53 protein-coding genes and 3 tRNA genes (1 of these 56 only partly in view) are annotated in these 57671 nt (G+C 59.5%); 44 read left to right on the top strand and 12 right to left on the bottom strand.

Annotated elements, in window-relative coordinates:
- The 7 genes from HMPREF2682_RS05960 to HMPREF2682_RS05930 all read left to right on the top strand — a co-directional run.
- A protein-coding gene (locus tag HMPREF2682_RS05960; protein ID WP_070832273.1) for an S-layer homology domain-containing protein crosses the window boundary here: on the top strand, positions 1–800 show its 3' portion. Its footprint begins 31 nt before the window's first position; the window shows 800 of its 831 coding nt (coding positions 32–831); its start codon lies off the left edge, out of view; its stop codon occupies positions 798–800.
- A gap of 257 nt (positions 801–1057) precedes the next feature.
- Positions 1058–1282, top strand: a complete 225-nt coding sequence (locus tag HMPREF2682_RS05955; RefSeq protein ID WP_070691310.1) for a helix-turn-helix domain-containing protein — start codon at positions 1058–1060, stop codon at positions 1280–1282.
- Between the two features lie 32 nt (positions 1283–1314).
- Complete coding sequence (gene tilS / locus HMPREF2682_RS05950) at positions 1315–2448, top strand: tRNA lysidine(34) synthetase TilS (protein ID WP_070832270.1); 1134 nt, start codon at positions 1315–1317, stop codon at positions 2446–2448.
- Between the two features lie 196 nt (positions 2449–2644).
- Positions 2645–3196: a hypoxanthine phosphoribosyltransferase gene (gene hpt, locus HMPREF2682_RS05945; protein WP_005504342.1), complete on the top strand. Its 552-nt coding sequence runs from the start codon at positions 2645–2647 to the stop codon at positions 3194–3196.
- Between the two features lie 296 nt (positions 3197–3492).
- Positions 3493–5667 (top strand): ATP-dependent zinc metalloprotease FtsH, encoded by a 2175-nt coding sequence (gene ftsH, locus HMPREF2682_RS05940; protein WP_070688723.1) that lies wholly within the window; start codon positions 3493–3495, stop codon positions 5665–5667.
- Entirely contained in the window at positions 5654–6238 is a 585-nt protein-coding gene (folE, locus tag HMPREF2682_RS05935; protein ID WP_049347520.1) for a GTP cyclohydrolase I FolE, read from the top strand. Before ftsH ends, folE begins: the two co-directional genes overlap by 14 nt.
- A 439-nt stretch (positions 6239–6677) precedes the next feature.
- Positions 6678–7643, top strand: coding sequence for an Abi family protein (locus HMPREF2682_RS05930; RefSeq protein WP_005504348.1), 966 nt, complete (start codon positions 6678–6680; stop codon positions 7641–7643).
- 136 nt (positions 7644–7779) lie between these two features.
- Here the strand turns inward: HMPREF2682_RS05930 and HMPREF2682_RS05925 are convergent, their stop codons facing one another.
- Positions 7780–7971, bottom strand: a complete 192-nt coding sequence (locus HMPREF2682_RS05925; RefSeq protein ID WP_005504350.1) for a hypothetical protein — start codon at positions 7969–7971, stop codon at positions 7780–7782.
- A 157-nt stretch (positions 7972–8128) separates the two neighbouring features.
- Here HMPREF2682_RS05925 and folP point away from each other — a divergent pair, with 157 nt between their 5' ends.
- From folP to HMPREF2682_RS05870, 11 genes are all read left to right on the top strand, one after another.
- A complete protein-coding gene (gene folP, locus HMPREF2682_RS05920) occupies positions 8129–9079 on the top strand; it encodes a dihydropteroate synthase (RefSeq protein ID WP_070832267.1) in 951 nt (316 codons plus the stop codon).
- A 73-nt stretch (positions 9080–9152) separates the two neighbouring features.
- Positions 9153–9566 (top strand): dihydroneopterin aldolase, encoded by a 414-nt coding sequence (gene folB, locus HMPREF2682_RS05915; protein ID WP_049340452.1) that lies wholly within the window; start codon positions 9153–9155, stop codon positions 9564–9566.
- Positions 9566–10186 carry a 2-amino-4-hydroxy-6-hydroxymethyldihydropteridine diphosphokinase gene (gene folK, locus HMPREF2682_RS05910; RefSeq protein WP_070832264.1) on the top strand — a complete coding sequence of 207 codons (621 nt, stop codon included), beginning with the start codon at positions 9566–9568 and terminating at the stop codon, positions 10184–10186. Before folB ends, folK begins: the two co-directional genes overlap by 1 nt.
- 45 nt (positions 10187–10231) lie before the next feature.
- A complete protein-coding gene (locus HMPREF2682_RS05905) occupies positions 10232–10750 on the top strand; it encodes a DUF3180 domain-containing protein (protein ID WP_005507616.1) in 519 nt (172 codons plus the stop codon).
- The gene (locus tag HMPREF2682_RS05900; RefSeq protein ID WP_070832261.1) at positions 10737–11558 is read left to right on the top strand and encodes a PH domain-containing protein; all 822 of its coding nucleotides are present in this window, start codon (positions 10737–10739) and stop codon (positions 11556–11558) included. Before HMPREF2682_RS05905 ends, HMPREF2682_RS05900 begins: the two co-directional genes overlap by 14 nt.
- Entirely contained in the window at positions 11558–13396 is a 1839-nt protein-coding gene (locus tag HMPREF2682_RS05895) for a PH domain-containing protein (RefSeq protein WP_070832258.1), read from the top strand. The genes HMPREF2682_RS05900 and HMPREF2682_RS05895 overlap by 1 nt, the downstream gene beginning before the upstream one ends.
- 128 nt (positions 13397–13524) lie before the next feature.
- Entirely contained in the window at positions 13525–14487 is a 963-nt protein-coding gene (locus HMPREF2682_RS05890; RefSeq protein ID WP_070630058.1) for a Rossmann-like and DUF2520 domain-containing protein, read from the top strand.
- Complete coding sequence (gene panC / locus HMPREF2682_RS05885) at positions 14484–15431, top strand: pantoate--beta-alanine ligase (RefSeq protein ID WP_070832254.1); 948 nt, start codon at positions 14484–14486, stop codon at positions 15429–15431. Before HMPREF2682_RS05890 ends, panC begins: the two co-directional genes overlap by 4 nt.
- A 52-nt stretch (positions 15432–15483) precedes the next feature.
- The gene (gene lysS, locus HMPREF2682_RS05880) at positions 15484–17067 is read left to right on the top strand and encodes a lysine--tRNA ligase (RefSeq protein WP_005504365.1); all 1584 of its coding nucleotides are present in this window, start codon (positions 15484–15486) and stop codon (positions 17065–17067) included.
- A 683-nt stretch (positions 17068–17750) separates the two neighbouring features.
- Entirely contained in the window at positions 17751–18104 is a 354-nt protein-coding gene (locus HMPREF2682_RS05875) for a histone-like nucleoid-structuring protein Lsr2 (RefSeq protein ID WP_005504366.1), read from the top strand.
- Between the two features lie 949 nt (positions 18105–19053).
- Positions 19054–21621 (top strand): ATP-dependent Clp protease ATP-binding subunit, encoded by a 2568-nt coding sequence (locus HMPREF2682_RS05870; protein ID WP_070832251.1) that lies wholly within the window; start codon positions 19054–19056, stop codon positions 21619–21621.
- Between the two features lie 131 nt (positions 21622–21752).
- Here the strand turns inward: HMPREF2682_RS05870 and HMPREF2682_RS05865 are convergent, their stop codons facing one another.
- The gene (locus tag HMPREF2682_RS05865; RefSeq protein ID WP_070832249.1) at positions 21753–22793 is read right to left on the bottom strand and encodes an HhH-GPD family protein; all 1041 of its coding nucleotides are present in this window, start codon (positions 22791–22793) and stop codon (positions 21753–21755) included.
- Between the two features lie 92 nt (positions 22794–22885).
- Between HMPREF2682_RS05865 and HMPREF2682_RS05860 the strand changes: the two genes are divergently transcribed.
- Entirely contained in the window at positions 22886–23668 is a 783-nt protein-coding gene (locus HMPREF2682_RS05860) for a hypothetical protein (protein ID WP_070832246.1), read from the top strand.
- A gap of 117 nt (positions 23669–23785) precedes the next feature.
- On the opposite strand, the gene HMPREF2682_RS05855 is transcribed toward HMPREF2682_RS05860, so the two are convergent.
- Together HMPREF2682_RS05855 and disA are read right to left on the bottom strand one after the other, a co-directional pair.
- Positions 23786–24010: a hypothetical protein gene (locus tag HMPREF2682_RS05855; protein ID WP_060824234.1), complete on the bottom strand. Its 225-nt coding sequence runs from the start codon at positions 24008–24010 to the stop codon at positions 23786–23788.
- Positions 24011–24103: 93 nt separating this feature from the next.
- Positions 24104–25180, bottom strand: a complete 1077-nt coding sequence (gene disA, locus HMPREF2682_RS05850; protein WP_012902785.1) for a DNA integrity scanning diadenylate cyclase DisA — start codon at positions 25178–25180, stop codon at positions 24104–24106.
- A 208-nt stretch (positions 25181–25388) separates the two neighbouring features.
- On the opposite strand from disA, the gene radA reads away from it, so the two are divergent.
- On the top strand, positions 25389–26831 hold the full coding sequence (gene radA, locus HMPREF2682_RS05845; RefSeq protein WP_070832243.1) for a DNA repair protein RadA: 1443 nt from the start codon (positions 25389–25391) through the stop codon (positions 26829–26831).
- A 100-nt stretch (positions 26832–26931) separates the two neighbouring features.
- On the opposite strand, the gene HMPREF2682_RS05840 is transcribed toward radA, so the two are convergent.
- The 6 genes from HMPREF2682_RS05840 to HMPREF2682_RS05815 form a co-directional block, all read right to left on the bottom strand.
- Complete coding sequence (locus HMPREF2682_RS05840; RefSeq protein WP_070832240.1) at positions 26932–28260, bottom strand: FUSC family protein; 1329 nt, start codon at positions 28258–28260, stop codon at positions 26932–26934.
- Positions 28261–28422: 162 nt separating this feature from the next.
- The gene (locus HMPREF2682_RS05835) at positions 28423–30165 is read right to left on the bottom strand and encodes a polysaccharide pyruvyl transferase family protein (protein WP_070832237.1); all 1743 of its coding nucleotides are present in this window, start codon (positions 30163–30165) and stop codon (positions 28423–28425) included.
- Positions 30166–30167: 2 nt separating this feature from the next.
- Entirely contained in the window at positions 30168–31250 is a 1083-nt protein-coding gene (locus HMPREF2682_RS05830; protein WP_070832234.1) for a glycosyltransferase family 2 protein, read from the bottom strand.
- Positions 31251–31392: 142 nt separating this feature from the next.
- Positions 31393–32427: an inorganic phosphate transporter gene (locus tag HMPREF2682_RS05825; protein ID WP_070832231.1), complete on the bottom strand. Its 1035-nt coding sequence runs from the start codon at positions 32425–32427 to the stop codon at positions 31393–31395.
- Complete coding sequence (locus tag HMPREF2682_RS05820) at positions 32427–33044, bottom strand: hypothetical protein (RefSeq protein ID WP_005504391.1); 618 nt, start codon at positions 33042–33044, stop codon at positions 32427–32429. Before HMPREF2682_RS05820 ends, HMPREF2682_RS05825 begins: the two co-directional genes overlap by 1 nt.
- Positions 33045–33462: 418 nt before the next feature.
- A complete protein-coding gene (locus tag HMPREF2682_RS05815) occupies positions 33463–34236 on the bottom strand; it encodes a histone acetyltransferase (protein ID WP_083321763.1) in 774 nt (257 codons plus the stop codon).
- Between the two features lie 87 nt (positions 34237–34323).
- Here HMPREF2682_RS05815 and HMPREF2682_RS05810 point away from each other — a divergent pair.
- The 9 genes from HMPREF2682_RS05810 (at position 34324) to HMPREF2682_RS05770 (ending at position 42152) form a co-directional block, all read left to right on the top strand.
- Positions 34324–34396, top strand: a tRNA-Lys gene (locus HMPREF2682_RS05810).
- A 171-nt stretch (positions 34397–34567) separates the two neighbouring features.
- On the top strand, positions 34568–35077 hold the full coding sequence (locus tag HMPREF2682_RS05805; RefSeq protein WP_070832225.1) for an asparaginase domain-containing protein: 510 nt from the start codon (positions 34568–34570) through the stop codon (positions 35075–35077).
- A 1-nt stretch (position 35078) separates the two neighbouring features.
- Positions 35079–35771, top strand: a complete 693-nt coding sequence (locus HMPREF2682_RS05800; protein WP_070832222.1) for an amino acid transporter — start codon at positions 35079–35081, stop codon at positions 35769–35771.
- Between the two features lie 135 nt (positions 35772–35906).
- Entirely contained in the window at positions 35907–36710 is an 804-nt protein-coding gene (locus HMPREF2682_RS05795) for an organic solvent tolerance protein OstA (protein ID WP_070604992.1), read from the top strand.
- Positions 36711–36817: 107 nt separating this feature from the next.
- Positions 36818–37411 carry a flagellar type III secretion system protein FlhB gene (locus HMPREF2682_RS05790; protein WP_049349909.1) on the top strand — a complete coding sequence of 198 codons (594 nt, stop codon included), beginning with the start codon at positions 36818–36820 and terminating at the stop codon, positions 37409–37411.
- A 107-nt stretch (positions 37412–37518) separates the two neighbouring features.
- Positions 37519–39201, top strand: coding sequence for an ABC transporter permease (locus tag HMPREF2682_RS05785; RefSeq protein WP_070832219.1), 1683 nt, complete (start codon positions 37519–37521; stop codon positions 39199–39201).
- 88 nt (positions 39202–39289) lie between these two features.
- A complete protein-coding gene (locus tag HMPREF2682_RS05780) occupies positions 39290–40162 on the top strand; it encodes a multidrug ABC transporter permease (protein WP_246827259.1) in 873 nt (290 codons plus the stop codon).
- 201 nt (positions 40163–40363) lie between these two features.
- Complete coding sequence (locus HMPREF2682_RS05775; RefSeq protein ID WP_246827258.1) at positions 40364–41167, top strand: hypothetical protein; 804 nt, start codon at positions 40364–40366, stop codon at positions 41165–41167.
- Positions 41168–41492: 325 nt separating this feature from the next.
- Positions 41493–42152, top strand: a complete 660-nt coding sequence (locus HMPREF2682_RS05770) for a hypothetical protein (RefSeq protein ID WP_044150058.1) — start codon at positions 41493–41495, stop codon at positions 42150–42152.
- Positions 42153–42301: 149 nt separating this feature from the next.
- Here HMPREF2682_RS05770 and HMPREF2682_RS05765 read toward each other — a convergent pair whose 3' ends face one another.
- Entirely contained in the window at positions 42302–42958 is a 657-nt protein-coding gene (locus tag HMPREF2682_RS05765; RefSeq protein WP_070832213.1) for a DedA family protein, read from the bottom strand.
- A gap of 337 nt (positions 42959–43295) precedes the next feature.
- Between HMPREF2682_RS05765 and HMPREF2682_RS05760 the strand changes: the two genes are divergently transcribed.
- From HMPREF2682_RS05760 to HMPREF2682_RS05720, 9 genes are all read left to right on the top strand, one after another.
- The gene (locus HMPREF2682_RS05760) at positions 43296–45485 is read left to right on the top strand and encodes a RecQ family ATP-dependent DNA helicase (protein ID WP_083321762.1); all 2190 of its coding nucleotides are present in this window, start codon (positions 43296–43298) and stop codon (positions 45483–45485) included.
- Positions 45486–45526: 41 nt separating this feature from the next.
- Positions 45527–46054, top strand: coding sequence for a nucleoside deaminase (locus tag HMPREF2682_RS05755; protein ID WP_070832210.1), 528 nt, complete (start codon positions 45527–45529; stop codon positions 46052–46054).
- Between the two features lie 299 nt (positions 46055–46353).
- Positions 46354–47259, top strand: a complete 906-nt coding sequence (locus HMPREF2682_RS05750; protein ID WP_246827257.1) for an ABC transporter ATP-binding protein — start codon at positions 46354–46356, stop codon at positions 47257–47259.
- A 2-nt stretch (positions 47260–47261) separates the two neighbouring features.
- Complete coding sequence (locus tag HMPREF2682_RS05745) at positions 47262–49868, top strand: YhgE/Pip domain-containing protein (protein WP_070832207.1); 2607 nt, start codon at positions 47262–47264, stop codon at positions 49866–49868.
- A 79-nt stretch (positions 49869–49947) separates the two neighbouring features.
- Positions 49948–50568 carry a TetR/AcrR family transcriptional regulator gene (locus HMPREF2682_RS05740; protein ID WP_070665911.1) on the top strand — a complete coding sequence of 207 codons (621 nt, stop codon included), beginning with the start codon at positions 49948–49950 and terminating at the stop codon, positions 50566–50568.
- Positions 50569–50734: 166 nt separating this feature from the next.
- Positions 50735–50821: transfer RNA gene (locus HMPREF2682_RS05735), tRNA-Ser, on the top strand.
- 172 nt (positions 50822–50993) lie between these two features.
- Positions 50994–51632, top strand: a complete 639-nt coding sequence (upp, locus tag HMPREF2682_RS05730; RefSeq protein WP_070832204.1) for a uracil phosphoribosyltransferase — start codon at positions 50994–50996, stop codon at positions 51630–51632.
- A gap of 576 nt (positions 51633–52208) precedes the next feature.
- Positions 52209–52961, top strand: a complete 753-nt coding sequence (locus tag HMPREF2682_RS05725; RefSeq protein WP_070832201.1) for a winged helix-turn-helix domain-containing protein — start codon at positions 52209–52211, stop codon at positions 52959–52961.
- Between the two features lie 151 nt (positions 52962–53112).
- Entirely contained in the window at positions 53113–53658 is a 546-nt protein-coding gene (locus HMPREF2682_RS05720) for a SixA phosphatase family protein (protein ID WP_070832198.1), read from the top strand.
- 79 nt (positions 53659–53737) lie between these two features.
- Here HMPREF2682_RS05720 and HMPREF2682_RS05715 read toward each other — a convergent pair.
- Positions 53738–53829: transfer RNA gene (locus HMPREF2682_RS05715), tRNA-Ser, on the bottom strand.
- Positions 53830–54099: 270 nt separating this feature from the next.
- Between HMPREF2682_RS05715 and HMPREF2682_RS05710 the strand changes: the two genes are divergently transcribed.
- From HMPREF2682_RS05710 to HMPREF2682_RS09475, 6 genes are all read left to right on the top strand, one after another.
- Positions 54100–54522 (top strand): hypothetical protein, encoded by a 423-nt coding sequence (locus HMPREF2682_RS05710; RefSeq protein ID WP_070832195.1) that lies wholly within the window; start codon positions 54100–54102, stop codon positions 54520–54522.
- Positions 54523–54793: 271 nt separating this feature from the next.
- Positions 54794–55132, top strand: a complete 339-nt coding sequence (locus tag HMPREF2682_RS05705; protein ID WP_070832192.1) for a DUF4190 domain-containing protein — start codon at positions 54794–54796, stop codon at positions 55130–55132.
- A gap of 222 nt (positions 55133–55354) precedes the next feature.
- Entirely contained in the window at positions 55355–55990 is a 636-nt protein-coding gene (locus HMPREF2682_RS05700; RefSeq protein WP_070832189.1) for a polyprenyltransferase, read from the top strand.
- A gap of 168 nt (positions 55991–56158) precedes the next feature.
- The gene (locus HMPREF2682_RS05695) at positions 56159–56590 is read left to right on the top strand and encodes a DUF4190 domain-containing protein (protein WP_070832186.1); all 432 of its coding nucleotides are present in this window, start codon (positions 56159–56161) and stop codon (positions 56588–56590) included.
- Positions 56591–56621: 31 nt separating this feature from the next.
- On the top strand, positions 56622–57113 hold the full coding sequence (locus HMPREF2682_RS05690; RefSeq protein WP_070832183.1) for a hypothetical protein: 492 nt from the start codon (positions 56622–56624) through the stop codon (positions 57111–57113).
- A 180-nt stretch (positions 57114–57293) separates the two neighbouring features.
- Positions 57294–57671, top strand: a 378-nt coding sequence (locus tag HMPREF2682_RS09475; RefSeq protein WP_168167723.1) for a hypothetical protein, incomplete at its 3' end; no start/stop codon positions are given.

Here is a 57671-nt window from a genome sequence, read left to right as displayed (position 1 = left end):
CGGCACTGTTGGCGCTGGCTATGGGGTATATGGGTCAGGGCGTAGCCCAGGCGGCATACATTCAGCCGAAATCTGCACAGCCTGTAGAAGAGCTGGAATTTGATGTTAATTGTTTTGACATGCACTTCTATTACGGCAAGAACACTATGGGCAGTTTGGATTGGGCGGAGTGTACCGGCCTGATTACGAAGAAGCAGGTTGTTGGGCTGGCTACAACCCGTGAAGATAAGTTGCCGAACGGGGTCATGACCATTTCGCGTGGCCGCTTGCTGGAGTACCTGTACCATCTGGCGGGTTCACCCGAGGTGAAGAACCTGCCGGAGAAGTCCCCGTACACCGACCTGACTCCGGGCGATGCGCGTTATAAGGTTGCTATTTGGGCGACCCGGGTGGGCTTGACCACCGGTTGGTCTGATGGTTCCTTCCACTACGATACTCCGGCGAGCCGTGGCGCCTACTTTACTTTCCTTTATCGTGCTGCGGGTAGCCCCAAGGTGACTCTGGAATCCCTGGATGCGGCGAATGCTGTGCGTGCGGAAAAGGGTGCTGCTCCCATTAAGGAAGGGAGCGAGTTGCATCGAGCAATGAGTTGGGTTTATCAGCATGCTTTAAGGAGGCCCGATGATAACCTTGATAGTGTCTGGTTGAGTGTTAGCTACACCGAGTACAATACCTGGGAAATCAATAAAATACCGGATTTCTATTACGCTTCGTACCCTACTATTTTCACCCCTCTCGCGATTCTTGATTACCATGAAGAGCTGACGCCGATTGTGGCTCGTCTGCAGTCGCTGTCCTAGCGGCAGGTGAGCGGGAGGGCTTGCTGGGGGCGTGTTCCCTGCATCTGGTTCGTGCGAGTTTTCGTGCGTGCTGGAGGCGGTGGGCACGCCCCTTTTGTTGTGCTCCTTGGCTGTGATTAGGGGTACCGGAAGGGTGTGTTTAACCGAACTATTCTTCGGAAAACAGCCTCAGAGCACCCCTGGGAGTGCTATTATGGGCATATTACGAAGAATAGTTCGTATAACCTGAGGTTCTGCAGCGGTGAGGAGGAAACCCCATGGCATTCGACGCAACGAGGTTCGCACAGGAATTTGGCGCCCAGGTTCGCGCCGTCCGCAAGTACGAAAAAATCACCCAAATGGAGTTGGCGTGGATGGTCGGGCTCAGCGATAAAACAATCCGCGATATTGAGCGTGGGTTGCCCGGCCCGTCAATTGGTGCGGTCCTCAAAGTCGCCCAAGAGCTCGGCATCGAGCTGGCCATCACCAACCCCCTCACCTAACCCCTCCCGCACGCCTATATAAAGGAACCACCATGCAGAATGGACGCGCAGGACGCCTGCACCCCGCCGTCGGCACTGCCCGCCGCCACCTCGCCGCCGCCCTCGAAAAGCTCCTCGGCGCCGGAAGCATCAAAGCCACCGGACGCTCCCGCACCGCCTCCACCGCGGACGCCGCCGACCTGCCCCTGCTCCTGGTTGCCTGCAGCGGCGGCCCCGACTCCCTCGCGCTGGCAGCTATTGCCGCGCACTTCGCTCGCCGAGACGATGTGCGCGTAGGCGCCATCATCGTCGACCACGGCCTGCAAGAAGACTCCGCCGCAGTCGCCGCGCAGACCGCGCAGACCCTCACCGACCTGGGGCTTCACCCCGTCATCACCGAAAAAGTGCAGGTTCCCGTCGGCAACATGGGCCCCGAAATGGCGGCGCGTACCGCCCGCTACACCGCCTTCACCAAAGCCGTTGAAGCCACTGGCGCCCGCGCCGTACTACTCGGCCACACCCTCGACGACCAGGCAGAAACCGTGCTACTCGGCCTAAGCCGCGGCTCCGGCACACGCTCCCTTGCCGGTATGCCGCCCGTGCGCGTCGAAGGGGGCGTCACCTACCTGCGTCCCTTCCTCGGCCTGCGCCGCACCGACATGCTCGACATCTGCGACGCCGAAACCCTCACCCCCTGGATCGACCCGACCAACACCGACGAAACCCTCATGCGTGCCCGCATCCGCCACAGCGTGCTGCCCTACCTGGAGGAGCACCTCGGCGGGGACGTCGCCCGCTCCCTGGCGCGCACCGCCTCCGTAGCTGGCCCCGACGCCGAATACCTCGACGAGCAGGCACAGGTAGCCTACGAGCAGGCACTCCTACCCGCCGGAACCGCCGTGCGCGGCATCGAACGTGAGGATGCCGTGCTGCTGGACCGTGCGCAGGTGGCGGCGCTACACCCGGCGCTTCGATTGCGTGTGCTTGCGACCGCCTGCAAGACCGCCGGGGGAGAGAACCCCGGCTTCGAGCGACTGCAGGCGCTGGACTCTTTCACCGCCGAATACGCGGTGGCTGGGCCCGTTCAGATGCCCGGCCATGTGAGCGCGTACCGCCGCCGCAAAATTGTGCATCCGGCAACCGGTGAACGCCTGGACGTGCTCGTATTAGTGCCAACCCGACCCTAACTAGGTGCCCAGCTAGGTGCCTGTGGAGCCCCCTCAGCACACACTATCTGCGTGGTGAGGTGCGCCGCGGCGCCGTTTTAAGCCATACTTAAAGCGAACACCATCCACATTATCCGCCGTGGGAAGGCATGAAACCCCGCACCCGGGGCCCCCGGCGGAGGCGCAGAGCGTCTAAAAGAATACGAAGGAATACATCGTGCAGGCTATCGACGTGCAGGACGATATCAAGAACGTTCTCTTCAGCAAGGAAGAGATTAACGCGAAGGTCGCCGAACTGGCGGCGCGCATCGACGAAGACTACGCCGGTAAGGACGTGCTGTTGGTGGGTGTTCTCAAGGGCGCCATCATGATTATGGCTGACCTTTCCCGCGCTCTCAAGGGCCACTACACCATGGACTGGATGGCTGTTTCCTCGTACGGTTCCGGCACCAAGTCCTCCGGCGTTGTGCGTATCCTCAAGGACCTGGACACCGACCTGGTGGGCCGCAACGTCCTAATCGTTGAAGACATCATTGACTCCGGCCTGACCCTCGCATGGCTGCAGCAGAACCTGATTTCTCGCGGCGCAGCTTCCGTTGAGATTTGCACCCTGCTGCGCAAGCCCAAGGTCGTCAAGGCTGACGTTGAGGTCAAGTACGTCGGCTGGGACATCGAGCCCGAGTTCGTTGTTGGTTACGGCCTGGACTTCGCTGAGAAGTACCGCAACCTGGACTGCGTCGCAACCCTGCACCCGCACGTTTACTCCTAAGCCTTCACCTCAGCAACCCTGCTGTAGGTGGTTACGCCCCGCCTCCTCACGCTTGTGGGGGAGCGGGGCGTTGCTGTACCCGCCGGTGGATGTACGTGGAGGCGGATGTACCCGCCGCGGAAGATGCACTTTCACCCCCGCCGAGTGCTACAACCCTTTAGCCCGCAGGTGAAATAGAGAAGCCCGGTACCTAGCCGCCCGCCGGGGTAGGGTACATTTAAGGTTGCATCGTTGGGTGTTCCGGCTGGCATGCCGCAACCCCCGACGGGTTACAGCCGCAACGTAAGGACAAAGCATTGGCGCAAACCCCCAATACTCCGCAGAAAGGCTCGGAGGGCTTCCTGAAGAAGCTGATTAACGGCCCCTGGTTCTGGCCGGGTGCAGCTCTCGTAATCATGCTGGCTTTCCTCATGGCCTCCTTCTTCACTCAGCCCTCGCGTCAGGTGGACACCAACGTGGGTCTTCAGCTGCTCAACGACCACCAGGTCAAGAGCGCAAAGATCTACGACGGCGACCAGCGCGTCGAGCTGCAGCTTAAGGACGACTACAAGAAGGGCAACGACAACTACGGTAAGTCGGTGCGCTTCTACTACGTGCAGCCCCGCGGCGACGAAGTTGCTAAGGCAATGGAATCCGCCGAGCTGGAAAGCTACACGGACCAGCCGGTTGAGCACAGCTTCCTGGGCTCCCTGGTGTCCCTGCTCCTGCCGATTCTGATCTTTGGTGCGCTCTTCTGGTTCCTGATGGGACGAGTCGGAGGCGGCTCCTCCGTCATGAGCTTCTCCAAGTCCCGTGCGAAGAAATTCACCAAGGACAAGCCAGAAGTCCGCTTCAGCGACGTCGCCGGTGTGGACGAGGCGCTCGCCGAGCTGGAAGAAGTCCGCGAGTTCCTGGCTGAACCCGAAAAGTTCACCCGCCTGGGTGCCAAGATCCCCAAGGGCGTTCTGCTGTACGGTCCTCCCGGCACCGGTAAGACCCTGCTCGCCAAGGCTGTGGCGGGCGAGGCTGGCGTGCCGTTCTACTCGATTTCTGGCTCTGACTTCGTTGAAATGTTCGTGGGTGTGGGTGCGTCCCGCGTGCGCGACCTGTTCAAGGAAGCGAAGAGCGACCCCGCCGCCATCGTCTTCGTCGACGAGATTGACGCTGTTGGCCGCCGCCGCGGCGTCGGCATGGGCGGCGGTAATGACGAGCGTGAGCAGACCCTGAACCAGCTGCTGGTTGAGATGGACGGCTTCGACGGCAACTCGAACGTCATCGTCATTGCTGCAACGAACCGACCCGACGTTCTGGACCCGGCGCTGCTGCGTCCCGGCCGTTTTGACCGTCAGATTGGTGTGGACGCCCCCGACATGCAGGGCCGCGAACACATCCTGCGCGTGCACGCCGCAGGCAAGCCGATCGCTAACACTGTTGACCTGGCTCAGGTCGCTAAGCGCACCCCCGGCTTCACCGGTGCTGACCTGGCGAACGTCATGAACGAGGCGGCTCTGCTGACCGCCCGCGATAACGGCAACGTGATTGACGACCGCGCTATCGACGAGGCAATCGACCGCGTCATGGCTGGTCCGCAGCGTTCCTCGCGCATCATGAACGAGCACGAGCGTAAGGTCACCGCATACCACGAGGGCGGTCACGCCCTGGTCGCGGCGGCACTGCGTAACTCCGCGCCGGTCACCAAGATTACGATTCTTCCGCGTGGTCGCGCCCTGGGTTACACCATGGTCATGCCGCAGGACGATAAGTACTCCACGACCCGCCATGAACTGCTTGACCAGATGGCGTACGCGATGGGTGGCCGTGCGGCTGAGGAAATCGTCTTCCACGACCCGTCCACCGGTGCGTCTAACGACATTCAGAAGGCAACCGACACCGCCCGCAAGATGGTTACCGACTACGGCATGAGCGCTGTGATTGGTTCCGTGAAGCTCGGCGGCGAAGACACCGAACCGTTCCTCGGTGGCGGCGGCGCTTCGGCACGCAACTACTCCGACGCGACCGCGGCAAAGGTTGACGCTGAGATCCGCGCCCTGCTGGAGCAGGCACACGATGAGGCGTTCCAGATTCTGCTGGAAAACCGCGATATTCTGGACCGCCTGGCGTTCGCCCTGCTGGAGAAGGAAACCCTGCTCGAGAACGAGATTGCCGAAATCTTCAAGGATGTTCGCAAGCGCCCCGAGCGTGAGCACTGGTACTCCAAGCCGACCCGCGAGCGTACCGACATCCCGCCGGTGAAGGCACCGAGCGAGCTGGCTCAGGAGGCGCAGAAGGCTGAGGAAGCACCTGCCGAGGCGCCGACTGTTCCGGTAGCACCTACGCAGCCGTTGCCGCCTCAGGCGCCCCTCAGCGACCCGGACGCCGACCCGACCGTCGCAATGCCCACCCAGCAGTACCCGAACTACCCCGCCCCTCCGGCGCAGCGCCCGGAGAACGGCACCCCGAACCAGAATGGAGCAGAGAATGAGCGAGGCTAAGAACGCCGTCGACCAGCCGCGTATTGAGGCTGCCGTCCGTGAGATTCTGCTCGCGATCGGTGAGGACCCGGACCGTGACGGTCTGCAGCAGACCCCGGCTCGCGTGGCGCGCGCCTACGCGGAGTTCTTCTCAGGCCTGCACCAGGACGCCGGCGAGATTCTGGGTACGACCTTCGACATCGCCCACTCTGAGATGGTGCTCGTGAAGGACATCCCGTTCTACTCGACCTGTGAGCACCACCTGGTGCCGTTCCACGGCGTGGCGCATGTGGGTTACATCCCCGGCCCGGACGGTAAGGTGACCGGTCTGAGCAAGCTCGCCCGCGTGGTGGATATGTACGCTCGCCGCCCGCAGGTGCAGGAGCGTCTGACCACGCAGGTGGTGGAGGCTCTGGAGGAGCACCTGAACCCGCGCGGCGCGATTGTGGTGATTGAGGCTGAGCACATGTGCATGTCGATGCGCGGTGTGCGTAAGCCGGGCGCGAAGACCGTTACTAGCGCGGTGCGCGGTGCACTCATGAACACCGCAACCCGTGCGGAGGCGATGAGCCTGATCTTCTCGCAGCGCTAAGCACTCGGGATGAGCATATAGCTATACGACAGGGGGGGCAGGATTCTAAGAAATCCTGCCCCCTGCGCTATGCGGTCGCATTTGTTGGGCTGTATGACGAGAGCCCTTGCGTGAAGAGCATCATCAGCTGTAGAGTAGTACCACTAGTACCGGCACCACTCCTTCGGGAGTACAGGACCGGTCTTCTTTTTAACAACGCTACATATCGCGTTCTTTACGTACCGTTGTTAGCGCAAGCATGGCTGTTCCTCGCCTCATCTGAAACGAAACAACCGCGACCGGTTCCTCCCCTCATGGGTCCAGGACCGGTCATCGTTTTTAAATGATTGCCTTAGCAATACAGATGGCTTACATGTCGTGTAGGTACACCCTTAATATCCTTATATTGATATTATTAAAGAGTTCCAATGATGAAACGACATTAAGTAATGGATAGTGCATGCCTTCAATCGTAAAACCATTTAAAACATATGAACAGCAGGTTGGAATCTTGCGGCAGCGAGGTATGCTCGTAGGTTCGCAAGAACGTGCTGTTCATGTCCTCGAGCGTGTTAGTTACTACCGTCTGAGTGGTTACTACTATTCGTTTCGGCGGTCGTCGGGAAGCGGGCAGCGCTTGGATACTTTCGTGCCCGGAACGGTCTTTGAAGATATTGTGGCCCTGTATGAATATGACCGTAATCTTCGGTCTATTGCGTTTTCGTACTTCTCGCAGTTTGAGGTGTATTTGCGGTCTCGTCTAGGGAATTTACTGGGGGAAGTGGATCCACTCATATACGAGGATGAAGCCCGATGTGACCTTCAAGGTAGTAAAAGGCGCACTGCTTGGAATAGATTCACGAGAAAAAGCGAACAACTTATTCGTACTTCTGAGGAAGAATTCGTGAAGCATCACCGTGAGCAATACGGCGGGAAGTTGCCTGTGTGGGTAGTGGTGGAAGTTCTAGATTTAGGGGCTCTGCAGAATCTGTATTTGGTCTCCCCGCCAAATATTCGGCGAGATATCGCGAAAGCTCTGGGGTGTACTGACCCCCAACTGGAAACCTGGATTAACTCGCTGCGGGTAATGCGCAATATTTGTGCGCATCAAAGTAGGTTCTACAATAAGCTGCACCCAGAGCCTCGCTTGCCGCGTGTGTTGAGAGGTGGAAGAGTTGAGAGCCCTGAAATCCGTGAGGTTGTTGACCTATTTGGTGTGCCACAGGCTGAAGAGAACCATAAGATGTGTAAAACCTTCGGCATGCTCACCCTCCTCAAATATCTGATGGATCAGGGTGGAATCGGAGACACGGAATCTCTAACGCGGATCCTGAAGGAGCGTCCTAATATTTCCGTTCCTGGAGTTGATATCTCCCGGGCAATGGGTATACCGCAAGGGTGGGAAGAAACCCGTTTGTGGAGCTAAGGTTTTCACAGTTTATAAGCACACTAAAAGGGGCGGAGGTTTTCACCTCCGCCCCTTTTGCTGTGCGGTTGTGTCCCTCGGAGCCGCCGGCACCGGCAATGGTGCCGCACAGACCCCGAAGAAGACTCAAAGACCCTTAGTGGGCTTCATTCTTATCGTCCCAACCCAGCGCAAGAGTCACAATCAGGCCCACAGCAATAAAGCCGCAACCGGTTGCGGTGCCGAAAGCAATCCAGCGGACCGCGGGGGCGCCTTCAGCAAGCACAATGGTCACAAGCGCAGCAAGAGCCACCAGGGACAGGATCCAAGCGCCGGTCTTCATATTCACGATGAGTCACTTCCTAGAGTATGTATGTGTATGAGGTGCCCAACCCACACCGCTGTGACGCAGGCAGAGCATACCCTCCCAGGATACCCCTAAATCGGTATGCCATATGCAAATATGGCGCGCTGTGTCATCCGGCAGATTCGGTACGATTAAAACCATGACCGAATCCACCCGTGTAGCACCCCTGCCCTGCGATGCGCTCGCCGCCGAACGCACCCTCGTGATGGGCATCCTCAACGTCACCCCCGACTCCTTCAGCGACGGCGGCAAGCACTACGCCGCGACCGACGCTATCGCCCGCGCCGCCCGCATGATTGCCGAGGGCGCCTCCATTATCGATATCGGTGGCGAATCCACCCGCCCCGGTGCCGTGCGTATCAGCGTGGAGGAGGAGCAGCGCCGCATCCTGCCCGTCATCGAGGCAGTCGCGCAGATGGGCACCACCATCAGCGTTGACACCATGAACCCGCAGACCGCCCGCGCCGCCATTGCCGCCGGTGCGCACATCATCAACGATGTGTCGGGTCTGAACGTGAGCGATGAAATGATTGAGACCGCCGCGGAGCTGCAGGTGCCGTACATCCTCATGCACGCGCGCGGCACCTCCCAGACCATGGACAGCCTGGCGGAGTACCCGCGCGGCGTGGTCACCGAGGTTGTGGAGGAGCTGACCGGCCTGCGTGAGCGTTTCCTCGCCGCCGGTGTGCTGCCGCAGAACCTGATTCTTGACCCGGGTCTGGGCTTCGCGAAGGGCGGCATGCAGGATTGGGAGCTGCTCGCCGCCATTGACGAGCTACAGGGCCTGGGCCACCGCCTGCTCATTGCCGGTTCCCGCAAGCGTTTTATCGCAAACGCCTTGACCGCGGCGGATATGGCGCTGGCTGAGCGCCTGAACGCGAGTGGTTTCACCGCAACCGATGCGGGTGAGGCTGAACGCGAACTGTGGCAGCCGCTGTCGGAGCCGCGCCCGGCTCAGCACCGTGCGGCAGCCTCTGCGGCGGTGACCGCCCTGGTGGCGGCGCGCGGCGTGTGGGCGGTGCGCGTGCACGATGTGCCCGCCAGCGTGGATGCGGTGACGGTCGCCTCCGCGCTGCGCTCCGTAAGCTAAGGCTCTGTCAGCTAGAACCACCAACCCCGCCCACAACCTCCGACTACCCGAATACCATCTAGGAGACCCCTCAATGACCCAGGCAGATTACGCCCGCCACGACCGCATCACCCTCACCGGCATTACCGCCAAGGGCTACCACGGCGTGCTCGACTTTGAGAAGCGCGACGGCCAGCCCTTCGTCGTGGACGCGACCCTGTACAGCGATTTTTCCGCCGCAGCCGCTACGGATGACCTGACGAAGACCACGAACTACGCGCTCGTGGTTGACCTGATTCACCGCCACGTGACGAACGGTTCGCTGGATTTGATTGAGACCCTTGCGGTGAACATTGCCGAGGGTATCCTTGCGATGTTTGAGCTTGTGGAGGCGGCGGAGATTACCGTATCGAAGCCGCAGGCGCCGATTGAGTTGCCGTTCGGTAACGTTGCGGTGAGCGTGTTCCGTGAGCGTGCCGCGGAGCGTGTCGTGGAGGGCGGCCGCTAGTGGCTGGCACCCAGACAACCGATACGCAGAAGCCCAACACCCTGAAACACCGCGCGGTGCTGGCGTTGGGCTCGAATCTGGGCGAAAGCGAAGACACCCTGGAGCGTGCCGTCGCCGACCTGGTGGCGGGCGGCGTGCAGCTGGTGCGCGCCTCCGGGTTGTACCGTACCGCCCCGGTGGGTGGCCCGGCGGGTCAGCCAGATTTCGTGAACGCGGTCATTGAGGTGGTAACTGACCTGGGCGCCTACGAGTTGCTGAAGCTGTGTAATGCGGTGGAGGCGGCGCATCACCGTGAGCGCCTGGTGCGTTGGGGCCCGCGCACCCTCGATATTGACGTGATTGACTATGACGGCGTGATCTCTGAGGATCCGGTGCTGACTTTGCCGCATCCGCGGGCGCAGGAGCGTGCTTTCGTGCTGGTGCCGTGGGCGCAGATGGACCCGCAGGCGTACCTGACGGTGACCCGGCGTGCGGAGCCTTCGGGGGAGCGACCGGATGAGGTTCCTGCGCCGCTGAGCCGCGAGGTTGTGAACGTTGCGGAGCTGTCCCGCACGCTGCTTGAGGCGGATGAAGACGCTATTAGCTATATGCGTGAGATGCAGGTACCTGATCAGCCTTAAATGTGGCACTCTGGAAGGTAGAGGAACCTACCGAAAGGAAACACCATGAAGCCCCTGAGTTATCGGGCGATTATTGTGGCGGCTGTGTGCGGTGCCGCTGCCGCTCTTATGGTGAATTCCGTGATGATTGGCGCCGGTTTTGGTGAGCTGAATTTTTCGTGGATGCTCGGCGCGGTGTGCCTGCTGGTTGCGGCGGGCGCCGTGTGGCTGGGTGTGCAGGTGGCTCGTTATCGTCGTATTCAGACGCGTGAGAAGGTACCCCATATGGGCCCGATTCTTGCGGCGCGTGCGGTGGCGTATGCGCAGGGTTCCATCATGACCGGTGCCCTGTTGACGGGCTGGTGCGCTGCGATTCTTGGTTACCATGTGGCGATGGTGTCTGTGCGCGGTTTTTCGGTGGTCTTTTGGGAGGTTCTTGTTAATTGTGTGGGCAGTGTTGCCCTGCTGATTGCTGGCCTGTGGGCTCAGCATTGTTGTCGTATTCCGCCGGAGGATGATGAGGATGCGGCCTCCTCTTCCGGTGCTGTAAAGCCGCGAGAGGGAGGAACCTATGTCGGCTCCTAACCAGAATAGTTATTCGCCGAATGGCCAGTATGGGCAGGACGCCCAGCAGGGTCAGTATGGTCAGGGCCAGCCTGCTCAGCAGAACCAGTACGGGCAGTACCAGCAGGCGGCTTACGGTCAGCCTGGTGCCCCGTATGGACAGCAGACCCAGAATGACCAGCAGGTGCAGTACGGTCAGCAACCACAGTACGGCCAGCAGGTTCCGCCCGCTGCCGCGTACCCGAACGCGCCTCAGCCGGTTCCCCCTCAGTCGGTTCCCGGGCAGCCGGCACCTTCTCAGCCGGTAAGCTCCCCGGCTGTACCCCCGCAAGCCGTGCCGGAGCCGCAGTGGGTGCCCGCCGCCTCCCGCTACCTGACGGTTCGTTTTGTTCACACTATTTCTGCCTTGGCGTTCCCGATTCTTGCGGGTGTTGCCCTGTATTGTGCGGGTGCGTTCTTCGGCGGCCCGGAGGCACTACGCATCGTCGGTCTGGCGGTGGTCGCGGTGTTTGGTCTGTGGGGTCTGTGGTGGATTCTGACCACGCCGCGCCGTACTCGCGCGCTCGGCTACGCGCTGGAGTCGAATCACCTGATGGCTCGCCGCGGTATCGTGTTCCGTTCGATGAGCTCCATGCCGTACGGTCGCATCCAGTATGTTGATGTGGATTCGGGTCCACTGGAGCGCATGTGCGGTGTTGCCCGCCTGACGGTGCGCACCGCGGGTACGACCACCGGCACGATGGTGCTGTTCGGTATTCCGCTGAACGTGGCGGAGGAGCTGCGTGCGGATTTGGTGCGCCGCGCCGATGAGCGAATGGCGGCACTCTAATGAGTACCCCGGTTCCGAATAATAACGCCCCGAACTCTCAGGAGCAGAAGTGGTGGCGTGCCGATATCCGCACGTTCATCATGAACCTCTGGTTCATTATTCTGCTGGCGTTTGGCTTCTTCCAGAGCATTATCCTGAATATTTTGACCACCCCGCCGAACGAGTGGGGCGCGCGATTGACGCAGGCATTTGACGAGAACAGTAGCTACTTCAGCGCGACGTATTCGCAGCTTATCGGCTTCGCCGTGCTCGTGCTGATTCTGGTTGCTGGCTCGATTGACTGGTGGTTTACCCGCTACAGCCTGGACGATTTGGCGATTCACCGCCGTAGCGGTTTTCTGTTTAAGAAGAACCGCACGATCCGTCTGGAGAGCGTGCAGAGCGTGGACATTTCGCGTCCTCTGGTGGCGCGTCTGCTGGGTCTGTCGGAGCTGCGTTTTGAGGTGGCTGACGGCTCTTCGGAGGCGCTGCACATCAAGTACGTTTCTGCCCGCAAGGCGGAGGTTCTGCGCCGCACCGCGATGGCGAGTATTAACCTGCTACGTTCGGAGGTGGCTGGCCGCCCGGTCGACGTACTGCCCGATAGCATGCAGATTTCGGCGGAGCGCATGCCGGATGCGGATCAGCTGCATCAGCCGTTCGAGGCATCCTATGAGGCGTCCTATGGTGCGCCTCGGCAGGACGGTACCGTACAGGACGGCACTCAGCAGGTCGCGCCTCAGCAGGGCGCTCAGCAGCTCGCACCCGAGCAGTCTGCACCCCAGCAACCCGCTGTATCCCGCCGCGGCGCTCGCGGTCGTATGCCGATGCCGGTCGCGGCTGACCCCTCGCAGCCGCCGATTTTCCGCATCTCGAATGTGCGTCTGATTGCCTCCATCATGCTGGAGCACCTGGTGTGGCTGGTGCCCGCCGTGGCCCTCATGCTGGGTGCAGCCGTCTTGGCTGCGGTGGTGAGCGGTGAGAACCCGTTCTTCATTTTCATGGCGTTGCTACCCGGCACCTTCGTGCCGCTGCTCGGTTACTTGGGTACGTTGTGGGCACGTTTTGACGGTGCCGCGAACTTCAAAATCACCCCGAGCGGTCAGGGTGGTGTGACCCTGCGGTACGGTTTTACCGGCACTCACACTCAGAATGTGATGGTTGAGCGTATTCAGGCGCTGGTGGTGGAGCAGTCCATTCTGTGGCGTGTGTTCGGCTGGTACCGCATCAAGATGACCATTGCCGGTATTGGTGTTGAGCAGAACGATAACCAGAAGCTGGTGACCCGCAATGTTGCCCTGCCGGTTGGTAATAGGCAGGAGACGCTGATGGTGTTGCGTCTGCTTCTGCCCGCCCTGGATGAGGCACAGGCGCAGGTGCTGCTGGACACCGCCGACGGTTCGTTGAAGCGTCAGCAGCCGCAGGTTCCGGCAATGATTGTGACCCCTTCATCGGCGCGCTGGATGGACCTGCTCACCTGGAAGCGTAACGGCGTGACCACGGTCGGTTACACTGCCGGTTCGGTGCAGGCGACTACCCGCATTGATTCTGATGCGGCGCGTTCGAGTGTTGGTGAGCATACGCGGGGCGACCTGCTACTGATTCGTGGCGGCTACTTTATCCGCACGCTGTCGATTGTTCCGGTCAGCCGTGTGCTGAGCGTGAGCCGAGGTCAGGGCCCGCTGCAGCGTGTCTTCGGATGCGCGAGCGTGCATTTCGGTACGGTGCCCGGCCCGGTACGCACGCTCATGATGCACCTGCCGCCGCGCGTCTGCGAGGACCTGGTGTGGTTGATGACGGTTCGGCTGGAGGGTATTGAGCCTTACTACCGCGTACCGGTGATGAGTGGGCACCCCTAAGCCAGCCCGTCAGCTGAGCTTCCCCGCAGGGTTAGCGGGCAGCAAAACTACAGAACGGGCCCTGCCGTCGGTGTTCTTCGTGACACCGGCGGCAGGGCTGCCGTGAAAGGGAGAATATACTTAAAGCCGTGATACAGCATTCAAAACCTGCGCGTTTGGGCATTGGAATTATTTCCGCCGGGAGGGTCGGATCCGTCCTCGGTGCGGCTTTGCGCGCCTGCGAGCACACTATTGTGGGTGTTCACGCGGTATCTGAGGCTTCTCAGGAGCGCGCCGCGATGCTGCTTCCCGATGTGCCGCTGCTGCCGGTGGAGCAGATTGCTGAGCGTAGCGAATTGCTGATTCTCGCGGTTCCCGATGATGAGCTGCCGGGCCTCATCACCTACCTGGCGTCCTCGGGAAGTATTACCGCTGGTCAGATTCTGGTGCACACCTCCGGCCGTCACGGCACCGAGGTTCTCGCACCGGCGACCGCGCTGGGCGCTATCGGTTTGGCGATTCACCCCGCCATGACGTTTACCGGCATGTCCGTGGACCTGCAGCGCCTGAACGGCACCTGCTTCGCAGTGACCGGGCCTGCACCGTTCATCCCGATTGCTCAGGCACTCGTGGTGGAAATGGGCGGCGAACCCGTGCACGTTGCCGAGGCCGACCGAGCGCTCTACCACGCAGCCTTAGCGCACGCCGCGAACCACCTCGTGACCATCCTGGGTCAGTCCCAGCAGATGCTCGCCTCCATCGGTATTGAGGACCCGGCACGCTACATGGGGCCGCTCGTGCGAGCCGCCGTGGACAATGCGCTCGCCAGCGGTGAGGGTGCTCTCACCGGGCCCGTGGCACGCGGAGACGCAGGCACCGTGAAGGCTCACCTTCAGGCTCTGAATGAGTACTCAGAGCATGAGAAAACAGGTGATATTACAGACTCTTATGCCGCTCTGGCACACGCAACCGCAAAAAGAGCGCATAATAGAGGTTTGTTAAACGATGAACAACTGGGACGAATTGAGAATCTGCTGGGTGAGTCTTCGGACCGCAACCACCCCGGTGATATTGATGATTCAGCCCCCGAAAACAAGGAGTTCTCGTCATGACTGAGACTTCGATGCCCCGAGTCGTGACCACCATTGCGGAGTTCCGCACGGCAATCACCGAATCTCTTGCCGCAGCGCAGGAGGAACTGGACCGGGCAGCCCGCCAGGAGGCGGAGCAGAACGGCACCGCAGTTCAGTACACGAACGCATCCCTGGGCTACGTGCCCACCATGGGCGCCCTGCACGACGGCCACGCAACCCTGTTGCGTCGCGCCGCTGAACAGAATGATGTAGTGGTCGCCTCCATTTTTGTGAACCCGCTGCAGTTTGGCCCCGGCGAGGATTACGAAGCATACCCGCGCACCCTGGAGGCAGACGCTGCCCTGGCTGGTGCCGCCGGCGTGAGCATCATCTTCGCACCTTCTGTGGAGGAAATGTATCCCGATGGTGACCCGCTCATCCGCATTTCGAGCGGCGAGCTGGGCACCAAGTTTGAAGGTGCGACCCGTCCGGGCCACTTTGATGGCGTGCTGGCCGTGGTCAATAAGTTCTTCAACATTATTCGCCCCGCAGCCGGTAACCACCCGGTGAATGCGTACTTCGGTCAGAAGGACGCTCAGCAGTACATCCTGATTCAGCGTATGGTGCACGATTTCAACCACGACGTGACCATGCGCCCTGTGGCGATTGTTCGCGACGATAACGGTCTGGCGCTGTCTTCGCGTAATGGCTACCTGTCGGATGAGGAGCGCGAGTCTGCCCTGGTGCTGTCCCGCACCCTGGCGATGCTGCGTGAGAATTCGCTGAACCGTGGCTTCCACGAGATTGATTTGGACGGTGCGCGTGAGCGTATCAACTCCACTCCGGGTGTACGCCTTGACTACCTGGAACTGGTCGACCCGATGACTTTCGGTGAGCCGACTGAGGAGTCGGAGCGAGTGCTGGCACTGGTTGCTGCGTTCGTTGGCCCGACCCGCCTGATTGACAACATGGACCTGCGCTAAGCGTTCGTTCGTTTAGAAGAGTCCCCAACACACTACACAGATAGGTATCACTGTGAGCACTGAGCACACTGCCGCACCGGCGATTGCTGATATGTCCGAGCAGATGCAGATTCGCCTGGAAAAGCGTGCGAAGCTGATCGAGTCGGGTCGCGAGGCATACCCGGTGGGTCTGCTGGATTCTGAGGGTAACCGCGTGGAACCCAACCACATTGAGGATCTGCGCGCCGAGTACGATCCGAAGCTGGCTGCTGAGGAGCTGAAGGCTGGCGACGAGACTGACCGTGTGGTGCATGTTGGTGGCCGCGTGGTGTTCGTCCGTAACACCGGTAAGCTGTGCTTTGCGACCCTGCAGGGTGGCACCGAGGGTAAGCGCATCCAGGCGATGCTGTCGCTGGCTGAGGTTGGGGAGGAGTCCCTATCTGAGTGGAAGTCCCTGGTTGACCTGGGTGACCACGTGTTCGTGACCGGCCGCGTAATTGTTTCTCGCCGCGGTGAGCTGTCCATTATGGTGACCGACTGGAAGATGGCGTCTAAGGCGCTGCGCCCCATGCCGGTTCTGCATAAGGACCTGAACGAGGAAACCCGTGTTCGCCAGCGTTACCTGGATCTGATGGTTCGCGAGGAGGCTCGCGAGCTGGTGAAGAAGCGCGCCCTGATTACCCGCACCGTCCGCCGCGTGCTGGAGGATCACGGCTACATTGAGGTTGAGACCCCCGTTCTGCAGCTGGTGCACGGTGGCGCGACTGCCCGCCCGTTCCGCACTCACCTGAACGCTTTCGACCAGCCGATGACCATGCGTATTGCGACCGAGCTGCCGCTGAAGCGCGCTGTGGTTGGTGGTATTGAGCGCGTGTACGAGATTGGCCGCGTGTTCCGTAACGAGGGTGTGGACTCGACCCACAGCCCCGAGTTCACCACCCTGGAGTGCTACGAGACCTACGCAGACCAGTTCGTGATGGCTGAGCGCATGAAGGAGATTATCCAGTCCTGCGCGAAGGCTGTTGGTACCGAGCGTATTGAGACCGAGAACGGCACCATCGACCTGTTCGGTGAGTGGAAGTGGGTCGGGGTGTACCCGGGCCTGTCTGAGGCTGTGGGCGTTGAGATCACCCCTGAGACTGACGCTTCTGTGCTGCGTGAGATCGCTGAGAAGCACGAGGTGGACATCGACCCGAAGTGGGACGCTGAGAAGCTGGTGACCGAGCTCTTCGGTGAGATTGTTGAGCCGACCCTGGTGAACCCGACCTTCGTGTACGATTACCCGCCGAGCGCTCAGCCGCTGGCTCGTCCGCACCGTTCCGGTGAACCTCTGATTGAGGCGTGGGACCTGATTATTGGCGGTATGGAGCGCGGTACCGCGTTCTCCGAGCTGATTGACCCGGTCATTCAGCGTGAGCGCCTGACCGCTCAGTCGCTGCTGGCTGCTGCCGGTGACGATGAGGCGATGGAGCTGGATGAGGACTTCCTGCGCGCCCTGGAGCACGGTGCGCCCCCGATGGGTGGCCTGGGTCTGGGCATTGACCGTCTGATTATGCTGCTGGCGGGCGACCAGGATCCGGAGCGTCCGGGTACTGTGGTGCGTCAGCCCGGTATTCGTGAGACTATTCTCTTCCCCTTGATGAAGCCGGAAGCCTAAGCTTTAGCTTCACCTTGAGAGGCGATAATGCGGCGGGTGCCGCGGATACGGTTGTATCTGCGGCACCCGCCGTTTTGTGTGCACTGTTTTGCACGGTGTATAGCTCCCGAGGTGGGGTTTTCTGTTTGTTTGCACAGGTCAGGGGCTTTTTTCGGTGCTTTTTTGCTCTATTCTGGTGCTGATTTATGCTGCTCTATTCGTTCTGGTGGGGGTTTCTGTTCTTATACACGAATGTGTTGCGCAGAAAAGAATGAGCTGTTGGGATAGGATCAGAATTTCGCTTTTGAATAGCCTAGGAATGCCTGGAGTGAATGGCGTATTGTGGGTGCCCGTGCGGATGATGTAATTCCTGGGGATTGTTGGTGGTGCCGTGTTGTGCATTGTTCGATATTGTCCCCATAGTGTGTGCCGGAGGAATCCAAAGTATTTGCACTCTAAACTGCGCATTAATGTGTGCGGGGTGGGTGAGGATTTAACGGAGATGAACGGAATGGATATATCGCTCAGGGCGATCAGCGCATTGTTTCATTATTCAGGAAGTTTTCGGAATCTTTAATATATTTCTGTTATTATGTGAAAGAAAATTAGTACATAAATATATCCGGCACACTATTTTCTCAATCTCCGATAGAGGCTTTTGGGTTTATCCACAGGATATATGCAACAGATGAGGAGGTGCCTCAATGGCACAGAAGGTTCGCATCATCCTTGAAGACGATCTCGACGGTGGCCCCGCAGACGAAACCATCCGTTTCGGCCTGGATGGCGCTCACTACGAGATCGACCTGTCCTCCGCTAACGCAGCTCGTCTGCGTGACGCTATCCGCCCCTTCGTGGCAAAGTCCCGCCGCGTGCAGGGTACCGCTACCCAGCGCACCCGTGCACCCCGCGGCACCGCTGCTCCGGTCAAGCGCAACCCCGAGACCGCAGCAATCCGCGAGTGGGCTAAGGCTAACGGCCACAAGGTCTCTGATCGCGGCCGCATCCACCAGGATATTCAGGACGCATACTACGAAGCAATGAAGGCTCAGGACTAAGGGTTCTACGCATTGCGTGTAGCCGGAGGGGTTGGTTCTTTAAGGTTCTAAACCTCCGGGTGCTTAGGGCGGACGGTGTTATCACCGTCCGCCTTTTGTTTTGCCCTCTTGTATGTGTTGTATGTTCTGCATATCTGAATGGGGCGGATGTTTTATGGCTAATTCCAATTAACTATTTACATGTAAAATATATTGAGCTGGTTGATGGGGCAATCGGTGCAATACCGAGAAGGGTATTGGTTGAACGCAGGGGCATAGTGCACATTCGGATTCTGCGTTCATTTAGATTTCATGCATCGGCAGGAACACTAAAGGTGTTGGCGCATTAATCTCTTTGATGCTGTTGTTATTCGCCGGGATATTCCCTCTGTGTGCGGTGTGGGGTCTACCCTGAATAGATCCGAAAATAATAAGCATGCTACCGTGTGCTGTCGTGGAGATTTCCCCTGATACTTCCCCCGAAACCACGATGATTATCAGCGGAAATTCTGTTGCGGATTGCCTGGGATTTATGTGGAAATATTCTGCCAATAATCGAGCCGTATATATTTTTGCGAATTATTGAAATTTCTCACGCAAACATATAAATTTTTAAAAATTTCTGCAATATATTCACGCGCGTGCAGAAAACTAGGGGTTCCTGTGTGGGTCTGTGTGGCTTCTTGTGTGTTCTACTCTCCCCAGCACCTTCGTATCGGCGCTACCGCCCCTCAGAGCCCACTTGCAGAGCCTCCGCACCTGCTTTCCGGTCTCTCCCTCACCTGTGGAGCTACTCCTTGGAACCTCCCCAAAATCCCGCGGAACCCCCTCCTAAGCGCCCGAAAACACGCTCAAAACGCCCCGAACAGCTCATCTGTTCTCTTGATGGCGAACAGGCGCCCACACGCGGGGCATAAACCCGCAGCTCAACGTACTCTTGTATCAATAGGAAAATGCAAGGAGTGCGTAAATGTTTGAACGCTTTACCGATCGAGCTCGGCGCGTTGTGGTGCTTGCCCAGGAAGAGGCACGCATGCTCAACCACAACTACATCGGTACCGAACACCTGCTGCTCGGTCTGATTCACGAGGGCGAAGGCATCGGTGCTCGCGCCCTGGAATCATTGGGCGTTACCCTGAACGCAGTACGTGAACAGGTTCAGGACATCGTCGGCCCCGGCCCCCAGGCGCCTAACGGCCACATCCCCTTCACCCCCCGCGCGAAGAAGGTTCTCGAACTGTCCATGCGCGAGGCTATTCAGCTGAACCACGGCTACATTGGCACCGAACACATCCTGCTGGGCATGGTTCGTGCGAACGAGGGCGTGGCAAACCAGGTGCTGGTCAAGCTGGGCGCTGAGCCTGCCGCTGTGCGCCAGGCTGTTATGGACCTGATTTCCGGCTACCCCGGCAACAACTCCGGTGAGAAGGAAACCGCCGGCGTGGGTGCAGGTAACTCTCGCGAAGGCACTCCCGCGGGTTCGACCATCCTGGATCAGTTCGGCCGCAACCTCACCGCAGCAGCGCGTGAGGGCGAGCTGGACCCGGTCATCGGCCGCCACAAGGAGATGGAACGCGTTATGCAGGTCCTCTCCCGCCGTACCAAGAACAACCCCGTGCTGATTGGTGAGCCCGGCGTCGGTAAGACCGCCGTCGTGGAGGGCCTGGCACAGGCTATCGTGCACGGTGACGTCCCCGAGACCCTCAAGGACAAGCACCTGTACACCCTGGACCTCGGCTCCCTGGTCGCAGGTTCGCGCTACCGCGGTGACTTCGAAGAGCGCCTGAAGAAGGTCCTGAAGGAAATCCGCTCCCGCGGCGACATCATCCTGTTCATCGACGAGATTCACACCCTCGTCGGTGCGGGTGCCGCTGAGGGCGCGATTGACGCTGCCTCCATCCTCAAGCCCATGCTGGCTCGAGGCGAACTGCAGACCATCGGTGCCACCACCCTGGACGAGTACCGCAAGCACATTGAGAAGGACGCCGCCCTGGAGCGCCGCTTCCAGCCGATTCAGGTTGAGGAGCCCTCCCAGGAGCTCGCCGTGCAGATCCTCAAGGGTGTGCGCGATAAGTACGAGGCACACCACCGCGTCACCATTACCGACGAGGCCATCGAGACCGCCGTGAACCTTGCGGCACGCTACATCTCTGACCGCTTCCTGCCGGATAAGGCTGTCGACCTGATTGACGAGGCGGGCGCACGCCTGCGCATCAAGCGCATGACCGCACCCCCGGAAATCAAGCTTCTCGACGAGAAGGCAGCCAAGCTGCGCCAGCAGAAGGAAGACGCCATCAACTCCCAGGATTACGAGAAGGCCGCAGGCCTGCGTGATCAGGAGCAGAAGGTCCTGGCTGAGAAGGAAGAAGCTGAGAAGGCATGGCGCGAAGGCGGCGACGCATTCGGCACCGTGACCCCCGAGGTTATTTCTGAGGTTCTTGCTGCTTCCACCGGTGTTCCGGTCTACAAGATCACCGAGGAAGAGTCGACCCGCCTGCTGACCATGGAGCAGGAGCTCCACAAGCGCGTTATCGGCCAGGAGCACGCTATTGCGGCGCTGTCCCGCGCTATTCGCCGTACCCGTGCAGGTCTGAAGGACCCGCGCCGTCCCGGTGGTTCGTTCATCTTCGCCGGCCCGACCGGTGTGGGTAAGACCGAGCTCGCTAAGGCTCTGGCGGAGTTCCTGTTCGGTGATGAGGATTCGCTCATCACCCTGGATATGTCCGAGTACCAGGAGAAGCACACCGTCTCCCGTCTGTTCGGTGCGCCTCCCGGCTACGTTGGCTACGATGAGGGCGGCCAGCTGACCGAGAAGGTCCGCCGCAAGCCCTTCTCCGTGGTCCTGTTCGACGAGGTGGAGAAGGCTCACGCCGACCTGTTCAACTCGCTGCTGCAGATTCTGGAAGACGGTCGCCTGACCGACTCGCAGGGTCGCGTGGTGGACTTCAAGAACACCGTCATCATCATGACCACCAACCTGGGTTCGCGTGACGTGAACCGCCGCATCCCGGTTGGTTTCCAGGCGATGGACGACACCGCAGCCGACTACGAGCGCATGCAGGCACGCGTGATGGAGAATCTCAAGGAGCACTTCCGCCCCGAGTTCCTGAACCGTGTGGATGACATTATCGTCTTCCCGCAGCTCTCCGAGTCTGAGATTCTGCAGATTGTGGACCTGTTCGTGGGTCGCCTGGCTAAGCGCCTGGCGGAGCAGGACATGTCCATCGAGCTGACCAACGCTGCGAAGGTTCTCATGGCGGCTAAGGGTTACGACCCGTCCATGGGTGCTCGTCCGCTGCGCCGCGAGATGCAGCGCAACATCGAGGATGCCCTGTCCGAGAAGATTCTCTTCGGCGACATCAAGCCCGGTGAGAAGATCACCGTGGACGTTGAGGGTGAGGGCGACTCCGCGAAGTTCGTCTTCTCTTCTCAGCCGATGAAGGAGCTGGCTCTGGACTCGGTGCAGGAGCTGAACGAGGGCGAGTCCTCCGAGGCTCCCGCTGAGGCTCCCGCAGCTGAGGGTCAGGGCAACGACTAGGCTCTCAATAGCTAAGTTTTAGCGCACTAAACGCCTGAGGGGCGGTACCGGAATTATTCGGTACCGCTCCTCAGGCGTTTCTATGCTTTTATAAGCCCCAGGAGCCTCTAGGAGCCTTTCTGCGGCGGGTACTAGAGCGAGACGAGCACTATATCGCCCTGGGTGACTTCGCGGGCGAGAGAGTCCGCCAGCAGCCCCGCATAGCAGCGCTGCAACTGCTCCGCCGCGGGGGATAGGGCGTACAGCGCCTTGAGCGGACGGTGTACCGCCGCGGGTGCATTCGCCGGGAACGCCAGATCGGGCGAAGAAACCGCAGCGGGTGAAGAGGTCGTGTCGCCAGCCGAGGCTACACCCGCACCCAGGATGAGGTCGCGCTCCACCGGCTCATGCGCCGCACGCAGCACCGCCATGACCGCGCCGCGCACCTGACGGTCCGTGCCGTGCCAACTCTGACCCTTGGGGGTGTAGTCCGCCTCCGGCTTGCCTGCCGCAACCCAGGCACACAGATCCTCCACCGGGCACAGCTCGCAGGTCGGGGACTTCGCCGTGCAGACCAGCGCACCGAGCTCCATGGTCGCCGCATTCCACAGGCAGGAGGTGGGGGTATCGGCGGGCATGAGCGCCTCCGCCAGGCGAGTCTCAGCCGCCGTCAACGAACGCGAGGGCAACGCCTTACCGGACACAGCGCGCGCGTGCACGCGGCGGATATTCGTATCAATCACCGTGGCGCGCAGGCCGAACGCGAACACGCTAATCGCCGCCGCTGTGTAGGAACCCACGCCCGGCAGATCCAGTAGCGCCTCGTAGTCGGCGGGAACCTCACCGCCGTGCTGCTCCACAATCGCCACAGCGGCACCGTGCAGACGCTGCGCGCGGCGCGGGTAACCCAGGCGGCCCCAGGCGCGCACCGCTTCCGAGGTGGGCTCGGCGGCAAGGTCAGCGGGGGCGGGCCAGCGGCGCATCCACTCCTCCCACACGGGCAGCACGCGCTTGACGGGGGTCTGCTGTAGCATGAACTCGCTGATCATCACACCCCAGGGGGTGCACTCGTCGCGGCGCCACGGAAGGTCGCGTGCCTGGTCGAGGAACCACTGGTTGATGCGTTGGTGAAGCGCTTCAACATTAGTTCCTTCAGGGAGGTGTTGGGTAGGGGCGGATGCTTCTGTGGTCATCCGAAAAGCCTACGCCACGGGGCATATATTCCCAAAACCGCATGAACAGAGTTCACTGTGAATCTCAGGGTTAAACCCGGTATCCTTGAAGTATGTCTGAAAATGGTCCCGTTCTGCCTCCCGAAGTGTACCGCCGCCGTCGTATCGTGGCGGTTATTGCTCTGCTCGCTGTCATTCTGCTGCTGGTCGCCGGCGTGACCTCCATGGTCGGCATGATTAACGGCAAGAAGGACGCCACTGTAGCCTCCACCGCGACGGCTTCCGGTGCGCCCTTCCAGAGCTTCAGTGCTCGCCCCTCCGAAACTGCTTCGGCAACCCCGTCCGCTAGTGCGACTGCCTCGGCTACCGCAACTGCCTCGGCTAGCGCTTCGGTAACCCCTTCGGTGACTGCATCTGCAGCACCCACTGCAAGCGCGACCACCGCTACCCCCGTAGCAACCCCGACCGCTCCCGCACCTGCTCCGAGCGTGACCACTGCGGCTGTCGCGGCGGCATGTACCGCGAACGACCTAAAGGTGACCGTCACCCCCGCGAAGCGTACCTTCGCAGCCGGTGAGCAGGTGTCCTTCCACGTGACCTACACGAACTCCTCGAAGACCCCCTGCGCTGTGGGCGGCGAGGGTGCGAACACCGGCGTGGACCTGAACATCACCTCCGGTGCGGCTCAGGTGTACACCCGCAGCCTGTGCGCAGCGACTGCCGTTCAGAAGGCTGAGGTAGCCGCAGGTGCCGAGGCGGCAACCGACCTGGCGTGGGACCGTAAGATCAACGTCCTGGGTTGCTCTTCCGCTTCGACCGCTCAGAAGGGTTCTTACTGGGCGACCGCCACGGTGAATGGTGTGAGCTCGGCTCCGGTGAACTTCGTTATTCAGTAGTTCGCCTGCCTGATGTTCACAACGTCTGAACTTTCATAGTTTTTGCCCGTGAATGGGCGCGAAAAGCCCCCGTGCTGGATGATCTCCGGCGCGAGGGCTTTAGCTTTTATCTGGTTGCTACTTGGAGGCGCGAGGCTTGGCGAAACGGCGCTCGCCCAGATACCCGAGCAGGCTACCGAATGCGGTCCACTGCAGTGCCGCCAACAGCAGGGTGGACAGGTCGGTCACCTCAAAAGAATTGGGGATGACCTTGAACCACAGCAGCGGCAGGTAAATCAGGAACAGGATGGGGGACGCCCACACGAAGAACGGGACGGGGCGCTTGGTGCGTGAGTACGACATTGTGACCTCCTTGGGGTGTCAAGGTGCGGAGAAAACTCCGCTGTCACTGCATCATATCGTAAAACTAGTTTTGAGGGGTGGATAATCAGTTCCCTAGAGGTACTTCTCCAAGCTGCTCTCCGCCATGCGGGACAGCTGCTCACGCACCGTGCGGGCACGAGCCTCACCCACACCGTCCACGGCGCGCAGGTCCTCAAGGGACGCCGCCATGAGAGCCTGCAGGCTACCAAAGCGCTCCACCAGACGCTCAGAAATAGCGTTCGGGATGCTCGGAATGCCGGCAAGCAGGCGGAAACCGCGAGGCTGCAGGGGTAGCTCCAGGTCGGGGTTCTCACCAAAGCCGACAGTGCGGGCAATCGTGCGCAGATCCACGATGTCCATATCGTCCAGGTTCTGCAGAGCCTCAACGCCGGCGGTAATCAGCTCGTCGTTCACCTCGGGCAGGTAGTCGCGCAGAATCAGGTCGCTGGCGGTCATCTCGGGGGCGCGCAGCTCCTCCAGCTGCAGGGCAATCAGGCGGCCGTGCACGCCGAGCTCCAGCACGTAGTGGCTGACCTCGCGGATAATGCGGTTCACCATCTCCATGCGCTGCAGGGTCATCGCCACGTCGCTCAGGGAAACGTTCGATTCAATCTCCTGGGCAGACAGGTTGGAGAGCACCGAACGCAGACGCTTCTTGTAGCTTTCAAGGGTCTGAATCGCCTGGTTTGCGCGAGCCATCAGGTACTGGCTGTCCTCAACCATGTAGCGGGTGCCGTCAACGTACACCGAAATCACGGACATCGATGCACTCACCGAAATCACCGGGAAACCGGTCTGAATTGCGGTGCGCTCGGCGGTGCGATGGCGGGTGCCGGACTCGTTCGTTTCAATGGAGGCGTCCGGCATGAGCTGCACGCCGGCGTGCAACAGGCGGGTGGCGTCGCGGTCGCAGATGATAGCGCCATCCATCTTCGCCAGCTCGCGCAGGCGGGTTGCCGAGAACTCAGTGTCGATATTGAAACCGCCCGACGACAGGGAGGATACGGTGCGGTCGGATCCGAGTACGATGAGTGCGCCCGTACGGCCACGCATGATGCGTTCCAGGCCCTCGCGGAGCTCGGTGCCGGGGGCGATTCGGGCGATAGTTTTAAGCAATAGGTCACTATAATTCATCTGCACGAAAACCATTGTACCCGTAAGGGTGGTTATTGAGCCAGGTCAGGGGCGGAACGGCGGGCTAAAGTGCCTCAAAAACGAACGGATATTCTCGATATTTATACGGGAGTGCACCGGGCTAAACTATCTGCGTTTAAGAGTAAAAATGCGTTCTGTGGCACCCCATTTCGCCGTGACCAAACACCGCGCGCCATATCGCCCCAGACCCTAAAATAGACCCATGACCGCGCGCACGAAAAACACCAAAACCGCACCCGCCTACCGCTGCACCGAATGCGGCTGGACCACCGCCAAATGGGTAGGCCGCTGCGGCGAATGCCAAACCTGGGGCACCGTTGAAGAAGCCGCCGGGGGCACCCGCGCGCGTACCCGCGCCGCATCCAGCGTGCAGAAACCCGCCCAGCCCATCGCAGAAGTCGACTCGCGCGTAGCCGCATACATGAGCACCGGAAACCCCGAATTTGACCGCGTGCTCGGCGGCGGACTCGTACCCGGCGCGGTCATCCTCATGGCGGGCGAACCCGGCGTGGGTAAGTCCACCCTGCTGCTGGATGTTGCCGCCACCTTCGCGCGCGGCACCGCCGGGATTGCGGGGCAGAAGGGTGGGCAGAACAACCCGGTGCAGAACGTCCAGCCGCCGCGCCCGGTCCTGTACATCACCGGCGAGGAATCCGCCGCGCAGGTTAAACTCCGTGCCGACCGCATCGGCGCCATCGCGCAGACCCTCTACCTGACCAGCGAAACCGACCTCGGCACCGCCCTGGCGCACATTGAGCAGGTCAACCCTTCCCTGTTGGTCATTGACTCGGTGCAGACCCTCGCCTCCGCGGAAGTTGAGGGTAGCGCCGGCGGCGTGACCCAGGTGCGAGAGGTCGCCGCCTCCGTGATTGCCGCCGCGAAGGAACGCAATATGTGCACCCTGCTCGTGGGCCACGTGACCAAAGAAGGCACCATCGCGGGCCCGCGCCTGCTCGAGCACCTGGTGGATGTGGTCTGCCAGTTCGAGGGCGATAAGCACTCGAATATCCGCATGCTGCGCGCGATTAAGAACCGCTTCGGCCCCACCGATGAGGTGGGCTGCTTCGACATGCACGAGGACGGTATCGCACCCGTGCTGGACCCCTCCGGCATGTTTGTTTCGAGTACCCCGCACCCGGTGGCGGGCACCTGCGTGACCGTCACGATGGAGGGCCGCCGACCCCTGCTCGCCGAGGTGCAGGCGCTACTGGATCAGGCGGTGGCACCGGCACCTCGCCGCACTGTCTCCGGTCTGGATTCGGCGCGTATTCAGATGCTGTTGGCGGTGTTGCAGCGCCGCGCCGGGCTGAACGTGGGCAAACTCGACTGCTACGTCTCCACGGTGGGCGGCGCGAAAATTGCCGAGCCCGCCGCCGACCTGGCGTGCGTCATGGCGCTTGCCTCGGCGGCGCAAAATAAGCCGCTTCCGCGTAAGCTCGCGGTCTTCGGCGAGGTCGGTCTGGCGGGTGAGGTGCGCGCCGTGCCGGGCATCCGCCAGCGCATTGCGGAGGTGGGCCGCCTGGGCTTCACGCACGTGCTGGTGCCCGCCTCCCCGACCGGCGTGGGGGACGTGCCCGAGGGGGTCACCGTGCGCGAGGTGACCACCCTGGGCGAGGCGCTGGCACTACTCTTCCCGCAGAAGTAAAACAGCAAAAGCGAGGAGGGGGCTCCCGGCTGACGTGAAGGTCACCGGGAGCCCCCTCCGCTGTGTCTTGACGGTCGCCACTGACCCCGCTAGAACCCCGCTAGGAGGAGCGGCTCTCCTCCTCGTTCTCGTGCAACATGATGTTGATCGAGCGGGTGTGGAGCTTGTTCGTGCGGTGGGTGTTCACCGCGCTATCGGTCACGTCGTCAACCACCATGGAGTCATCCATGTCAGCGTCAACAATCGGGATTACCGAGGTACGCGGTGCGTGCTTCGTGACCGCCTCACCCAGGGGCACCAGAACCGCCACGGCGTCCTGGTGGGACATACCGGTTGCCTCCATAAAGTCGACCACGATCAGGCGGAGCATCAGCACGAGCGACTCGCCCTCAAAGGTCGCCACACCCATTGTGCGCGGCTCGAGGGTGCCGGCAAGCTTAATCATGCGCTCGCGTGCCTCCATCATGTAGTGCTCGCGTTCGCCCTCCGTCGGGGCAGACATGCCCAAGCCGAGGCTCTGCGCTGCCAACGACAGCTCGGTCAGCGCGTCACTGAGTGAAAGCTGCGCGGCAGTTCGTAGCTGCACGTGGTGAATCGTGGACGCCATGCGGCGGTTGAGCACGCGGTCGTTACGAATCGCCAAATCCACCGCGGCGAGGGTCTTCGCCATGCGCGCCAGCTCGCCCTTGCTCTTGCGGCTATTCCAGGACAGCTCGCTCATGCCCTGCGCGGTAATCAGGTCACCGCGGCATGCATCGTAGAGCGGCTGCAGGGCGCGCGCATCGAGCAGGCTCTGGTACGCCTTGTTGTAATCGTAGTAGCGGATTGCCTCGGAGGAGAGCTGGAAAACCTTCGCGAACGCATCCATGAGAGCCTGCGCGCGGGCACGCGGGTTCTTACGCGGGTCGCGCGGCATCAGATACATCGCGAGGAACGCGAACGCGCCACCGACGATACCGTCAAAACTGCGGGTGAACGCATCGTCAGGTACGGGCAGCAGCAACGTGAAACAGGCCTGGAAGCTGAGCTGAATCGTAAAAATAATGCCCTTATCAATAAATCGGGCAATAATCACGGTCAAGAAAAGCACCACTGCCGCCTGCCAGGTACCGTGACCGAGCAGGATCAGCAGAAGGTCGCCAATGAGAATGCCGAGGGTCACGCCGAAGGAGACCTCAAGGATTCGGCGGGAATGCTTAGCACCGCTTACATAGCCGAGGGATACGAGGGCAGCCACCGGCGCGAAAATGGGCTCGTGGTGGCCCAGGACGCGCTCAGCGAAAAGCCAAGCGCCCATAGACGCCGCAACAATCTGCACAGACTGAAAGAAGTCTGCTCGGACTCGGTGAATACCCTCATGAATGAACTGTCGGGTGTTCTGTTCAGTAGTGCGTAGAATGTCTGCGAATCGTGCCATGGGCACCATCATACCGGCGCACATGCGGTGCACAAGGGGGTAGGGGAGTGTTGGGTTGAAGTGTGAGAGACCCCGCGCCCCGAACCCCGCTTAGCGCCTCGGCTTGGGCGGTTTTGCGTGCCGAAACCTCAGCTTGCGTGCCGAAACCTCAGTGCAAGGGGCTTAGCCGCGAATCTAGCCGCGGAGGCGGCGCGCCACCCTCGCCAGCAGACCCGGCTGGGCGGGATGCGCCTCGGCGGGTGCTTCAGAATAAGCCTCAACGGTGACGGGGCGCGTCTGTTCTGCACCGTGCGCCCCGTGAATACCGTGCGCGCTGTACCCGCCACCGATTGTGCGGGCGCGCTCGAGCTGCCGGCGGTGCTCGGCATCCCAGGAATGCGCCCGGTCAGACATCGCCCACTCGAACCCCGCGGTGAGGGAGGTTTCGGTGAAGAGCTCGCGGGCGGCACGGACGGTCGCACCCAGCGGCTCGGGGAGCGCCGGAACCTGCTCCACGGCGGGGAAGGGCGCGGGTGCCTCTACTTCGTCCAGCTTTTCTGCGCCAGATGCAAGAATCTGCGCCAGCAGGTAGGCACGTTCGGCTCGCAGAACCTCCAGCAGCTCGGTGCGGCGCGCATCCGATGTCACCGCCGCGTGTCGCAGGGCGGCGGCAACCATCAGCTCGGGAACACCACCGGCGAGCATGCCCAACGGCAGGGTGAACTCGCCCAGCCCGTACAGGCTCAGGGCGCCGCCCACGCGCATCTGCGTGAAGGCATCCGGCACGAGGGCAAGCACGGGAATACCCGCCGCGGCGGAGAACACCGCCGGGTGGTAGCGGCTGGTCAGAGTAAACGCCGCCGCACGGTGCACGGCGATGCTCTGGTCGGCGTGCAGAATCGGTAGCAGGGTCGCCGGGGTGGATGGGCTGAGCCGCTCGGCGATGCGCTGGTGCGCCTGAATATCGCCGCTTGTCGGGTCCTGCGGGTCACCGTAGTGGCTCAGGAAAACGGGTGCGTAGCCGTGCTCGCGCCACATGCCGTCGAGTAGGCGCGCAATCTGCTGCGCCTGCTGGTCGGTGCACTCGTTGACGGTCACGCAGACGTACTGCTCCGGCAGCTCATCCAGCGCCTGACCTGCGGAAATACCCTCCGCATAGTGCAGGGTACGTGCCGGGGAAGCCACCGAGTAGTCGGTGGCGTCATCTACGCTCAGGCGCGCGTCAATACCCCGCTCACGGCACCAAGCGAGGGAAGAACGTTCACGCACCGTCACCGAGCGGGCGGTGCGCAGCATGCGCTCTAGAACCTGCGCGTCCTCGGGGCTGAGGACCGGGCCCAGGGACTGACCGGTCACGTACACGGGCACGCCCGCATGCTCGGCGGCACGCACCGCGGCGGCACGTTCGTAGAGCAGCCAACCGTAGCGGGAGTTGAGGTTACCGCCGCCGGAGACCACAACAGCGTCCATGGCGGCGATAGAGTCTGCAAACTCCACCATGCGCTCAACGATCTGCTCCAGCGGATGCAACACCTCGGGCAGCGCCTGCACCTGCGGTAACGCCACCAGCTCGGCGGTTGAGGGGCGGTCCCGGTTGGCGTGCAGCTCCACCAGGATGCACTCGAGCGCCGCAAGGGTCAGCTCGCGTTCAGCCGGTGCCCAGGGGAAGAGGAGGAACGGCAGGTACTCGTAGGGGGCGCCCGCCTCATGAGCAGCCGCGCCGATATAGCGCGCCGAATGGCCCACATCGCGGGTCATGAGGGTGACCGCCGCGCCGCCTTCGGAAAGTGCCTGGGCGCTCGCGATGGTCATGGCCTCGTCGCCCACGTGGTAAGTGTGCTGGCCAATATCGCCGATGACGAGTACGCGCGGTGCTTCATTAAAGTGCGGTGCTTCAGTAACGGGCAGTGCTGTAGAAGAATGATTGTTCTCTGCCACGGCTATGCGCCCTTCTCGCCGGTAGAACCAGTCTCATCACCGCGACGAGCCTGAGAACGCTGATTGAGCGAACGCTGCGCGAAGGAACGCAGTGCACGGCCCGGTGCGCGCAGGTGCTTCAGAACCCGCAGGCGCTCCTCGATGCTCTGCTGGCGGGACTCAATAGCCTGCTGACGTGCCTCAATACGCTCCAGGCGGCTCTCAATAGAGCGCAGAATGTCCAGGGATTCGCGGGTCAGATCGTGCCCGTCAATCACGCGGCGCTCCAGGTCAGCCGCCAGATGTGCCTGGTACAGGTATGCGCCCGGTCGGGCACCCGCCTGCAGATCCTCGCGGATAGCGCGGGCACGCACCATCGAATCGAAGCGGGCGTGATCAGCCTGACGCTTCACGCTATTCGCCTCGGAGCCCTCCGCGTCGGGGCGCAGCGACCAGTACGCCAGCGGCTCATCCACCAGCAGAATGTCTGCAACAGAGGCGGCACGTATGTTGAACTCCCAGTCGCCGACCACCGGCAGGGACTCGTCATAGAAACCGACGAGCTCGTGCAGGCTGCGGCGGTACAGAATGCCAATCGGCACGGCACGGTTCGTGCGGAACAGGAACTGCAAACCCATGCCGGGCAGGCCGTCGTGGAAAATACGTTCCTCGTACACCTCGAACTCGCCCTCGGCGTTTTCGCGTTCGTACCGCTCCACAATGCGGGTGGTGCACATGAGCGCGCCGCTCTCTCCCAGCGCGGCGACGGTGCGTTCCAGGAACTCGGGTGCCCACAGGTCGTCGTCATCGTGAATCGCCACGAATTCGGAGGTGGTCGCCGCCAAACCGGCGTTGGATGCCGCCTCCATGTTGTCGCCGGCGGTGGTCAGTAGCTGCACGCGGCTGGACCCCTGCGCGCCAGAGCCTTGCAAGCCCAGCGGGGATGCCTCAATGACGGCGCGGGTTGCCTGCTCGTCGCCACCGTCGTTAATCACGCAGACCGTGTAGTCGGTGAAGGTTTGCTGCGCAATATTCTCCAGGGCGCGGCTCAAGAAGCGGGGGCGGTCCTTCGTGCGGACCAGAATAGCTACGGTGGGAGAAGACATAACCACAATCAGTCGAGGGTGAGTGGGCGCGTGCCAGCCCAAGAACTCAACCCATTATGAAGGTGTGCACTGTTCAGACTCAACCCGCCGCCCGCCTATCCCGCGGCAGTGGGCACTGTGGGGTATGCAGCGTCCCTAAAATCTAGTGGATGGACTGTAGCGCCACCATTGCGAGCACTCCGAGCACAAAGCACGCCGGAATGGTTACCAGCCACACCAGAAGAATCTGCAGAACAATCCTGGATTTCAAGGCGTTAAAACGCTGGTTCACGCCCGCGCCGAGCGCCGAGGCGGTCGCCAGGTGCGAGGAGGAGAACGGCACCTGCAGCAGGAAGTAGCCGAGCACCTGAACCACGGCGGTGGTGCCCTGGGCAACTGCGCCGCGGAACGGGTCCAGACGCACCATCTTGTAGGCGAAGGTGTAGCCGATGCGGCGGCCACCGGTCAGCGTGCCCGCACCCAGGCTGAGGGCAATGATGAGGGCGCCCAGCAGCATCCCGCCCCTGGTGAGGGACTGGAGTAGCGCCGGGTCCATGATGCGTTCGCTCAGCAGCGCCCACAGCAGCAGGTACAGGTAGCCGGTCTGCAAGCCGTGCAGTAGCGAAATCGCGGAGGCAGACACCGCCAGCACCTCGCGGGCGTGCTGATTCACCAGGCGCGGGTTATGCCCCACCACGAGCCGGTAGAACGGCACCACCATCAGCCAGGACAGCAGAAAAATGAGCGGCGGCAGGTAGAAAAGCGGCAGTAGGGTCGCCCCAAAAATATGCGGCAGGAAGGCGAGGGAACCGAATCCTTCAGCGCCGTCCTCGAGTTTCGTCTGGGTCCACCAGCTCACACCGGCGAGGGCACCGACCAGTGCGTGAGTTGAGGAGGACGGCAACCGCAGGAACCAGGTGAGCACACCCCAGATAGCGCAGACGAGCAACGCCGCAACGATGCCGTTCAGGCCGGTGGTACCCTCCGGGGCGCTCACCCACGAGGCGGAATACTCACCGAGCAGCAGGAACGCACCGACCACACCGAGCACGTTGAAGAGCGCGGCAAGGTACAGGGCGGAGCGCTCGCCAAGGGCGCGGGTACGCACCGGAACAGCGACGGCGTTTGAGGCGTCGTGCACACCGGTCACGTAGACCGCGGCAATGAAGGCGCAGCAGGCTAGAAGACCCAGGAACATTAGGATTCCTGAACGATAATGCGGCCGATTTCGGCGGACACATCACGCATAGCGTTGGAGGCGGCGGTCAGCTGCGCCAGGAAGGTGGCGTAGCGGCGGTACCGTTCGGGGGTGTAGCGCTCGGCAATGTACGCGTCGTACTCTTCGGCGGTGCGCAGTGCCTGGCGGGAGATGCGCAGCATGTCCATCCAGTAGTTGTCGAGGCCGCGAATATCGGCGAGTTTGGGGATGACGGCGGCGGTCAGCACCGCCTGACGCTGAATGATGTCCAGGATTGAGGTGATGTGCGTGGCGAAGCCGTCAATGCTGTGCAGGGACAGCACGTGTGCGGCGCTGGTGAGCTTCTCAACGGCGTTGGTGAGCTTGCGTGCCAGCGTGTACAGGTCTTCACGCGGAATCGGCGGGGAGAAGGAGCTGCGCACCTCGGTGAGGGTGCGGAACAGCAGGTTCGTTGAGTCCGCCTCGTGGGTGAGCATGCGTTCGAAGAGTTCGGGGTACTCCGCGACGGGGGAGCCGACCATTTCAGAGAGCAATGCCGCAGCCTCACCGACCTGCGCTGAAATTTCAGCGAGGGAGGCGAGGGATTCGTTGGCGTGGGGGAAAAGTCGGTGCAGCATAGTTCCCAGTCTAACCAGTATTGGGTGCTGCGGGTGCGCATAGCCCGCGCGCATCTCATGAGCGCCCGACCTGCAAACGTTACTGTGGCGGCTTGCAAATGTTATAGCGCCGACCTGTTCGCGGTTGCGCATGAGGGTTTTAAACAAAAAACGGTGGGGGTCGATTTCTCGACCCCCACCGGAACGTTTAGGGATGTCGGGTTGGGAGCGCCTCTCGGCGGAAGGCCGCTCGAAGCGGCTAAAGATTTGGAGCCCGGGGCTACCTATTAGCAACCCGACATCTTGTAATTATTATCCACCCGCACCCGGCGCAGAGTCAATTAGAAACAGGCTTTTCACGCCTTTGCGACCCAATGTGGAACCTGTGCCAATTCGCGGCACGAACCCGCATTTTTAGGCGCTCAAACGTTGCAGAAGACTAGAATGCTTCGAGGCTGGTCTGCGATTTTTCCTGCGCAGAATCAGCCCCGGAACCCCCGCTAGCCTGCTGACCAGCCTCAACGGCGCGTAGCTGGGCGGCGACCGCCTCCAAATCGTGCGCGATCTGCTCCATCTGCTGAGCCTGACGCGGCAGGCGTGCACGACGCTCCACCGCCTCACGCTTCACCTCGTGGCTACCCGGAACCGCACCATCCTGACCGGCAGAGCGCGCATAATCGGTACGAATACCCAACGCCACCACGTGCGCAAACGCCGCGCAACGCTCCATCGCAATATCCATATCGCCGGTGTACAGGCCCGCCAGAATCTCATCAATCGTGCGGACCACCTCATCGGCACCGGGCGGGTCGGGAACACCCGCCACCACGTGCGAACGGTAATCCTCCGCCATGGCCAGCTCAAAGGCGCGGCTCACCCCGCGCGGAGAACGGTGCACCGTATCCCGCAGCCAGTACATGCGCCACAGCGCACCCGGCAGGGAGTGGGCGCTCGCGTGGGACCAGAGTTCGGCGAGCATCTCGATACCGTAGTCGTCGGTGAAGCTGACGAGCCGCTCGGTCATCTGTTCATCGGTGCCGCGTCCGCGCATCAGCAGGATGCGTGCGGAGGCGTGTGCCGCCTCTTCGCGTGCGGCGGGGTCCATGCCGCCTTCGTGGCGTTCAAACTTTTCGGCGGAGTAGAGGACGGGGCGGTGGTGGGTGCGGTGTCGGGTGCGTCCGGAGGCACCGGTTGATGCTGCGGGTGTAGACATAGGATTTCCCAGTGTACCGTTCATCGGCTGGGAGCCGGTAGTGTATAGTATTTCTATCTGCACACTTTCAGTTTTGTGTGGATAGGAGCGCCTTTAGCTCAGTCGGTAGAGCTACGGACTTTTAATCCGCAGGTCGTGGGTTCGAGCCCCACAGGGCGCACTAGCCGACCCGTCGCCTCCCGCTTTGCGGGGGTCGGCGGGTTTTTGCGTCTCCACCCTCATGCGTGGGGTTTTTACCCCGTGTTGATTCCGGGTGGTGGGGCGTATTCTGCCGGGTTGGTCTGGCAGTTTTTGATTCGTGTACGTTGACCTGAAAAGATGAGGAAACCCCGTGAGCGTCACCATTAAGAACCCCGAAGAGATCACGATTCTTGCCACTGGCGGCACGATCGATAAGTTCTATTCGGTGGCGGGCACCATGGATATTGGTGAACCTGCCGCTAAGGACCTGCTGGACCGCGTGATTACCGATATCCGTTTTGATATTCGCCCGCTGATTGGCAAGGACAGCCTGGACATGACCGATGAGGATCGTGCCGAGCTGACCGAGGCGCTGAACGCTGTCACTAACGACCAGGTGCTTATCACTCACGGTACCGACACCATGCCGGAGACCGCCCGCTACCTGGTGGAGCACGCCGACCTGGGCGATAAGGTTGTGGTGCTGACCGGTGCGATGCAGCCCGCCGTGATGGCTCGTTCGGATGCAGGTTTCAACCTGGGTGCCGCTATTGCCGCCCTGAATCTGCTGGAGCCGGGTGTGTACATCAGCATGAGCGGTCGTATTTTCCCTGCTGAGAGCGTGCGTAAGGACCGTTCTCGCGGTATTTTTGAGGGCTAGGATGGCTGACTCCGCTCGCACTCCGCAGACGCAGTCGGGTTCTCACGGCGCACCGCGTTCTGCCGCTGAGCTTGAGCAGGTGGAGGGTTCCTCGGATCTTGTGCCGCAGGAGCATATGTCGCAGGCGCAACTCATGCAGCTGCAGGCTATGGAAGAGCTGGAGCAGCAGGCTGACGAGTTCTGGAATGTCTCCAGTGATTACCCGCTGCCGGCTAAGAACTTGTACCTGGTGCGTGTGCTGCTGCTGGTGGTTCCTTCGCTGATTATTGTTTATTACTTCATCCGCGTCACGCTTTTCCCGATTGGTGCGGTGCCACTGGTCTACCTGGTGATGCACATGTGGCTTGCCATGATTTACCGGGCGAACCGTTCGGTGAAGTTGGTGCTGCTTGCGAATGTGGCATCCGGGGTTGCGGCTGCCATCATGACGGCGTTCTTCACCTATGTACTCGTGACCCTGCACGGCCCGCAGACTCTGCTGGACCGCGTGGGCATGTTCTATACGGTGACCCTGCTGACGGTGATGGCTTCCTTCGCGTTGGAGATCCTGTTCTCGCTGTTCTACAGTTTGGCGGTTCGCAGGAGCCTGCGCCGTAGCAAGCGGAAGAAGGCGGAGGAAGAGCGCCAGAATGCAGAAGAGCAGAAGGTAGCAGAGCCGAACGCGGAAGCTTCGCAGGCGGCGGAGCAGGGTTAACCTGCGCCTCAACAGGGCCAAATAATGATGCTGGGCGGCGTTGCCTGCGGCGCCCAGCTACTGCTCAGATTCCCTTAAAGTACGCGTGATACGGTAGAGACAGAAACACGACCCGCACCTGCCAGGAGGCCACTCATGGGCGCTACACACCTGAATACAGATGCCGCTTCATCCGAGGAACGCCCGGATGAGGATACCGGTATGCAGACTCGCTTTCAGGCGCCTATTCGTCACGTGACTCCTGCTACGCCGGAGGTGTCTGTCCCGCTGAACGCACCCCCGGTGGTGACTGGTTCGCATCCGGTTATTTCGGCGACTTCTACCGTCATTATTCAGGATGGTACGAACCCGCCGATTGTGGTGCGTACGCACCCGACGGGTCCGTTGCCGCCGTTCCCGGGGCAGGGTCAGGTTCCCGCTTTTCTGCGTACTTACACCGCTGAAGAGGTGAAGGAGCGCCAGCAGATGCTCAAGAAGAACCTGCTGGTCCGCGCGGTTATTCTGTGTATTTTGAGCCTGGTTGAGGGCCTCATTATTTCCCAGTACACGCAGCCGTTGGCGATTTGCTTTGGTTTTGTGGCTGCTCTTTACCTGGTGGTTCAGATGTGGCCTCTGATGCGCCCTCCTCGTGATTCGGCGGATGCCTCCGTGTATAGCGTCTGGGCTATCTGTTCCCTCATCGGGTATGTTGCGGTGGGGCTGGTGCTTTCACCCATCACGTTCCTGTTGTTGATGCTTGACTGGGCTGGGGTTTCGATGGGGCTTGACCCCATGCTGGTGCTCGTTCTTTTGGGCCTGGTCTGGTTGAGCGAGGTTGGCTTATCGTTGCTGACCATTTACCGCTTCAATAATTTGAGGATTGCGATGGCGAATCGGGCAGATCAGCCGTCGTTGCCTGACAGTATTTCTGCGACGGTTGATCCGTCTATTTCTTCCTAAAGTTTTTGAGGCGGCGCGGTAGATGAACACCGCGCCGCCACCCACACACCACACACTCGCTCATACATCTTCCGCACACTATCAGCCGACATCCGAAAGATTCCGCTATGTCCGCCGTTGAGTCCTCTCCGCCATCCGCTCCGAACACCACCCATCCTACGAAGCCTGCCACCCCGACCCTCGTGTCGGTGGCAGGTTGGGTTCTGCTCGCTATTGCTGTGGGCTGGCTGGTGCTGATTGGGTACACGGGTGTCACGTATGCGACGACGCAGCTATCGCATTTTTCGACCTGGCGTGCCCAGTCGCTGGTGGAGGCGCAGGCGTACTACCCGGTGATGTTCTTGCTGGTTAGCGCCTTCGGTAACGTAACCCTGCACGGCTTCTGCACGGTGGCGTACCTGCGCGGTTACCGTTGGGCGGCGCTGGTGCTTTCGGTGGCGTTGGCGTTGGGTGTGTTAGCGTCCCTGCTGATTATGCTGGCGGTTGCGGCTCTTTTGGGTACTCTGAATGGTGCGCCGAGCCAGGATGTTGAGCTGCTGCTCAGTAGCGCTTCACCGCTGTACACGCCCGTGTATATTGCTGCGCCGTACATGCTGGTGTGCGTGGTGGCGTTGGCGTTGGTGTGGTCTCGTCAGTCGCGTTCTTACATGGAGGCGCGCCGTGATTGGCGTCTGCGCCGTAGCGAGGACTACCTGATTTAGCCTTGCAGATTCTGGTCGTATAGATTCTAGCCGCGGGTTTCGGGCCTGCGGCTCACCGATAACATTATTCACCAACCACTATTCACCAACCACTGTTAGGATGACCCGTGCACCCTACTTCCGAACCTGCACACGAGTCCGTACCGCAGACGAGCCCCGGCGTTGCCAAGCGTACCTACGATGAGAGGGCGGCGTTTGAAGAGGCAAAAAGGAACCTCGGCATAGTTGGCGATAAGGAGCAACAATTCGACCGGGGAATGGCGATTCTCGGTAAAGCGTATTCCATTGCGATGATGCTCATTCTGGTGTACTTCCTCTTGGACGCGTACCAGATTCTCGTAACTGCGGGTCGTAGTTTGAACATCGGCTCGTTCATTGGCTATGCCGTGCCGAAGATTCTGCCTGACGCCGTCTTTGTGGTGCCGTTCCTCTGGTTCGTTCTGGACTACATCAAGGCAGGGTACGTTAATCCGCGCCGCCTGCTGATGCTGTACCTTCTGCTGTGTTCCTTGAGCGGTGTGCTCTCTTTTGCCGGTGTCTTTGGCCTGGCGCAGGTGCTTTTCCCCGCGTTTACCGCCCTTGACCCTGTATCGCATCCTGCTACCGCCTCGTCTATCGTGACGCAGGCTCTGGTTGCGGTAATTACGGCGGGTAGCGCCGTTCTCCTGTTTTTGCTGACTCGCCCGGCTGTGGGCGTGGTCCCGAGCCCCGCGGCGATTCGGGAGCAGATGCAGATCATTAAGGACAGCATGGCGGATGATGAGGAAGAGCCGACCCGTGAGGATGTTCTTCGTCAGATCGAGAAGGAAGAAGGCCCGGTCAAGGACTCTACCGAGCATCTGTTGCGTGAGCTTTCCGCCGATTATGCGTTGTCGAAGGACCCGGCGGAGAAGAACCGCCTGCTGGCTGAGATACAGCAGGTTCAGCGCGCCCAGAAGGCGGGTGTAAAGCCTAACTTCGGAGGCGCGTCTGGCGGGTCGGATAAGCCCCAACAGGAAGCGCACGATGGTGCGAAGGCTACCACCGCCTCCACCGCGCCTGCCGCGCCTCAGGTGGTGCTCCCGCCCCGCCCGAAGTCGCTGCGTATCGTCATGCGATGCTTTGTCGCCATTATGGCGGTGGAAGCAATCCATAAAATCTTCCTACATATGATTGATGGGCGTTCAGCTGGTGGCGTCGAATTATGGGTGGGTTTCATTATCCCCGGTATAGTGCTCCTCCTCGTTGAGCACGCCATACCGATGTTTGTCCTTTGGCGACTGTGGAGGGGCCGATTCTGGGCGTATGTCGTCATCTTTATTAGCTTCGCTTATATAGCTATCAGGGGCTTGATAGATTTTGTGAACACCTTCCTGACGACTGGTTATCTTTCCCGGTTGCTGAATGGTACGCAGACGTGGAGTTCTCAGTACTACGCGTCAGCTGTGCTGTCTGAGAATGTTGCTGACACCTTGATTACGCTCCTCTCCACCCTGATAGTTGTGCTGCTCATTAGCCGTTCCACCAGGATTTATATGGCTACCGCGAGGTTGGCACGGATGGAAGCACGCGAACAGGTGAACGCCGGTGACGGTTGGATTGTTGCGCATCAGGATGCAGAAACGCGTACTCACCTGGAAGAAGAACAGACCCGCAGGGAAGAAAAGGAAACTAACCGACGGGCTGAAGAAGCGGTCGCTCAGCAGTACAAGAGGGCCCGCCGTACGGATGCGCGGAAGAACTCCCGCAACGAACAGCGCGGCTACAAGGATACTTCCGTGTACACCGAGGAAGGCTACCGCCTCAACTAGGGCGGGAAGCCCCTCCCCATGGGGAGACTCTTTGCCACCTGCCCCGTGCTACAGCGCGCGAGGCAGGTGCGAAGAGAAGAAAGGAACAATGATGTCAGAACGTACCCCAAAGCAGCCGTTGAACGATCCGGAGTACACGGTTCCCGAGTACAGCGTGCTGTTGCCCTCCAGCGAACCTGAAAACAGCGCGGCAGAGGGCGATGCCGTCTCCAGCAACGTAGCTTCCGGTAGCGCCGCAGACACTAGCGCGGCAGAGGACAACGCACCCGGCGGCAGCGTCTCCGAACACGCCAGCACCCCCGAGCAAACCACTACTGGCTACCGGAAGGCGACCACCGGCTACACTGCCGCCTCCGAGCAGGTAATTCCGGAGCGCCCGAAGGCTATGCGCAGCGTCATGTGGTGCGCTGCCGCCATTATCGTGCTGGGGCCCCTGAGTAATTTTCTACCGATTCTAGGCCGGTCACATATCGATTTTGAGATGGTGGTGAGTGTTTTCTTCTATGCCCTGGTGGTTACCCTCATCCTCTCCGCCATCCCGATTTTTATTCTCTGGAAGATCTGGGATGGCCGCGAGTGGGCGCGCATTCTTACCATCATCTACTGCGCTCTCGCGGCTGCTAGCGGTGTGCTTATTCTTGCGGATAATTTCTCGGAGTTAAGCTCTAGAGCGGCTGCGGCGTCCAGCCTGGTGCGTATCGTGAGCGGCGTTTTTACTCTCATTCTTTACCTCCTGATGATTGTGCTGCTGACTCGTGCTCCTATTAGGACGTACACCCAAATCGTTAGCGGAGCACGTGCACTAGAACACCAGCAGATGATGTCTGAGACGAGACAGGCTGCCGGTCAGGTCCCGGCAGAACTTCGAGAACTTTTCGCTGATGACAAGGACGGCGAACGCATCTCATCAGAGAGAAACAACCCTCGCCCGCCACACCGTAGCGCTGGATGGGGCACGTAGAAAGGCGCAACAACGTCAGGAGTTCCGAGGCTAGCTCTCGGAATGGCGCACGTGATGACTCGGGTACCTCTGAATACGCTGAGAAAGGGTACCGCCTTCCTGGGGTGTGGCGCGCCTCCTTATATCCTTGGGGTAAGACTCTTTAACGCCCGCCCTGTGCACTGTAACGCGGGGTGGGCGCCAGGGGAGAAAGGAATGACGATGTCAGAACGTACCCCGAAGCAACCGTTGAATGACCCGGAGTACACGGTTCCCGAGTACAGTGTGCTGTTGCCCTCCGACGAGGCTGAAAATAGCACGGCAGAGAGTAACGCCGCCCCCACCAGTACCGCCCCCAGTGGCACTGCAGAGAGTAATGCGGCGGGGGACAGCGCACCCGGCGCCAGCGCCTCCGAGCAAACCACCACCGGCTACCGGGAGGCGACCGCCGGTTACGCTGTCGCCTCCGAACGTGCGGGTCGGGTACGCCCGAGGGCCCTGCGCAGTGCTAAGCGGTGCATGACCGTCATCATTATTCTGTTGCTTTTCAGGAATATTCAAACGTTCATACTCCTTAAGAATCTAACCTCCAGCTTGGGGGCGCTGTCTCTTCTCTTCACGCTGGGCTTCCCCCTCATCTTCATTTTTATCCAGATTTTCCTCTTCTGGAAGACCTGGGAAGGGCACAGATGGGCGCACATACTTATCCTCGTGTGTAGCGCCTACGAGGTCTTGAGCCGTATGTATTGGTTTGCGCAAGATTTCTTCATGGATTCCAGATATCTCACCTGGCTGATGGAATATTTGCAGTCCTACGACTCTATGGACCTGGCGATTTCTCTTCTCTTGAGTACCGCGGTTGGTGTTGTCATTACTATCCTCTACATCCGAAACATTGTGTTGCTGACCCGTCCCCCTGTGTGGGCGTACACGACTGCCGGCAGCACGCCGCATAGTCAGGTTGCCGGTCAGAATCCGCCAGAACCCGGTGCGAACTCCAACGAGGGCGGGAACCGCCTCAACTAGGGCGTTTGCCCCAGACGACACCACTATCACCAAAAGGTTCAGAGCATGAAAGGGGTGGGGATACCAGACGGTATCCCCACCCCTTTTGCGTTAAACATCGCAATCTTCTAGCTGGTAAAACCCTTTGAGTTGCCTAAAAGGTTCCAGTCTTTCTATAAAAAGCCCTATTTCCCCCTGGGCTTACCCTATACTGAAAAAGTATTATTCTCTCAGCTAACTACATCAAATAACTCTTTTAGGTAGGTTTCGCGTAAATCTACCTAAAAAAGTGGAACAAACACCGATTTGCACACCATAGTGCGAGCATACGAGAGAAAGAACGACGATGTTTAACAACGCTTCCGGCGCCTCGGCGGGCGCGCTGGCACCTCAGGCGCCTCAGCCTAATGCCGCAGCACCGAACTTTCCGGCACCGAACTTCGCAGCACCCGTAGCGGTGGCACCCCAGACTCCAGTTCCTGCTGGTTCTCGCCCCGTACACGGTGTTCCGGACGTCCAGCGTGCTATTAATCTTCCGTCGCGTCCCATTGCCATCTGGGCTGTATCCCTATTCTTGGTGCTGTACATGTCCACATACCCTCTACAGCCTCTTGTGGGTCTAGAATTTACGGGCGCTTACATGTTTGCAGGTATGACGATGGGGCTTACGATGGTTCTCCCTATTGTCCTTGGAGCAGTCTCTGCCTGGTACCTCAATGAGGGTTATGAGTGGGCGCGAGTGGTGATTATTATTGAGGGCGCGTTACGCATGATCCTGGATATTGTGTATGTAGTTCTCTGTGCCCACGTTTTCTTTGACAATGGATACAATTCGCAAATGCTTAGGGTGTTGTTCTTTGGCCCGTTTATGACCCTTGAAGTCTTGTGCGCGAAGCTCGCCTTTGATTTTATCAGCCGCATCGTGATTATTGTTCTTCTCTGCCAGCCGCAGGTGGGGCGATACATCCAAATGCGTGGAGACCTGCGACGCATGGGCCTAAAGTAACCCCGCGGAGGTAGTAACCTCGCGGAGGTGTAGCTGGCTTCCGGGGCATCACCTCCACCGGGTTTGAGAGAACGCAAAAAGGTGGGGATACCAAACGGTATCCCCACCTTTTCTCATCCCCGGCTCAGGAGCCGAGAAGGACTCACGTATTACTCAGCAGATTCCTGCTTCGCCTTCGAACGGCCACGCAGGTACTCGATAATAACCGGCACCACAGAAACCGCCACAATAATCACAGCAATGTACTCAATGTTGTTGTGCACGAACGGGATACCGCCCAGCAGCACACCCGCCAGACCAATCAAACCAATCCACGCAACCGCGCCAACAATATTCCACAGGTGGAACTTCTTACGGTCGTACGAAGAAATACCAGCCGCAAGAGACACAAAAGTACGAACAATCGGCACGAAGCGGCCCAGAACCAGAGCCAAACTACCGCGCTTCTGGAAGAACTCCTCAGTAGTGTGCAGGTTCTTGGTGCTCAGAATCTTCGCGTCATCCTTGAAGATCTTACGGCCGTAACGGGCACCAATCTGGTAGCCAACCTCAGCGCCAGCAATAGCGACCAGCACCAGGACCGGGAACGCAACCCACAGGGACAGGCCCATCTGCTCATGCAGCATACCCAGAGCAAAAATCAGGGAGTCACCCGGAAGAATCGGGAAAAGAACACCGGACTCAATAAATACGATAATTGCCGAAACTACCAGAACCCAGGGGCCGGTATCGAGCAGGAACTGCTCAAGGTCGAGGCCCAAGAGCGCAACCGGAAGATGCGCCAAAGCGGTGGCAAGAAAAGTCATGAAAAATCCTGAACTGTGAGTGGACCGCACGCACGGATCGGCGGCGGAGTAACACTAGCATAGAAAGCGTACCTATGGTGAACATTGTGCAAAACTATGCGGAGGCTGTGTATTACTGGCACAATTCTACCGGCATTTACGCCGGATGCACGGGTGAGCGAGGCGTAAATCTCCCCACCATCGCGGCTAAACATTCCGAGGTGACGCGGCGCTCGCGTGCCTCTCCAAGAAATGACCATCCGCAGAGCCGGAGGATACGGGGTGTGACATGATGGAAAGAGAGCACGGCGCGTCGCGGCGTAGCGATTGACCCAACCACCCACCGTTGGAGAGAACCATGAACCCCCAGCACCCAGCGTCCAGCCCCGCCGACTCCATGCATGCTGATTCCCTGCACACGGATCCCCTGCATGCTGAAGCCCGTGAAGTGTTGCGCCGCCTCACCGGCGTCGCTGATGCCGAGTTCCACGACGGCCAGTACGAGGCGATTCGCGCCCTCGTAGCCGACCGCGCCCGCACCCTCGTCGTGCAGCGTACCGGCTGGGGTAAGTCCGCAGTCTATTTCATTTCTTCCCTGCTGTTGCGTGCCCGCGGTATGGGCCCGGCGCTTATCGTCTCCCCGCTGCTTTCCCTCATGCGTGATCAGGTCGAGGCGGCATCCCGCGCGGGAGTGCGCGCCGCCATGGTGAACTCCGCGAACGTCACCGAATGGGATGAAATCCGCACCCACCTTGAAGCTAACGAGCTCGACGTGCTCCTGGTGGGCCCCGAACGCCTCAATAACCCGGCGTTCCGCGAGCAGTGGCTACCGTACCTGCTGCCGCGCCTGGGCCTGCTCGTCATTGATGAGGCGCACTGTATTTCTGACTGGGGCCATGACTTCCGCCCCGATTACCGCCGTATTGGTTCGCTCATTAAGTCTCTGCCGGTGGGTGTGCCGGTGCTGGCGACTACCGCGACCGCGAATGACCGCGTTAGCCGCGATATTGCCGAACAGCTCAGCACTGATACCACCGCACCCGTGCATGTGCTACGCGGTCCGCTGTCCCGCGAGTCCCTGCGCCTGGGTGTTCTGACCCTGCCTGATGAGGCGCAACGCATCGGTTGGCTGCTTACGCACCTGAACAGCCTGCCCGGTTCGGGCATTATCTACACGTTGACTGTCTCTGCGGCAGAAGATACCGCAAATGCTCTGCGTGCCAGCGGCTACGAAGTGCTCGCCTACACCGGCAAAACTGATCCGGATGAGCGGCTGGTTGCAGAGCAGGCACTCAAGGAAAACAGGGTGAAGGCTCTTGTGGCGACGAGTGCCCTCGGTATGGGTTTTGATAAGCCTGATTTGGGTTTTGTTGTGCACCTGGGTGCGCCGTCGTCTGCGGTGAGCTACTACCAGCAGATTGGCCGCGCCGGACGAGGTGCCGTCAATGCTGATGTTCTGCTCCTGCCCGGTCGTGAAGACCGCGCCATTTGGGAGTATTTTGCGACCGCCTCCATGCCTAACGAGGAACAGGCGCTGGCGGTGCTGGATGTCCTCGCCCAGTCCCCGGAGGGGTTGAGTATTACCGCGTTGGAGGCGCGCGTTCAGCTGCGCCGCTCCACCCTGGAGCTTCTGCTGAAGGTGCTGGACGTTGAGGGTGCCGCCGTGAAGGAAGGCAACTATTGGCGTCGAACCTCTTTGCCGTGGCAGTACGATAGTGCCCGTTACGCGGCGGTGGCGCAGGCGCGTGTGGTGGAGCAGAACGCCATGCTCGAGTATGAACGCACTAGCCAGTGCCGTATGCTTTTCCTGGCTCAGCAGCTTGATGATGCTTCCGCGACTGCTTGCGGTCGTTGCGATGTATGTGCGGGCCCCTGGTACCCGGTTGAAGTTCCCGCTGAGGCGCAACAGGCGGCACAGAGTAGCTTCAATACGGTGGGCGTGCCCCTGCAGCCGCGCCGCATGTGGCCGAGCGGGCTGGATCAGCTGATGGGTGCGGATGCGCCGCGCGGTCGTTTGTCTAAGGACGAGCAGGCTGAATCCGGTTACGCTTTGGCGCGTCTGAGCGACATGGGGTACGGTACTCGTCTGCGTGAGCTTCTGGCGACGAATGAGCTGGGCGAGCCGGTTGATTCTGAGGTTCCTGCCGAGCTGGGTCGCGCTTGCGTGAAGGTGCTTGCTGCTTGGGAGTGGTCTGAGGCGGGTCGTCCGGTGGCGGTGTTGACTCTGCCTTCGCCGGTGCGTCCCCGTTTAGCTCAGTCCCTGGGTAGGGGATTGGCATCGGTGGGTCGTCTGGTGGATTTGGGTCAGGTGTCTCTGGTGGGGGAGCCGCGTTTCTTTGGCGGTAATAGCGCGTTCCGTTGTGCGGATGTGCTGCGCTCGTACCGGGTGCCTGCAGAAGTTCTGGACTATGTGCGTGAGCATCGGTGCCCTGTTCTGCTGGTTTCTGATGTGGTGGATTCGCGGTGGGCGTTTACGGTTGTGGCGCGTGAGCTGCGGCTGGCGGGTGCTTCTGCGGTGTATCCTTTCTCTTTGGCTGCCACCCACTAGTTGCGCCCATTATCGTTTATTTATTCCCCTGACGAGGTTGTATGTCATATTCGGAATATTCAAAATTGACGGTCACAGACGGTTCTTCCGCCGTGCTCAGCGATATTCCCGCTCGCCCCGAACACAGCGAGTGGATGGTGCGCGCCCTCGCCGAGGGTGCCGCTGCAGGTGAGCGTGGTGAGATCCCTATCGGTGCTGTGGTGGTAGATGAGCAGGGTGTCATTATTGGTTCGGCAGGCAATACCCGCGAGCGGGAGCATGACCCCAGTGCCCATGCGGAGGTGAACGCGATTCGTCAGGCGGCGGCGCATCGCGGGCAGTGGCGCCTGGACGGTTGCACCCTGGTCGTGACCGTGGAGCCGTGCCTGATGTGCGCCGGCACGATCTTGGCGTCGCGCGTTTCGACGGTGGTTTTTGGCGCCTGGGAGGAGAAGACTGGCGCTGCCGGTAGTCGTTATGATGTACTGCGTGACGGCAGGGTTGCCCCGGCTCCCGAGGTTTATGCGGGAGTGCGTGCTGAGGAATGTGCGCAGCTGATGGTGGATTTCTTTAAGGAACGCCGCCCCTAACCGTCACCCGTGGTGGCGCTTCAGGAACTGTTTTATATAACGCGAAAAGCTACGTGAGAGCGCGTGGCTTTTCGCGTTATTTGTACGAAAACCCCTGTTTCTTTGAAAAATACTTCAAAAATTTCAAAATTGGTACCCAATTTCGGGCCAAAAGCCCACTACATCACACATGTCCGGGTCTACCATATATAGGCACTGGAGCCTCCGTCTGCCCGTGACTGAAAATAGATACCCCACGCAACCTGCGGAGTGCTCTCCAAAACTCACCTGAACCGTCCTGTATTTAAGGGGAATTATTCGTGCTTCGCGTTAACAATATTTGGGCTAAGGGGCGTCACCACGCCCTTTTTGGTCGTACCTCTTTTTCTGTGGGTCACGGTGAGGTCATCATTATTCAGGCTGATAGCCAGATGGAGCGTACTTCCCTTGGCCTGGCTCTTACTGGCCGTTTGCCTCTGTCGGGTGGCGAGATTTTTTGGAGCGCCGGCGATGAGGAGCCGCAGCCGATTTCGATGAAGAAGCTGCGCCGCATCAGCGACATTATCGATTCCCCCGATGTGACTGCCCCGGAGCAGCACATGCGCGTACACGACTATGTCTCTGAGATGCTCTCCTACAATCTGCCGATTTTTGGCCGTTCTCGCGCGAGCCGCTGGTTGAAGGAGCGCGGCCTTGAGGACCTCGACGGCCTGTGGATGGATGAGCTGGACGGCGAGATGAACATTGAGCTGATGACCGCCCTGGCGCAGAGTAGCCCCTCGGACCTGCTGGTTTTTGACACGCCCTCCCGTCATTTGAACCACACCTATATGTGGCTTCCGTACCTGGAGGAGCTTGCCGCTGACGAGGAACGTCCCCGTACTGTGGTGGCGATTGTGCCTCATATTTCGAGGGATTGGCGGGGCGCCCGTGCTGTGGTGGGTAGTGTCCACATGGATCAGGACGGCGAGTTTGAGCCGGCTGAGGAGCCTGCAGAAGAGCTGACTGAGACGGAAGAGCTGACTGCGGCAGAAGAACTAACCCAGACCGAGCCTGTGATTGACGTGGTTGAGGTGCGTGAGGTGGAAGAAATCCCCTTGACCTCTTCTATTCCTCTGGCCTCCGCGGCATCCGGCGCGCTCGGTCAGACCACTGACCATAAGACTGATAACCAGAAGACCAGCAACGAGAAAACTGTTGCCCAGAAGACCGCTGAGAAGGAGTAAGAATGACTGTTCTACGCGTGGCTCTTGTTGAGCTTAAGCGCCTGACCAGCGGTGTTTTGCCGGTTCTGGTGCTGCTTGCTATGTCCTGTATCCCGCTGCTGTACGGTGCCCTGTACCTGTACGGTAACTGGGATGCTTACGGTAATGTGAATGGCATTGTGGGTGCCCTGGTGGTTGAGGATGAGGGCGCGACGGATTCTGAGGGTCAGCAGGTGAATACCGGTGATGACGTGAAGAAGAATCTTCTGGATGCTGGCACGTTTGATTGGCGTCAGGTGCAGACCCGTTCTGAGGCTGTTGAGGGCGTGGAGAACGGCACCTATGACTTTGCGATGGTGATTCCGAAGGATTTCTCCCGCAATTTGCAGAGTGCCGGTTCGTTCAAGCCTGATGCTGACGGTAAGACGGGCACTATTGATGCGCGTTCGGCGGGTATTGAGGTCATTACGAATGACGCCAATAACTATGTGCTGACGAATATTGTCACGAAGGCGGGCACTGCGGTGCGTGATTCGGTGGCTGAGAAGGTCGGTAATTCGACGGCTAATTCGCTGTTGGCTAGCTTCACGACCATCCATTCGAAGATGGGTGAGGCTGCTGATGGTGCGTCGAAGGTGAATAACGGTACGGTGAAGCTGGCGGATGCTATCACTCAGCTGAAGGATGGTACTGCCACGGTGAATGATGGTGCCGTGAAGCTGAAGGATGGCACCTCCTCCTTGGCAGATGGTCAGTCCCAGTTGTTGGATGGCCAGAAGCAGTTGGCGGAGGGCGCCGCGAAGCTTGCTGATGGTGTGTCGACTTTGGATTCGGGCGCCGCGAAGCTGGATTCTGGCGCCGCGAAGCTTGCTGATGGTGCTTCGAGTTTGAAGGATGGTTCGTCGACCTTGGCTTCGGCGGCGGCGTCTGCTTCTGATGGTGCGTCGAAGCTGAAGGATGGTTCGGCGACTCTGGCTGAGGGTACTGCGAGCTTGAAGGATGGTTCGGCGGCGGTTGCGAAGGGCGCTAATGATTTGGCGTCGGGTATCCATCAGATGCGTGAAGGCATGGATCAGGCGGGTATTCGTGAGTTGCCGGCTCAGCTGAATGCGATGTGCATGCGCTTGCATGAGACGGATACTTCTGCTGGTAGTGGCGATTTTGGTCGTGACTTGTCGAATACTGTGGTGTCTGCGAGTGCGCAGAAGGTTCGTGCTCGGGTGACTCCGCTGGTTGAGGCGGGTACGTTGACTCAGGAGCAGGCTGATCAGCTGGTGGCTGCTGTTGATTCTGAGGAGACGAAGAATGAGGTTGCTGAGCTGAATCAGAAGGCTCTGCAGTCGCATCTGGCTACTCGTGATGCTGCCGCTGCTGATGCCCTGTCGAAGTTGAGCGCGTTGAAGTCAAGCCATTGTGTGTCTGATGGTACGTCGTCGACTGCGGCAAAGATTCAGACTTTGGTGGCTGGCGTGGATTCGCTGGATTCCGGTGCGTCTTCGCTTGCGAAGGGCGCTTCGTCGGTGGCTGATGGTGCCGCTCGCGTGGATGCTGGCGCATCCTCGTTGGCGTCGGGCTCGGCGACCCTGGCTGATGGTAATTCCAAGATTGCTTCGGGCGCTTCGAGCCTTGCGAGTGGTTCTGCGACTCTGTCCGGTGGCGCTTCTGAGCTGAAGGAGGGTACTGGTTCTTTGAAGAACGGCACTGCCGAGCTGAAGGATGGTAGCGGTACTTTGGCGGAGAAGGAGCAGTCTGCGGTTGAGGGTCAGCAGAAGCTGGCTGATGGCGCGAATGAGCTGAAGGATGGTGCGTCGAAGCTTTCTGATGGTACGGCGAAGCTGTCTGATGGTTCTACTCAGCTGAATGATGGTGCTTCCGAGTTGAAGGATGGTACTTCGTCGCTGGAGAGCGGTCTGGCTTCTGGTGCTAAGCAGGTTCCGAGCCTTGCGCCGACTGATCAGGCGAAGGTTGCGGATACGATGTCGAACCCTGTGACTTTGTCGCATGAGTCGCTGGCGTCGGGCCGTAACTATGGTGAGGGCATGGGCCCGTTCTTCATGTGTCTGGCGCTGTGGATTGGCGGCCTGATGCTGGTTCAGACGCTGCGCGTGATGAATAACCGCGCGTTGGCTTCGCATGCTCCATCGATTCGTGTGATGCTCGGTAGCTGGATGCCGTTTGGCCTGGTGGGTATTGCTCAGGCGACTCTGATGTTTGTCGTGATTAAGTTCGGTTTGGGCTTTGAGATGGCTCATCCGTGGCTGGTGTGGCTGTTCCTTTGCTACGTGGCTCTGGTCTTTACCGGTTTCATTCATGGTTTGACGGTGATCTTGGGTGCGCCGGGCAAGCTGGTTGCTTTGGTCATTCTGATTCTGCAGCTGATTACTGCGGGCGGCACGATGCCGTATGAGACTCTGCCTGAGTCGATTCGTTGGATGCATGACTTCTTCCCGATGGGTTATGCGGTGGCGGGTACGCGCCGTTTGGCTTATGGCATTAATGAGTCGAGCCTGTGGGGCATCATGCTGGTTTTGACTCTGTGGGGTTTGGCTGGTCTGGTGTTGGGTTACATTGGCACGCGTCGTGATCGTACGTGGTCGCTGAAGAAGCTTGCACCGGAGATTACGGTGTAACGCGCCCTGTTTGGTCGCACCGGGGAAAACTGTCTAATAAAATAGAGATATATCTGCAAAAAGGGAGGGAAGACTTCTGATGTTGCAGCGCCCTGTCGCTGAAGCTGCAAGTCGTCGTCCCGGCCGTACTGGTAAAACTCAGTTGAAGTTGTTCAACGCTGCCATGGATATCATGACCCAGAAGGGGCTTGAGTACGCCACTGTTGAAGAGGTGGCTGCCCGGGCGGGTGTTTCTAAGGGAACCGTGTATTACAACTTTGGTTCTAAGAAGACCATGGTGGATCAGCTGGTCCAGTACGGCACGCAGTTGCTGCTGAGCGATGCGCGTCGCGCGGCGTCGGTTCATTCTGATCCGCGTGAGGCGTTGCGGAGTGCTATTCGTGCCGCGTTCCAGTATCTTGAGGACCGTCCGGGTTTTACTCGGATGTGGCTTGCGGAGGCGTGGAAGGGCGCGGATGGTTGGACTGAGGCGATGAGCGATAACCGTCTGGATCTTCTGAATTATTTGGAGGAGATGACGGAGGCTGTGGCTCGCCGCTATACGGTTGATACCGCTCAGAATCCTCGTGCGATTGCGATCTCTATGTTCGGCGCGATTTACATGCTTGCCATGGATCGTGAAGTGCATCAGGCGGAGCGCAATGCTGAGGATGCAACGCGTGCTGTCATGCTGGTTGTAGATGGGTATATCCGTCATTAGGCGGACCTGTTGGGTCTGCAGACGTAGCCGGGACTTCGGTGTCGGGTGTCGAAAAGGGCACGGTTAAAGGGACCGTGAAAGAGGCGACACCCGGCTGCCGTACGCGCACGATATGTAGGCTTGTTCTTGCCCTCCTGTTGGGGGTGTGCTATAGTTTTCCACTGTTGGTGGTGTGTCCGAGCGGCCGAAGGTGCATCACTCGAAATGATGTTTGGTGTAAAAGCCAACGGGGGTTCAAATCCCTCCACCACCGCACCAACGAAAACCCGTCGAGATTCGTCTCGGCGGGTTTTTGCATGCCTGGATTGTTTTGGGATGGTGCTGGCGGGTGTTTGCGTGGCGGTATTCGCCTAGTTTTATAGGGTGTGTGCCACTTCCGGGGCTTTGCCGGTGCTTGCTGATTCGGGGCTGGGTAAAATCGTATTATGCGTATTAAGATTCTTGACCACCCGCTGGTCTCTCACAAGATTAGTGTTCTGCGTGATAAGAACACTCCGTCCCCGATTTTCCGTCAGCTGGTTGATGAGCTGGTGACTCTGCTTGCCTATGAGGCGACTCGCGAGATCCGCGTGGAAGAGGTTGAGGTTGTGACTCCGGTGGCGACTACTACCGGTGTTCGTATTGCTGATCCTAAGCCGCTGGTTGTTCCGATTCTGCGTGCTGGTCTGGGCATGCTGGAGGGTATGACCCGTATGGTCCCGACCGCTGAGGTTGGCTTCCTGGGTATGGCTCGTAATGAGGAGACCCTGGATATCGTGACTTATGCTGAGCGTCTGCCGGAGGATCTGACCGGCCGTCAGGTGTACCTGCTGGATCCGATGCTGGCTACCGGTGGCACTCTGATTGAGGCTATTAAGTTCCTGCGTAAGCGCGGCGCTGAGTCTGTGACTTGTGTGTGCCTGATTGCTGCTCCTGAGGGCATTGCTGCTCTGGAGAAGGGCGTTGAGGGCATGGAGAATGTTGACCTGTTCTTGGCTGCTCGTGATGAGCGTCTGAACGAGAAGGCGTACATTATTCCGGGTCTGGGCGATGCCGGTGACCGTCTGTACGGTCTGGCTGAGTAATAGCCTGGCTGAGCGAGCTTATTTGCTCGTTGTGAGTGGAGCGCCTCTGCATATGTATGTGCGGAGGCGCTTTGCTACGTCTTGTGGGTATTCGGTGGGTTGCGTGCCGCGGTGTGGCGGTGCGTGTCTAATGCGTCTGGGGCTTGGGTGGCGATGGTGCTGCTGGGTGTTGGTGCTGGCTTTTGCAACGCCCTCCCCATATGTGATTAGGAACACATTAAGGCATTTGAGAATACTTCAAAACTTCAAGCGTATTCACAGCTTCACATGAAAATGCAGGGTGTAACCCATACATAACAGAAACCGTGAATATTTATGTGGGAAAAAAGCTGAAAGCCTCAGGTTCCGCATGAAACCTCCCAAAATAGGGGAGGGCTATTGTACTCCTGTTACCGCCAGAGGTATATCCACTATGTCGAATCCGCTTGATTTATCCGTCAAATAGGAGAAATATTAAGTATGAGGATTGAGACTCGAACAGGTATTGGGGACTGTTTGACTCGGCGTCACTTCCGGCGCACCCCACACCATGTACGAATGGGATCCCGTACACAGACTTTGAGAGAAGGTTGAACCATGTCAGGCGCTGTACCTGGATATGTCCACATCTCCCAGCGCGGCCGCGCCGCTAAGCGTCAGGTCGTGCAGCCTCAGCGTCCCGCTGCTCAGGCCGCAACGTTGCGTCCGATGACTTTCTCAGCTGGCGACCCTGCCCACAAGCAGGCTCAGGAAAATGAGGCACGCGGCTTCGTGCTTTACGTGGGTTTGAACGAGGAACTTGCCGCTGCGAACGGCACCTCCCTGGTGCGTATCGTTCAGGATTTGCGCACCTATGCACACCATCTGGCACCTGAGTCGGAGTCCTACGCCGCTGTGGCGTTGGCTCCAGTGAACGCTGAGGGTAGCGACCTTGAGGTGGTGCGTAATGCGCTCGGTGATCCGACCGCAATGTACATGCATCCGGAGGCGAATGTCGCCCGCGAAGCAGAGACCACGAACAGCCACTCCTCGGGCGTTCTGATTGACCTGGCGCGCCGCGAGGTGTTCCTGGACGGCGAGCCGCTCATGCTGACCTTCAAGGAGTTCGAGCTGCTGGCGCACCTGGTAGAGAATTCTTCCCGTACCGTGGGTCGTGAAGAGCTACTGAAGGCGCTGTGGAGCTCGGGTGACGAGCATCCGCACGAGCGTACGATTGACGTGCATATTCGTCGTCTGCGTTCGAAGCTGGGCCGCCTCTCGGGTACCGTGCGCACGGTGCGCGGTCAGGGCTACCGCTTCTTTGAGCACCCCGAGGTTGTTGTCTGGGCTGCTCCGGAATACTCGATTTAGCGTGTGCAGAATTTAGCTTCTGTAGAGTGCACCCCGGTGTGCTGGTGTGATGCCGGTGCGCCGGGGTTTACTTGTGCCTGCCTGGGGGTGTTAGTGTGCTTGCTGTGGCGGCGTGCGGCACGTTCCGGCGCCCTCTAGATAGAATAGGTGTATGGCTGAAAATTCTTCCAACACTGCATCTGGCTCGCACCGCCGCGGGGTTAAGCGTCTGATTATTATGCGCCATGCGGAGGCTGATTGGGGTCTGAATGATTTTGATCGCCCGCTGACGAAGCGCGGTCATGAGCAGGCTGCCGCTGCTGGTGCCTGGTTGGCTTCGCGCGGTTATATTCCGGAGCAGATTATGTCGTCGTCGGCGTTGCGTACTCGCCAGACGACGACCTGGGTTTCGGATGGTTTGGGGGCGAAGGCGCCTACTGCTCATCTGGATGAGGGACTGTATGAGGTGTCTGCGTCCCGCATCATTGCGCGTATCAATAGTGTTTCTGAGAATGTTCATTCTCTGATGGTGGTGTCGCATCTGCCCGGCGTGCAGGATGCCGCGCAGCGTTTGATGAGCCCTGATTCTGACCCGAATGCGTCCATGGATGTGTACTATGGCTTCCCGCCTTCTTCCATTGCGGTGTTTGAGGTGCCGGGGGAGTGGGGTCTGCTTGATGGTGCGGATGCGCGCCTCGTGGATTTCAAGAGTTTTTAGGTCAGGAGCTTCTAAACTTCGCGCCTGAAACGGAATGGGTAAAGCAAAAGCCCCGTACCAGCCGGTACGGGGCTTTTAGTGGCGGAGACGGGGGGATTTGAACCCCCGGTCGAGTTTAACCCCGACCCTTCATTAGCAGTGAAGTCCATTCGGCCGCTCTGGCACGTCTCCACGGTGCGCTCGTGAGCGCATCCCTATAAGAATATAGGCTGTTTTGCGCTTGGTCAATTCGGCTTGTGAGGGGCGGGGGGTATATGTGGGTGGGATGGTGTTAGTTTCTTCGCGACCGTGATTTTGACCGTGATTTCTTTACCTGCGAGAAACGTGTGAATAAGGCGGTTTAACCTTTAAATACCCTGAATTTATGCGTTTGAGGTATTTAGGTGATGTAGTTTTGAGGGTAGAAGCGACATTGCGGTCCAGATAGAAAGGCTCCCTCCCGTGACTACCACCGTTCCTCAGATGCCCCAGGCTCCTCAGGGTGCTCCCTTCTCCTCTGTGAATAACCCGGCTTTCAATAGCCAGCAGGTTGCGCAGCCTGCGGTGCGTCCTGCGCAGTTTGTGCAGCCGGTGTATGTTCTTCCCGAAGGGAAGAACACGCATACCGTGGGTTGGGTTATTGCGATGGTCTCGGTCGTTATTGGTGTTCTTGGAACGATTAGTGTTTTTGTGCTGAATCATCAGACGGGTGGAGGTGCTTCTTTTGTTCTGGGCCTTGCGGGTTTGATTATGGCGATTGCTTCACGCCACCGCGGTCACATGCGTGTGGCTGGTGTTGCGTTGGGCATCATGAATATGCTGCTCGGTATCCTGTTTCGGCCCTTTGAGATGCTGCTGTTCGTTATGGTCATGATGCATGTTTAGACAATATCTTTCATAACTACTGGTCAGAGAAAGTCCGTGAGCGCCCCGTGCGCACGCGGGCTTTTGCGTACTCTCCTGCTTAGCTGGAGCAGTTTTTGTGGTCACCTGACGTGGTTTTTCGCCGTGGACTATGGGCTAGGGGCTTTGAGGTTCATAAGCATGTTCGATACACTGCATGAGTCCCAACCGATAAATAGAGAGCATCTCTGACGTTTTATCTTCCGATACAGCACAGCCAGAGGCGCCTCATCACTCAGCGAAGCGAGAAATCATGTCTGAAAACCCCAACAACCCCCAGCCCCAGTTCAACCAGGATCCCCAGTATGGTCAGCAGGCTCCGTACGGTCAGCCGGTCCCGACCCCCGAGCAGCAGGCTCAGATGAAGAGGGCGAAGATTCTGTCGATTCTCGCTATTGTATTTGGCGCTGTTGGTCTGGTCCTTCTCAGCCCGCTTTTCAGTGCACTGGGCCTGGCTTTTGGTTTGGCGGCTCTGCGTGTCCCTGAGCTGCAGACCCGTGGTCTGGCACTGACTGGTTCCATCATCGGTGGTGCTGCTCTGGTCCTGAGCATTATTGTTGTGGGGCTGGGTGCTATCAGGAACCTGGGCTAGAACCCTATAACGTTTTAGCCAGCATCCTCCATGGACACTGGCTACAGAAAGCCCGCGAGCGCCTCGTGCGCACGCGGGCTTTTGCGTACCTGATAAGGCGCGTATCCAGTGCTTCAAGGCGCATTGTGCGGGGTTGCATAACGGGTGTAGTTGTACCCATCCCATTCATGGGTTAGGGTGAATTAGGTTTAATACACACCAGCCGTACGAAAGTGAGATGCCATGTCTCAGACTCCTCGGGGCTCAGACCCCTACGACTACAACCCGGACTACAACCGTCTGAACGAGCAGTACAACCAGAACGGTCAGTATGGGCAGAATACCCAGTACGGACAGTACGGGCAGGGGTCTTACGGTCAGTACGGCCAGGGCTCTTATGATCAGTACTCCTACGACCAGTACGGTCAGAATTCGTATGGGCAAGACTCGTACGGCCAGAATCAGTACGACCCGTACGGTCAGCAGTACCAGCAGCAGTACCAGTACGGTCAGCCCATGATGATTCCCGTGGGTATCATTCAGAAGACTCCCGAGCAGCTTGCCGGTGAGAAGGCTGCTCAGACTTCCACGGTGCTCGGTATTATCAGCTTGGCTTGTATTGCGACTCTCAGCTGGTGGATGTTCGGTCTGCCCTCCCTGATTCTGGGTGTTATCGGTATCTTCAAGGCGAACGAGGCGGAGCGCTACGGCGCGGCTGCTTCGGCTGGTCGCATCATGAACTGGATTGGCGTAGCCATTGGTGGCATGTTCTTGGTGCTTTTCGGTGGCGGTATGCTGCTGGCGATTATGCTGGCTCTTTCGGATTCTGCCGCAAATTCTAGGCTCGTGGAGACTGTACAGATGCTGGCGCTTTTCTAAAATCTTTGTCTGTCTCGAAAAGGTGAAAGCCCCGTTCCTCATGGTGAGGCGCGGGGCTTTGCTGTATGTATGCCGTGTGTTTCCTGGATTGGGCTCGACATGCTTGTTCCCCAGGTGGGGGAGGTCTAGGGTGAAGTTAACACCCGGTATTGAAAGGTCGTGGATGCGATGTCGTCCTACTACCCGCAAGAGCCCAACCCCTTTGACTCAAGCTTTGGGTACAAAGGGTTGAAGCAGAATAAAAGCACGAGCGAACACTATGATGACTACAACCCGAATGACCGCTACGACCCTGATAGTCGGCCCCCGCTGACACCGCTCTCACAGAAGAGAAGAGAGTCTTTTGAACGGGATTTGGGGGAACGCGCATCCCAACTCTCACTTGCCTTTGGCGTGCTCAGTCTTGTCAGCGTTGCGGTATGGGGCTGGTGGCTTTTCGGTATTCCGTCTGTTGTGCTGGGTACTCTTGGTCTGTGGAAGGCTAAGGAAGCAGATCGCTACGGTGCGATTCCTGCCGCGGGTCGCGTATTGAGCTGGGTTGCCATCGTCAGCTTCGTGCTCGTGAACGCCTGGACACTGTGGGTGTGGCGCACCAACTAACGTGTATGGATTCTGAAAGGTTGTGGATGCGATGTCGCAGTTACCCCAAAATAATGAAACCTTCGATAACAACCCCGAATACGCCAAGCTCTACCAGGCGAACAACAGCGTGCAGTCCGACGCTGACAGTACGGACGACTGGGGACAATCTGTAAGCGAGCTACTACCTCCCGACGTGCAGAGGGAGCAAGCCGGTAAAAGAGCAGCGAAATTTTCCCTACTTTTTGGCTTCCTCGGCCCGCTGTCTTTCGTTCTAGGGTTTCGGTGGTCTGCCTATGGCTATGAAATCGGTTCACTCCTGGCTCTCACTGCCCCATTGCTAAACATCTTGGGTATCTGGCAGGCGTTCGTGGCACGACGATACGGTAAGCGCGCCATCGGTGGTCTGCTTCTTAACGGGCTGGGGCTATGCATTTTCATTGGTATCGTCGCCCTGATCATCATGATTCTGAGTGCTTTGTCTGGATTAAATGATTCAGGCCCGTCGAGGACCCTGAACGCTCTTATGCAGTACTGGAACTAGCCTCGAGAACTCAGAACCTTGAACACGAAAAGCCCCGCTCCTCATGGTGAGGTGCGGGCTTTGCTGTATGTATGCCGTGTGTTTCCTGGATTGAGCCCGACATGCTTGTTTCCCTGATGGGGAGAGTCTAGGGTGAAGTTAACACCCCTCGCGTGTGGAATGTGAAAGGTCGTGGATGCGATGTCGCAGCTGCCCCAAAACAATGAAGCCTTCGATTACAACCCCGAATACACCAAGCTATACCAAGAAGAGGGCAACGAGCAGTCTAACCCGGATACTTCTGACGAACAGCTACTACCCGCCAATGAGTCTCCGGGTGAGTTTTCAGATCAAGCGGCGGGTAAAAGGGCAGCGAACTTCTCCCTACTTTTTGGCTTCCTCAGCCCGCTGTCTTTCGTTCTAGGGTGCTGGTCTCTTGTCCGAGGTCTTGAAGAAAGTGCTCCGCAGATAGCTCTCCTTGCCCCAATCCTGAACATCCTGGGTATCTGGCAGGGGTTCGTGGCACGCCGGTACGGTACGCGTGCTATGGGTGGTCTGCTTCTTAACGGGCTGGGGCTA

It is taken from the genome of Rothia sp. HMSC061D12, from assembly GCF_001836735.1.
GTDB lineage: Bacteria > Actinomycetota > Actinomycetes > Actinomycetales > Micrococcaceae > Rothia.
This window is presented reverse-complemented; position numbering and strand designations above follow the sequence as displayed.

Bases quoted from the DNA above. Each gene is read 5' to 3' on its own strand.
- HMPREF2682_RS05725 (WP_070832201.1), top strand. From the start codon at position 52,209: ATGTCAGGCGCTGTACCTGGATATGTCCACATCTCCCAGCGCGGCCGC.
- HMPREF2682_RS05825 (WP_070832231.1), bottom strand. From the start codon at position 32,427: ATGTTCCTGGGTCTTCTAGCCTGCTGCGCCTTCATTGCCGCGGTCTAC.
- HMPREF2682_RS05760 (WP_083321762.1), top strand. From the start codon at position 43,296: ATGAACCCCCAGCACCCAGCGTCCAGCCCCGCCGACTCCATGCATGCT.
- HMPREF2682_RS05820 (WP_005504391.1), bottom strand. From the start codon at position 33,044: ATGCTGCACCGACTTTTCCCCCACGCCAACGAATCCCTCGCCTCCCTC.
- panC (WP_070832254.1), top strand. From the start codon at position 14,484: ATGACTGAGACTTCGATGCCCCGAGTCGTGACCACCATTGCGGAGTTC.
- HMPREF2682_RS05775 (WP_246827258.1), top strand. From the start codon at position 40,364: ATGTCAGAACGTACCCCGAAGCAACCGTTGAATGACCCGGAGTACACG.
- HMPREF2682_RS05855 (WP_060824234.1), bottom strand. From the start codon at position 24,010: ATGTCGTACTCACGCACCAAGCGCCCCGTCCCGTTCTTCGTGTGGGCG.
- HMPREF2682_RS05765 (WP_070832213.1), bottom strand. From the start codon at position 42,958: ATGACTTTTCTTGCCACCGCTTTGGCGCATCTTCCGGTTGCGCTCTTG.
- HMPREF2682_RS05930 (WP_005504348.1), top strand. From the start codon at position 6,678: ATGCCTTCAATCGTAAAACCATTTAAAACATATGAACAGCAGGTTGGA.
- folE (WP_049347520.1), top strand. From the start codon at position 5,654: ATGAGCGAGGCTAAGAACGCCGTCGACCAGCCGCGTATTGAGGCTGCC.
- upp (WP_070832204.1), top strand. From the start codon at position 50,994: ATGCGTATTAAGATTCTTGACCACCCGCTGGTCTCTCACAAGATTAGT.
- folP (WP_070832267.1), top strand. From the start codon at position 8,129: ATGACCGAATCCACCCGTGTAGCACCCCTGCCCTGCGATGCGCTCGCC.
- HMPREF2682_RS05895 (WP_070832258.1), top strand. From the start codon at position 11,558: ATGAGTACCCCGGTTCCGAATAATAACGCCCCGAACTCTCAGGAGCAG.
- HMPREF2682_RS05800 (WP_070832222.1), top strand. From the start codon at position 35,079: ATGGCTGACTCCGCTCGCACTCCGCAGACGCAGTCGGGTTCTCACGGC.
- HMPREF2682_RS05865 (WP_070832249.1), bottom strand. From the start codon at position 22,793: ATGACCACAGAAGCATCCGCCCCTACCCAACACCTCCCTGAAGGAACT.
- HMPREF2682_RS05875 (WP_005504366.1), top strand. From the start codon at position 17,751: ATGGCACAGAAGGTTCGCATCATCCTTGAAGACGATCTCGACGGTGGC.
- radA (WP_070832243.1), top strand. From the start codon at position 25,389: ATGACCGCGCGCACGAAAAACACCAAAACCGCACCCGCCTACCGCTGC.
- HMPREF2682_RS05740 (WP_070665911.1), top strand. From the start codon at position 49,948: ATGTTGCAGCGCCCTGTCGCTGAAGCTGCAAGTCGTCGTCCCGGCCGT.
- HMPREF2682_RS05905 (WP_005507616.1), top strand. From the start codon at position 10,232: ATGAAGCCCCTGAGTTATCGGGCGATTATTGTGGCGGCTGTGTGCGGT.
- HMPREF2682_RS05870 (WP_070832251.1), top strand. From the start codon at position 19,054: ATGTTTGAACGCTTTACCGATCGAGCTCGGCGCGTTGTGGTGCTTGCC.
- HMPREF2682_RS05700 (WP_070832189.1), top strand. From the start codon at position 55,355: ATGTCTCAGACTCCTCGGGGCTCAGACCCCTACGACTACAACCCGGAC.
- HMPREF2682_RS05690 (WP_070832183.1), top strand. From the start codon at position 56,622: ATGTCGCAGTTACCCCAAAATAATGAAACCTTCGATAACAACCCCGAA.
- HMPREF2682_RS05720 (WP_070832198.1), top strand. From the start codon at position 53,113: ATGGCTGAAAATTCTTCCAACACTGCATCTGGCTCGCACCGCCGCGGG.
- HMPREF2682_RS05770 (WP_044150058.1), top strand. From the start codon at position 41,493: ATGTTTAACAACGCTTCCGGCGCCTCGGCGGGCGCGCTGGCACCTCAG.
- HMPREF2682_RS05815 (WP_083321763.1), bottom strand. From the start codon at position 34,236: ATGTCTACACCCGCAGCATCAACCGGTGCCTCCGGACGCACCCGACAC.
- folB (WP_049340452.1), top strand. From the start codon at position 9,153: ATGACCCAGGCAGATTACGCCCGCCACGACCGCATCACCCTCACCGGC.
- HMPREF2682_RS05900 (WP_070832261.1), top strand. From the start codon at position 10,737: ATGTCGGCTCCTAACCAGAATAGTTATTCGCCGAATGGCCAGTATGGG.
- HMPREF2682_RS05790 (WP_049349909.1), top strand. From the start codon at position 36,818: ATGTCCGCCGTTGAGTCCTCTCCGCCATCCGCTCCGAACACCACCCAT.
- HMPREF2682_RS05830 (WP_070832234.1), bottom strand. From the start codon at position 31,250: ATGTCTTCTCCCACCGTAGCTATTCTGGTCCGCACGAAGGACCGCCCC.
- HMPREF2682_RS05705 (WP_070832192.1), top strand. From the start codon at position 54,794: ATGTCTGAAAACCCCAACAACCCCCAGCCCCAGTTCAACCAGGATCCC.
- HMPREF2682_RS05955 (WP_070691310.1), top strand. From the start codon at position 1,058: ATGGCATTCGACGCAACGAGGTTCGCACAGGAATTTGGCGCCCAGGTT.
- HMPREF2682_RS05795 (WP_070604992.1), top strand. From the start codon at position 35,907: ATGGGCGCTACACACCTGAATACAGATGCCGCTTCATCCGAGGAACGC.
- HMPREF2682_RS05755 (WP_070832210.1), top strand. From the start codon at position 45,527: ATGTCATATTCGGAATATTCAAAATTGACGGTCACAGACGGTTCTTCC.
- HMPREF2682_RS05840 (WP_070832240.1), bottom strand. From the start codon at position 28,260: ATGATGGTGCCCATGGCACGATTCGCAGACATTCTACGCACTACTGAA.
- tilS (WP_070832270.1), top strand. From the start codon at position 1,315: ATGCAGAATGGACGCGCAGGACGCCTGCACCCCGCCGTCGGCACTGCC.
- HMPREF2682_RS05695 (WP_070832186.1), top strand. From the start codon at position 56,159: ATGTCGTCCTACTACCCGCAAGAGCCCAACCCCTTTGACTCAAGCTTT.
- HMPREF2682_RS05860 (WP_070832246.1), top strand. From the start codon at position 22,886: ATGTCTGAAAATGGTCCCGTTCTGCCTCCCGAAGTGTACCGCCGCCGT.
- HMPREF2682_RS05780 (WP_246827259.1), top strand. From the start codon at position 39,290: ATGATGTCAGAACGTACCCCAAAGCAGCCGTTGAACGATCCGGAGTAC.
- HMPREF2682_RS05745 (WP_070832207.1), top strand. From the start codon at position 47,262: ATGACTGTTCTACGCGTGGCTCTTGTTGAGCTTAAGCGCCTGACCAGC.
- disA (WP_012902785.1), bottom strand. From the start codon at position 25,180: ATGGTTTTCGTGCAGATGAATTATAGTGACCTATTGCTTAAAACTATC.